The sequence below is a fragment of the Streptomyces sp. ADI95-17 genome (genome assembly GCF_003846175.1).
Classification (GTDB): Bacteria; Actinomycetota; Actinomycetes; order Streptomycetales; family Streptomycetaceae; genus Streptomyces; species Streptomyces sanglieri.
On the sequence record NZ_ML123044.1, the window covers coordinates 428,034 to 479,784 of the forward strand.

47 protein-coding genes and 1 pseudogene are annotated in these 51,751 nt (G+C 71.2%); 24 read left to right on the top strand and 24 right to left on the bottom strand.

Features of this window, described 5'->3' with window-relative positions; all coding sequences use genetic code 11:
• Window positions 1-807 (bottom strand): ATP-dependent 6-phosphofructokinase (locus EES42_RS01770; protein WP_124717354.1); only part of this gene is annotated, 807 nt, incomplete at its 3' end.
• Window positions 808-1,026: 219 nt separating this feature from the next.
• Between EES42_RS01770 and pta the strand changes: the two genes are divergently transcribed.
• The 3 genes from pta (at window position 1,027) to pyk (ending at window position 5,881) form a co-directional block, all read left to right on the top strand.
• The gene (pta, locus tag EES42_RS01775; RefSeq protein ID WP_124716320.1) at window positions 1,027-3,099 is read left to right on the top strand and encodes a phosphate acetyltransferase; all 2,073 of its coding nucleotides are present in this window, start codon (window positions 1,027-1,029) and stop codon (window positions 3,097-3,099) included.
• A 5-nt stretch (window positions 3,100-3,104) separates the two neighbouring features.
• Window positions 3,105-4,376, top strand: coding sequence for an acetate kinase (locus EES42_RS01780; RefSeq protein WP_124716321.1), 1,272 nt, complete (start codon window positions 3,105-3,107; stop codon window positions 4,374-4,376).
• A gap of 74 nt (window positions 4,377-4,450) precedes the next feature.
• Window positions 4,451-5,881, top strand: coding sequence for a pyruvate kinase (gene pyk / locus EES42_RS01785; protein ID WP_124716322.1), 1,431 nt, complete (start codon window positions 4,451-4,453; stop codon window positions 5,879-5,881).
• Between the two features lie 92 nt (window positions 5,882-5,973).
• On the opposite strand, the gene EES42_RS01790 is transcribed toward pyk, so the two are convergent.
• From EES42_RS01790 to EES42_RS47225, 4 genes are all read right to left on the bottom strand, one after another.
• Window positions 5,974-7,242, bottom strand: coding sequence for a hypothetical protein (locus EES42_RS01790; RefSeq protein WP_124716323.1), 1,269 nt, complete (start codon window positions 7,240-7,242; stop codon window positions 5,974-5,976).
• A complete protein-coding gene (locus EES42_RS01795) occupies window positions 7,232-7,798 on the bottom strand; it encodes a DUF6114 domain-containing protein (protein ID WP_124716324.1) in 567 nt (188 codons plus the stop codon). Before EES42_RS01795 ends, EES42_RS01790 begins: the two co-directional genes overlap by 11 nt.
• 94 nt (window positions 7,799-7,892) lie before the next feature.
• Window positions 7,893-8,534, bottom strand: coding sequence for a DUF6230 family protein (locus tag EES42_RS01800; RefSeq protein ID WP_124716325.1), 642 nt, complete (start codon window positions 8,532-8,534; stop codon window positions 7,893-7,895).
• A gap of 600 nt (window positions 8,535-9,134) precedes the next feature.
• Window positions 9,135-10,112, bottom strand: a complete 978-nt coding sequence (locus tag EES42_RS47225; protein ID WP_206433335.1) for a tetratricopeptide repeat protein — start codon at window positions 10,110-10,112, stop codon at window positions 9,135-9,137.
• A gap of 317 nt (window positions 10,113-10,429) precedes the next feature.
• Between EES42_RS47225 and EES42_RS01815 the strand changes: the two genes are divergently transcribed.
• Entirely contained in the window at window positions 10,430-11,059 is a 630-nt protein-coding gene (locus EES42_RS01815) for a TetR/AcrR family transcriptional regulator (protein WP_124716326.1), read from the top strand.
• 76 nt (window positions 11,060-11,135) lie between these two features.
• Here the strand turns inward: EES42_RS01815 and EES42_RS01820 are convergent, their stop codons facing one another.
• From EES42_RS01820 to EES42_RS01845, 6 genes and pseudogenes are all read right to left on the bottom strand, one after another.
• Window positions 11,136-12,836: an acyl-CoA mutase large subunit family protein gene (locus EES42_RS01820; protein WP_124716327.1), complete on the bottom strand. Its 1,701-nt coding sequence runs from the start codon at window positions 12,834-12,836 to the stop codon at window positions 11,136-11,138.
• Window positions 12,837-12,931: 95 nt separating this feature from the next.
• The gene (locus EES42_RS01825; RefSeq protein WP_124716328.1) at window positions 12,932-13,264 is read right to left on the bottom strand and encodes a DUF3817 domain-containing protein; all 333 of its coding nucleotides are present in this window, start codon (window positions 13,262-13,264) and stop codon (window positions 12,932-12,934) included.
• Between the two features lie 64 nt (window positions 13,265-13,328).
• Window positions 13,329-13,838: a MarR family winged helix-turn-helix transcriptional regulator gene (locus EES42_RS01830; protein ID WP_124716329.1), complete on the bottom strand. Its 510-nt coding sequence runs from the start codon at window positions 13,836-13,838 to the stop codon at window positions 13,329-13,331.
• A gap of 10 nt (window positions 13,839-13,848) precedes the next feature.
• Window positions 13,849-14,013 (bottom strand): annotated as a pseudogene (locus tag EES42_RS45955) (MFS transporter); the annotation flags it as partial.
• Between the two features lie 130 nt (window positions 14,014-14,143).
• The gene (locus EES42_RS01840) at window positions 14,144-14,437 is read right to left on the bottom strand and encodes an MTH1187 family thiamine-binding protein (RefSeq protein WP_018102591.1); all 294 of its coding nucleotides are present in this window, start codon (window positions 14,435-14,437) and stop codon (window positions 14,144-14,146) included.
• Complete coding sequence (locus tag EES42_RS01845) at window positions 14,434-14,784, bottom strand: DUF3817 domain-containing protein (protein ID WP_093544066.1); 351 nt, start codon at window positions 14,782-14,784, stop codon at window positions 14,434-14,436. Before EES42_RS01845 ends, EES42_RS01840 begins: the two co-directional genes overlap by 4 nt.
• 247 nt (window positions 14,785-15,031) lie before the next feature.
• Between EES42_RS01845 and EES42_RS01850 the strand changes: the two genes are divergently transcribed.
• The 4 genes from EES42_RS01850 (at window position 15,032) to EES42_RS01865 (ending at window position 17,675) form a co-directional block, all read left to right on the top strand.
• Window positions 15,032-15,664 (top strand): AIM24 family protein, encoded by a 633-nt coding sequence (locus tag EES42_RS01850; RefSeq protein WP_124717356.1) that lies wholly within the window; start codon window positions 15,032-15,034, stop codon window positions 15,662-15,664.
• Window positions 15,664-16,314, top strand: coding sequence for an AIM24 family protein (locus EES42_RS01855; protein WP_124716330.1), 651 nt, complete (start codon window positions 15,664-15,666; stop codon window positions 16,312-16,314). Before EES42_RS01850 ends, EES42_RS01855 begins: the two co-directional genes overlap by 1 nt.
• Complete coding sequence (locus EES42_RS01860; RefSeq protein WP_124716331.1) at window positions 16,311-17,075, top strand: AIM24 family protein; 765 nt, start codon at window positions 16,311-16,313, stop codon at window positions 17,073-17,075. The genes EES42_RS01855 and EES42_RS01860 overlap by 4 nt, the downstream gene beginning before the upstream one ends.
• A gap of 123 nt (window positions 17,076-17,198) precedes the next feature.
• Window positions 17,199-17,675, top strand: coding sequence for a MarR family winged helix-turn-helix transcriptional regulator (locus EES42_RS01865; RefSeq protein ID WP_124716332.1), 477 nt, complete (start codon window positions 17,199-17,201; stop codon window positions 17,673-17,675).
• A gap of 17 nt (window positions 17,676-17,692) precedes the next feature.
• On the opposite strand, the gene EES42_RS01870 is transcribed toward EES42_RS01865, so the two are convergent.
• Both EES42_RS01870 and EES42_RS01875 read right to left on the bottom strand, forming a co-directional pair.
• The gene (locus tag EES42_RS01870) at window positions 17,693-19,165 is read right to left on the bottom strand and encodes a sensor histidine kinase (RefSeq protein WP_124716333.1); all 1,473 of its coding nucleotides are present in this window, start codon (window positions 19,163-19,165) and stop codon (window positions 17,693-17,695) included.
• Window positions 19,162-19,824 (bottom strand): response regulator transcription factor, encoded by a 663-nt coding sequence (locus tag EES42_RS01875; RefSeq protein ID WP_124716334.1) that lies wholly within the window; start codon window positions 19,822-19,824, stop codon window positions 19,162-19,164. Before EES42_RS01875 ends, EES42_RS01870 begins: the two co-directional genes overlap by 4 nt.
• A gap of 119 nt (window positions 19,825-19,943) precedes the next feature.
• Between EES42_RS01875 and EES42_RS01880 the strand changes: the two genes are divergently transcribed.
• Window positions 19,944-20,555 (top strand): PepSY domain-containing protein, encoded by a 612-nt coding sequence (locus EES42_RS01880; protein ID WP_124716335.1) that lies wholly within the window; start codon window positions 19,944-19,946, stop codon window positions 20,553-20,555.
• 6 nt (window positions 20,556-20,561) lie between these two features.
• Here the strand turns inward: EES42_RS01880 and EES42_RS01885 are convergent, their stop codons facing one another.
• The 4 genes from EES42_RS01885 to EES42_RS01900 all read right to left on the bottom strand — a co-directional run bounded on the left by EES42_RS01885 (window position 20,562) and on the right by EES42_RS01900 (window position 27,753).
• The gene (locus tag EES42_RS01885; protein ID WP_124716336.1) at window positions 20,562-22,862 is read right to left on the bottom strand and encodes a protein kinase domain-containing protein; all 2,301 of its coding nucleotides are present in this window, start codon (window positions 22,860-22,862) and stop codon (window positions 20,562-20,564) included.
• 28 nt (window positions 22,863-22,890) lie between these two features.
• Entirely contained in the window at window positions 22,891-25,371 is a 2,481-nt protein-coding gene (locus tag EES42_RS01890; protein ID WP_124716337.1) for a protein kinase domain-containing protein, read from the bottom strand.
• Window positions 25,372-25,539: 168 nt separating this feature from the next.
• The gene (gene meaB / locus EES42_RS01895) at window positions 25,540-26,499 is read right to left on the bottom strand and encodes a methylmalonyl Co-A mutase-associated GTPase MeaB (protein WP_124716338.1); all 960 of its coding nucleotides are present in this window, start codon (window positions 26,497-26,499) and stop codon (window positions 25,540-25,542) included.
• Window positions 26,500-26,550: 51 nt separating this feature from the next.
• Complete coding sequence (locus tag EES42_RS01900; RefSeq protein WP_124716339.1) at window positions 26,551-27,753, bottom strand: acetyl-CoA C-acetyltransferase; 1,203 nt, start codon at window positions 27,751-27,753, stop codon at window positions 26,551-26,553.
• A 134-nt stretch (window positions 27,754-27,887) separates the two neighbouring features.
• Between EES42_RS01900 and mce the strand changes: the two genes are divergently transcribed.
• The 7 genes from mce (at window position 27,888) to EES42_RS01935 (ending at window position 37,628) form a co-directional block, all read left to right on the top strand.
• Window positions 27,888-28,316: a methylmalonyl-CoA epimerase gene (mce, locus tag EES42_RS01905; RefSeq protein ID WP_124716340.1), complete on the top strand. Its 429-nt coding sequence runs from the start codon at window positions 27,888-27,890 to the stop codon at window positions 28,314-28,316.
• Between the two features lie 242 nt (window positions 28,317-28,558).
• Complete coding sequence (gene scy, locus EES42_RS01910) at window positions 28,559-32,452, top strand: polarized growth protein Scy (RefSeq protein WP_124716341.1); 3,894 nt, start codon at window positions 28,559-28,561, stop codon at window positions 32,450-32,452.
• Between the two features lie 184 nt (window positions 32,453-32,636).
• Window positions 32,637-33,575 (top strand): coiled-coil domain-containing protein, encoded by a 939-nt coding sequence (locus EES42_RS01915; RefSeq protein ID WP_072486740.1) that lies wholly within the window; start codon window positions 32,637-32,639, stop codon window positions 33,573-33,575.
• Between the two features lie 85 nt (window positions 33,576-33,660).
• Window positions 33,661-34,662: an ABC transporter ATP-binding protein gene (locus EES42_RS01920; protein WP_124716342.1), complete on the top strand. Its 1,002-nt coding sequence runs from the start codon at window positions 33,661-33,663 to the stop codon at window positions 34,660-34,662.
• A 5-nt stretch (window positions 34,663-34,667) separates the two neighbouring features.
• Complete coding sequence (locus EES42_RS01925) at window positions 34,668-35,447, top strand: ABC transporter permease subunit (RefSeq protein ID WP_124716343.1); 780 nt, start codon at window positions 34,668-34,670, stop codon at window positions 35,445-35,447.
• A gap of 190 nt (window positions 35,448-35,637) precedes the next feature.
• Window positions 35,638-36,762: an ABC transporter ATP-binding protein gene (locus EES42_RS01930; RefSeq protein WP_124716344.1), complete on the top strand. Its 1,125-nt coding sequence runs from the start codon at window positions 35,638-35,640 to the stop codon at window positions 36,760-36,762.
• Window positions 36,759-37,628, top strand: a complete 870-nt coding sequence (locus EES42_RS01935; protein ID WP_124716345.1) for an ABC transporter permease subunit — start codon at window positions 36,759-36,761, stop codon at window positions 37,626-37,628. Before EES42_RS01930 ends, EES42_RS01935 begins: the two co-directional genes overlap by 4 nt.
• Window positions 37,629-37,659: 31 nt before the next feature.
• On the opposite strand, the gene EES42_RS01940 is transcribed toward EES42_RS01935, so the two are convergent.
• Entirely contained in the window at window positions 37,660-37,989 is a 330-nt protein-coding gene (locus tag EES42_RS01940; RefSeq protein WP_124716346.1) for an ATP/GTP-binding protein, read from the bottom strand.
• 211 nt (window positions 37,990-38,200) lie between these two features.
• Here EES42_RS01940 and EES42_RS01945 point away from each other — a divergent pair, with 211 nt between their 5' ends.
• Window positions 38,201-39,244: an LLM class flavin-dependent oxidoreductase gene (locus tag EES42_RS01945; RefSeq protein WP_124716347.1), complete on the top strand. Its 1,044-nt coding sequence runs from the start codon at window positions 38,201-38,203 to the stop codon at window positions 39,242-39,244.
• Window positions 39,245-39,320: 76 nt separating this feature from the next.
• Here EES42_RS01945 and EES42_RS01950 read toward each other — a convergent pair whose 3' ends face one another.
• Window positions 39,321-39,713 (bottom strand): SCO5389 family protein, encoded by a 393-nt coding sequence (locus tag EES42_RS01950; RefSeq protein WP_124716348.1) that lies wholly within the window; start codon window positions 39,711-39,713, stop codon window positions 39,321-39,323.
• Window positions 39,714-39,983: 270 nt separating this feature from the next.
• Here EES42_RS01950 and nucS point away from each other — a divergent pair, with 270 nt between their 5' ends.
• Window positions 39,984-40,655, top strand: coding sequence for an endonuclease NucS (nucS, locus tag EES42_RS01955; protein WP_124716349.1), 672 nt, complete (start codon window positions 39,984-39,986; stop codon window positions 40,653-40,655).
• 82 nt (window positions 40,656-40,737) lie between these two features.
• On the opposite strand, the gene EES42_RS01960 is transcribed toward nucS, so the two are convergent.
• From EES42_RS01960 to EES42_RS01975, 4 genes are all read right to left on the bottom strand, one after another.
• Window positions 40,738-43,224, bottom strand: a complete 2,487-nt coding sequence (locus tag EES42_RS01960) for an ATP-binding protein (RefSeq protein WP_124716350.1) — start codon at window positions 43,222-43,224, stop codon at window positions 40,738-40,740.
• 250 nt (window positions 43,225-43,474) lie between these two features.
• Complete coding sequence (locus tag EES42_RS01965) at window positions 43,475-43,798, bottom strand: STAS domain-containing protein (RefSeq protein ID WP_072486732.1); 324 nt, start codon at window positions 43,796-43,798, stop codon at window positions 43,475-43,477.
• A gap of 236 nt (window positions 43,799-44,034) precedes the next feature.
• Window positions 44,035-44,883 carry a 3-hydroxyacyl-CoA dehydrogenase family protein gene (locus EES42_RS01970; protein ID WP_124716351.1) on the bottom strand — a complete coding sequence of 283 codons (849 nt, stop codon included), beginning with the start codon at window positions 44,881-44,883 and terminating at the stop codon, window positions 44,035-44,037.
• A gap of 162 nt (window positions 44,884-45,045) precedes the next feature.
• The gene (locus EES42_RS01975; RefSeq protein ID WP_124716352.1) at window positions 45,046-45,687 is read right to left on the bottom strand and encodes a TetR/AcrR family transcriptional regulator; all 642 of its coding nucleotides are present in this window, start codon (window positions 45,685-45,687) and stop codon (window positions 45,046-45,048) included.
• An 83-nt stretch (window positions 45,688-45,770) separates the two neighbouring features.
• On the opposite strand from EES42_RS01975, the gene EES42_RS01980 reads away from it, so the two are divergent.
• From EES42_RS01980 to EES42_RS01990, 3 genes are read left to right on the top strand one after another with little or no spacing between them, the layout of a single operon-like run.
• The gene (locus EES42_RS01980; protein WP_124716353.1) at window positions 45,771-46,553 is read left to right on the top strand and encodes an ABC transporter ATP-binding protein; all 783 of its coding nucleotides are present in this window, start codon (window positions 45,771-45,773) and stop codon (window positions 46,551-46,553) included.
• Between the two features lie 42 nt (window positions 46,554-46,595).
• The gene (locus tag EES42_RS01985) at window positions 46,596-47,345 is read left to right on the top strand and encodes an ABC transporter permease (protein ID WP_124716354.1); all 750 of its coding nucleotides are present in this window, start codon (window positions 46,596-46,598) and stop codon (window positions 47,343-47,345) included.
• Window positions 47,346-47,358: 13 nt separating this feature from the next.
• Window positions 47,359-47,931, top strand: a complete 573-nt coding sequence (locus EES42_RS01990) for a cob(I)yrinic acid a,c-diamide adenosyltransferase (protein WP_124716355.1) — start codon at window positions 47,359-47,361, stop codon at window positions 47,929-47,931.
• A 33-nt stretch (window positions 47,932-47,964) separates the two neighbouring features.
• On the opposite strand, the gene EES42_RS01995 is transcribed toward EES42_RS01990, so the two are convergent.
• Window positions 47,965-48,516: a hypothetical protein gene (locus EES42_RS01995; RefSeq protein ID WP_124716356.1), complete on the bottom strand. Its 552-nt coding sequence runs from the start codon at window positions 48,514-48,516 to the stop codon at window positions 47,965-47,967.
• A 152-nt stretch (window positions 48,517-48,668) separates the two neighbouring features.
• Here EES42_RS01995 and EES42_RS02000 point away from each other — a divergent pair, with 152 nt between their 5' ends.
• The 3 genes from EES42_RS02000 to EES42_RS02010 all read left to right on the top strand — a co-directional run.
• Window positions 48,669-49,865 carry a sensor histidine kinase gene (locus EES42_RS02000; RefSeq protein WP_124716357.1) on the top strand — a complete coding sequence of 399 codons (1,197 nt, stop codon included), beginning with the start codon at window positions 48,669-48,671 and terminating at the stop codon, window positions 49,863-49,865.
• Complete coding sequence (locus EES42_RS02005; RefSeq protein ID WP_124716358.1) at window positions 49,862-50,515, top strand: response regulator; 654 nt, start codon at window positions 49,862-49,864, stop codon at window positions 50,513-50,515. Before EES42_RS02000 ends, EES42_RS02005 begins: the two co-directional genes overlap by 4 nt.
• A 174-nt stretch (window positions 50,516-50,689) precedes the next feature.
• The coding region (locus EES42_RS02010; RefSeq protein ID WP_206433337.1) for a cellulose binding domain-containing protein at window positions 50,690-51,751 on the top strand (1,062 nt) is incomplete at its 3' end.

Below are 51,751 nucleotides of genomic sequence, written 5' to 3' on the forward strand. Positions count from 1 at the left end.
AATGACCGGCCGGGCCTCCTTGCCGAGCCGGGTCTCCAGCTCGATGGCCAGCCGGTTGCCGATGCCCTGGAAGCGCTCGTGGCCGAACTGGTCGATCTCGCCCTTGGCGTACGGCATGGAGCCCTCCGCCGGGTGCGCGCCCTCGGCCACGCAGATGACCGCGAACTTCTTGCCGCGCGCGAAGCGCTCCTCGACCATCTTCACCAGGTCCTCCACCTCGAAGCGGCGCTCGGGGAGGCAGATGCCGTGCGCGCCGCCCGCCATTCCGGACTCCAGCGCGATCCAGCCCGCGTGCCGGCCCATCACCTCGACGACCATGACCCGCTGGTGCGATTCGGCGGTGGTCTTGAGACGGTCTATGGCGTCGGTGGCGACACCCACCGCGGTGTCGAAGCCGAAGGTCCGGTCGGTGGCGGAGATGTCGTTGTCGATGGTCTTGGGGACGCCGACGACGGGCATTCCGGCGTCCGACAGCATCCGGGCGGCGGTGAGGGTGCCCTCGCCGCCGATCGGGATGAGGGCGTCCATGCCGTAACGGCGGCTCAGCTCGGCGCAGTTCTCGGCGGCCTCGCGCAGCCGGTCGCGCTCCAGCCGGGCCGAGCCGAGAATGGTGCCGCCGCGGGCGAGGATGCCGCTGACCGCGTTGAGGTCGAGGGGGCGAAAGTGGCCGTCGAGGAGGCCCTTGAACCCGTCCTCGAAGCCGATGACTTCATCGCCGTGGCCCACCACGGCGCGGTGCACGACCGACCGGATCACTGCGTTCAGACCTGGGCAGTCGCCGCCTGCGGTGAGAATTCCGATGCGCATCGTGCCTTGTCTCCTGCTCGCTAGTGCCGTGCATTTCGGGGGACGTCCACAGAATCCCCCGTACCGTGAGCCACGACGATTGTCCCATGCCAGGTCCGGACCTGGTGCTCCCCCTCGCCCCGGCACGGGGGCCTCGCCCGGCGGGCGACGCCTCGGCCCCCGCGGGTATCGTCAACATGGCAATACCATCCCAAACCGAAATTGGACGGGAGAACACGCGTGACGCGCAGCGTGTACGTGACCGGGATCGACCGGGGAGACGGCCGGCAGGTCGTCGATCTGGGAGTCATGGAGCTTCTGACGCGTCAGGTGGACCGGGTCGGGGTGTTCCGGCCGCTCGTCCACGACGGCCCCGATCGGCTGTTCGAACTGCTGCGGGCCCGCTACCGGCTCTCCCAGGACCCCGGGTCGGCGTACGGGCTGGACTACCACGAGGCCTCCGCGCTCCAGGCGGAACAGGGCACGGACGAGCTGGTCTCCCGGCTGGTCGACCGGTTCCATCAGGTGGCCCAGAAGTACGAGGTGGTGCTGGTGCTCGGCACCGACTTCGCCGCCACCCAGCTCCCCGACGAGCTGGCGCTCAACGCCCGGCTGGCCAATGAGTTCGGCGCCTCGGTGATCGCGGTGGTCGGCGGGAAGGGCCAGACCGCGGAGTCGGTGCGGGCCGAGACCCGCAACGCCTACCGCGCGTACGCCGGGCTGGGCTGCGACGTGGTCGCGATGATCGTGAACCGGGTGGCGGCCGAGGACCGCGACGCCATCGCGGAGCGGCTGACGGCCACGCTGCCCGTCCCCTGTTCGGTCCTGCCCGACGACGCGGCGCTCTCCGCGCCGACCGTCGCCCAGATCACCGCGGCGCTCGGCGGCACGGTGCTGCTCGGCGACGACTCCGGGCTGGCGAGGAACGCGCTGGACTTCGTCTTCGGCGGCGCGATGCTGCCGAACATGCTGAACGCGCTGACGCCGGGCTGCCTGGTGGTCACGCCCGGGGACCGGGCCGACCTGGTGGTCGGCTCGCTGGCCGCGCACAGTGCCGGGACGCCGCCCATCGCGGGGCTGCTGCTGACCCTGGACGAGCGCCCCGGCGAGGAGATACTCAGGCTGGCCGCGCGACTCGCACCGGGCACCCCGGTCGTGTCGGTGGCCGACGGATCCTTCCCCACCGCGGCCCGGCTCTTCGGCCTGGAGGGCAAGCTGAACGCCGCGACGCCCCGCAAGGCGGAGACCGCGCTGGGCCTCTTCGAGCGCCATGTGGACACCGGCGCCCTGCTGGAGCGGATCTCGGTGGCCCGCAGCGGCCGCGTCACCCCGATGATGTTCGAGCACGAACTGCTGGAGCAGGCCCGCGCCGACCGTCGCCGGGTCGTCCTGCCGGAGGGCACCGAGGAGCGGGTGCTGCGCGCCGCCGACGTACTGATGCGCCGCGACGTCTGCGAGCTCACCCTGCTCGGCGACCCCGACGTCATCCGTAAGAAGGCCGCCGACCTCGGCATCGATCTCGCCGGTGCGCAGCTCGTCGACCCGCAGACCTCCGAGCTGCGCCAGACCTTCGCCGAGCGGTACGCCCAGCTGCGGGCCCACCGCGGGGTCACGGCCGAGCTGGCGTACGACGTCGTCGCGGACGTCAACTACTTCGGCACCCTGATGGTCCAGGAGGGGTTCGCGGACGGCATGGTCTCCGGGGCCGTGCACTCCACCGCGGCGACGATCCGCCCGGCTTTCGAGATCATCAAGACCAAGCCGGACGCCTCGATCGTCTCCTCCGTCTTCTTCATGTGCCTCGCCGACAAGGTGCTGGTGTACGGCGACTGCGCGGTCAATCCGGACCCGGACGCGGAGCAGCTCGCCGACATCGCGGTGCAGTCGGCGGCCACCGCCGCCCGGTTCGGCGTGGACCCGCGGATCGCGATGCTGTCGTACTCGACGGGGACCTCGGGCTCGGGCGCCGATGTCGACAAGGTGCGCGCGGCGACCGACCGGGTCCGCGCGAGCCGGCCGGATCTGCGGATCGAGGGCCCGATCCAGTACGACGCCGCGGTGGAGCCGAGCGTCGCCGCGACGAAGCTGCCCGGCTCCGAGGTGGCGGGCCAGGCGACGGTGCTGATCTTCCCGGACCTGAACACCGGCAACAACACCTACAAGGCCGTGCAGCGCTCGGCCGGCGCGGTGGCCGTCGGGCCGGTGCTCCAGGGGCTGCGGAAGCCCGTCAACGACCTGTCCCGCGGCGCGCTCGTCCAGGACATCGTCAATACCGTGGCCATCACGGCGATCCAGGCACAGGGCAAGGAGTGAACCGGATGACCACCCCGACCACCGCGGGTTCCAGCACGCCGGGCGCGTACCGCGTGCTGGTCCTCAACTCCGGCTCCTCGTCGGTGAAGTACCAGCTGCTGGACATGAGCGACCGCACCCGGCTCGCGGTGGGGCTGGTCGAGCGGATCGGCGAGGAGACCTCACGTCTGGTGCACACCCCGCTGACCGGCGGCGGCGCCGAGCAGCGCGAGCGGATCGGCCCGGTCGCCGACCACGAGGCGGCGCTGAAGGCGGCGGCGCAGGAGCTGGCGGCCGACGGGCTGGGCCTGGACTCCCCGCAGCTGGCGGCGATCGGCCACCGGGTGGTGCACGGCGGGCTGCGGTTCACCGAGCCCGTGGTGATCGACGACGAGGTGCTGAAGGAGATCGAGCGCCTGGTCCCGGTGGCCCCGCTGCACAATCCGGCGAACATCACCGGCATCCTCACCGCCCGGGCCCTGCGGCCGGACCTTCCGCAGGTGGCGGTCTTCGACACGGCCTTCCACACGACGATGCCGGAGTACGCGGCGCGGTACGCGATCGACACCGAGACCGCCGACGCGCACCGCATCCGGCGCTACGGATTCCACGGCACCTCGCACGCGTATGTCTCCCGCAAGGCCGCCGAGCTGCTGGAACGTACCCCCGAGGAGGTCAATGTCATCGTGCTGCACCTGGGCAACGGCGCCTCGGCGTCGGCGGTGGCCGGCGGCCGGTGCGTGGAGACCTCGATGGGGCTGACCCCCTTGGAGGGGCTGGTGATGGGCACCCGCTCCGGGGACATCGATCCGGCCGTCACCTTCCATCTGATGCGCGTCGCGGGGATGTCGGCGGACGAGGTCGACGCCCTGCTCAACAAGAAGAGCGGCCTGGTCGGGCTCTGCGGCGACAACGACATGCGGGAGATCCGGCGCCGGATCGACGAGGGCGACGAGCGCGCGGCGCTGGCGTTCGACATCTATGTGCACCGGCTGAAGAAGTACATCGGCGCCTATTCGGCGGTCCTCGGCCGGGTGGATGCCGTGGCGTTCACGGCGGGGGTCGGGGAGAACTCGGCACCGGTGCGGGAGGCTGCCATCGCCGGTCTGGAGGAGCTCGGACTGGCGGTGGACGCGGATCTGAACGCCGTACGGTCCGACGAGCCCCGGCTGATCTCGCCGGACTACGCGCGGGTCGCGGTGGCCGTGGTGCCGACGGACGAGGAGCTGGAGATCGCCGTACAGACCTTCGCGCTCGTCGGGCAGGCCCACGACCCCCTCGGACAGGCCCACAACTGAGCACCCCCGCGCCCCTTTGTACCTTCCGCCAGACGGAATATTCCGTAGCGAAACAAACCGATAGGATCCGCCTCATGCGCCGTTCCAAAATCGTCTGCACACTCGGTCCCGCCGTCGACTCCCACGAGCAGCTCGTCGCTCTGATCGAGGCCGGCATGAGCGTGGCCCGCTTCAACTTCAGTCACGGCAGCCACGAGGAGCACCAGGGTCGTTACGACCGGGTCCGCAGGGCCGCCGCCGAGACCGGGCGGGCGATCGGTGTGCTCGCCGACCTCCAGGGCCCCAAGATCCGTCTGGCGAAGTTCGCCGAGGGGCCCGTCGAGCTGGTCCGCGGGGACGAGTTCACCATCACCGCCGAGGACGTCCCCGGCGACAAGTCGATCTGCGGCACGACCTACAAGGGCCTGCCCGGCGATGTCGCCAAGGGCGACCCGATCCTGATCAACGACGGCAACGTCGAGCTGAAGGTCGTCGCGGTCGAGGGCCCCCGGGTGAAGACCATCGTCATCGAGGGCGGTGTCATCTCCGACCACAAGGGCATCAACCTGCCCGGCGCGGCGGTCAACGTCCCGGCCCTGTCCGAGAAGGACGTCGACGACCTGCGGTTCGCCCTGCGGATGGGCTGCGACCTGGTGGCGCTGTCCTTCGTGCGGGACGCGGACGACGTCAAGGACGTCCACAAGGTGATGGACGAGGAGGGCCGCCGGGTCCCCGTCATCGCCAAGGTCGAGAAGCCGCAGGCCGTCGAGCACATGGAGGGCGTCGTCATGGCGTTCGACGGTGTGATGGTCGCCCGTGGTGACCTGGCCGTCGAGTACCCGCTGGAGAAGGTCCCGATGGTGCAGAAGCGCCTGGTGGAGCTCTGCCGGCGGAACGCCAAGCCGGTGATCGTCGCGACCCAGATGATGGAGTCGATGATCACCAACTCGCGGCCGACCCGCGCCGAGGCGTCCGACGTCGCCAACGCGATCCTGGACGGCGCGGACGCGGTCATGCTGTCGGCCGAGTCCAGCGTGGGCGCGTACCCGATCGAGACCGTCAAGACGATGTCGAAGATCGTCGTGGCCGCCGAGGAGGAGCTGCTCTCCAAGGGCCTGCAGCCGCTGGTGCCGGGCAAGAAGCCCCGTACCCAGGGCGGTTCGGTGGCCCGTGCGGCGTGCGAGATCGCGGACTTCCTGAACGGCAAGGCACTGGTCGCCTTCACCAAGTCCGGTGACACGGCCCGCCGGCTCTCCCGCTACCGCGCGGCCCAGCCCATCCTGGCCTTCACCACGGACGAGTCCACCCGCAACCAGCTCGCCCTGAGCTGGGGCGTCGAGGCCCACGTCGTGCCGCACGTGGACAACACCGACGCGATGGTCGACCTGGTCGACGGCGAGCTGCTGAAGCTCGGCCGCTACAACGAGGGCGACACCATGGTCATCACGGCCGGCTCGCCCCCCGGCATCCCCGGCACCACCAACATGGTCCGGGTGCACCACGTCGGCGGCGGCAGCCGCGACTGACCCGTCCGTCACCCCTGAGCAACGACCGTGGGCCGCACTCCTCGGGAGTGCGGCCCACGGCCCTGTGCGGCTCCCGGACGGGACCGTGCCGGCTAGCTGTTGCCACCGGTGAAGTAGTTGTGCAGGCCGGGGACCTTGAGCGAGCCGCCGAACTGGCCGGCCTGGGTCACCTTGACCTTGGTGAAGAAGGCGAAGGGCACGTTCAGCGGAGGCGGTGTCTCCGGGCTGAACGTCACCGGGATGAGGCCGAAGAGGTTGCCCTTCAGCTCCTCCGTGTACATCGTCACCGTGCCGTTGCGGATGGTGGACTTGGAGCCCTTCCGCGCCTCGACATGGGTCGTCGTACCGGCCGGACCCACCGTCTTCTGGTGGAGGTTGTCGATGTCGATGGAGCTCGCGGTGAACTTCAGCGCCTTCTTGACCTTGCCGTCGTACGTCTTCACCTCGACGATGCCCTTGTAGTCGAGCCCGTTGAGGGTGAGCATCGAGCTCTCCAGGATCCACGGGTCGGTCGGGAGCAGCGGGATGCCCGTCTCCAGATCGGCCGCGGCCAGCGCCTTGGGGTCGGCGGTGGGGCACGGGAAGCGCTCCTTGGCGCCGTCCGGGATGTCCTCGTCCTTCTTGGCGTCGAGCCCCTTGACGCTGTCGTCGAGCTCCTTGACCGACTTGCCGGCCTGGCCGGCCGCCTCGCGGATGGCGTCGGCCGTCTTGTCGGCCGTCTCCTTCGCGGCGTCGGTGGCCTTCTCGACGGGCTTCTTCGCCGGCTTCTCGGCGGTGTCGGTCGCCGAAGGCTTCGGGGACGCGGTGCTCGCGCTCGGGGACGGGCTCGCCGTCTCCTTGTCCGGTCCGTCGAAGAGGTCCCTGAGCGCGTCGCCGACGCCCAGCGGGTCGAGCGGGTTCCTCGTCTTCGTGGGGGTGGGCGAGGCGCTCGGCGTGGCGGCCGGTGCGTCGGCCTCGGCGGCCTCCGTCTTCGCCTCCGGCTTCACCGATTCGCTCGCGGACGGGGTCGCCGAGGGCTTCGGGGTCGCCGATGCGCCCTTGTCACCGGAGTCGGTGGCGGACGGCGACGGGGACGCCGGCTTCGACGCGGACGGCGACGGCTCTTCGCTCGGCTCGTCGGAGCGGGTCACGCAGGGGCCGGGCGCGAAGGGAATGTCGGAACTGTCGTCGGCCAGCGCGAGCTTGGGCGTGAGCCCCATGCCCACGAAGACGGCGGTCGGCATAGCGGCGAGCGCGAACGCCTTGCCCGCGGGAATGTGCAGCTTCGTCAGCAAGGACTTCCTGGGGGCCGCGTGGCGCGGTCCGCCTCTCGTCCCGGAATCCTCCCCGGGCGAGTTCAGCTGCCTCTCGTCACCCCGCACGATGCCTCCCGCCGTCGACCTCAACTGTCGTGTCGTACTGCTCCGGCTGCTGCTGGGGCACCGCTGCCGTGCTGTGGAACTCGGATCCGGGCTCCTGCGTACCGAGGACGGCCCCGGACTTCTCCCCCGCCGCGCCGGCCGGCGCGAGGTCCGGCTTCGGCTCGCCCGGGGCCCAGGAGACGGAGAGCGCGCCGCCCAGCAGCGCGAACAGGAAGCCGACCAGGAAGCCGCCGATGTTGGCGACCGGTATCGAGATCAGCGCCAGCAGGATCGCGGCGACTCCGGCGAAAACTCTCACGATGTGGTGGAACCACATGGTGAGGCCCAGCGTGACGAGCAGGATCCCGATGATCAGGGAACCGGCACCGGCAGTGGTGGACATCGCCAGTGTGACGTTGCCGAGGTGCATGTTGGCGTACGGAAAATAAGCGATGGGTAGACCACCCACCATGGTGAACAGGCCCGCCCAGAACGGCCGGTTACCCCGCCAGGTGCGGAATCTCCGCCAGAAGACGCGGAGGTAGTGCTCGTTCTGCCCTGTGGACTCGGGGCTCATGGAAAACAGCTCCCTGGAACCGGTACTGCTGTGAGAAGAGAAGAGGTGGGCGGCCGGAGTCCCCTCGGGAGCGCTCCGGCCACCCGGCGGGTGCTTAGTAGCACTCCTTGACGCCACTGTGCAGCCGCAGGCTCAGGTTGCTGAGCTTGAAGGTGCCGGCGGTGGTCGCCCATGCCGTCTGCTTCACGTTGGTCAGCGTCGCCGTCTTGGCGCGCTGCGCGAAGCCGTTGGGGTTGACGGCCTTCTCGGTACCGGCCTGGATGCCGGGCTTGCCCATGGCTCCCGCGGCGACACCGATGTCGATGTGCTCGAAGTACGCGTCGGCGTCGAGCTCGGCGACATCGAGGTACAGGTTGGTCGCCTCGACCGGCTTCTCCGGGTCGGTACCCGCCTTCAGCTGGAGCGTGACGCTGCCCAGACCGAACGGGAGGTTCGGAGTGACCACCGACTGGCACATGTTGGTGATCGTGGCATCGCTGAAGCCGGACACGGCAACGGCGTGGGCCCCGTTCTTGCCCTCGGGGTCCATACCCGTGGCGACGGAGCCGTACTGCACGAAGTCATGGCCGACGAGCTTGTCCGCACGCACCTTGAAGCTCTGGCCGGACACGCTGAAGGACGCCGCGAGGGCACCCTGCGCGAGACCGACACCCACCGCCGCGGTCGCGACGACGCTCGGCACCATGACCAGAGCGAAACGCTTCCATCTGGTGCCGCCACGAACCTGGGAACTCATAATTTTCCTCCTTCTCGGACGTACATCTCCGGTCCGGGCCTGGGCCCGTCCTGGGATGGGAGAAGTGCTACGTCCTCGGCAAGGAGAGCGCCCGCGGACGGAGGCATGAACCGCGTCCGAATCACCGGCGATCACCCCCGAGCGACAACCACTGGCCACGCATTCGCGCAACCTGTATCGGACAGGCCCTGCCGGACGACAGGAACCCCCCTGTCCGGAGCCCGCGTCACTGCCGCCGGCCCACTCGGTGGGGACCCAACAGGGCCGCCGCACCGACTGGCAGCCGGGCTGGCGTTATTGGACCGAGCGTGGCCGATCGTGGTGCATTCCCGCCCGTGACACAAGGGGGTTCGTTACTCGCTAGTAACGGCCCGATAACCGATGCGCGACCGGCTGGTACCGCCCGGCCACACAAGGTAGCGCCGAGGCGAAGGACGAAAGGGCGGATCGGTGCGCCAATGCGGACAGATCCCAGTGCTTGATTTACTGCGAGTAACAGGCCCTTGCTTTATCAAGATTTGGTAAAGCAGAGGCGTCTCTTATCGCCCGGACGCGAAAACGGCCGCGGTACCCGGCGGGGTACCGCGGCCGCTTGTCACATCAGAACAAGACCCGCGCCAGCGCGGTACGCGCGGCACCGACCCGCGGATCGTCGGGGCCGATCACCTCGAACAGCTCCAGCAGCCGCACCCGCGCGGCGTCCCGGTCGTCACCGAAATTGCGCCGCACCGTCTCGACGAGCCGGCCGAAGGCGTCCTCGACATGACCGCCGACCAGATCCAGATCGGCGGCGGCGAGTTGCGCCGGGACATCGGCCGGGTTCGCGGCGGCCTCCTCGCGCACCCGCTGGGCGTCCATGTCCTTGACCCGGGAGAGGAGTTCGGCCTGGGCGAGGCCGAGCTTGGCCTCGGTGTTGGCCGGGTCGTCGGACAGGACGTTCCGGTACGCCTGGACGGCACCGGCGAAGTCGTCGGCGTCCAGGGCGCGCACGGCCGATTCGAGCAGGGCGTCGTACGGCCCGGCGGGCACCTCGGCCGGGGCCCGGTCGGCGCTCTCGTCGGCGGCGTCCTGGTCGACCACGATCCCGGTGAGCCCGAACCGTTCCTCGCCGACCTGGATCAGCTGGTCCAGCGTCTGGCGGATCTGGGCCTCGGGGGCCGCACCCTGGAAGAGCGGGAGGGCCTGCCCGGCGACGACGGCGAAGACCGCCGGGATGCCCTGGATGCCGAACTGCTGCATCAGCATCTGGTTGGCGTCGACATCGACCTTGGCCAGCACGAAGCGGCCGTTGTACTCATGGGCCAGGCGCTCCAGGAGCGGGCCCAGCTGCTTGCACGGCTCGCACCACTCGGCCCAGAAGTCGATGACGACCGGGACCTCGGCGGAACGCTGCAGGACATCGTTCTCGAAGCCCGCCTCATCGACATCGATCACCAGGGCGGACGGCGGCACGGCACCGCCGCCACCCTGCCGGGAGGCCTCGGCACGGGCCTGCTCCGCCTTCACCTTGGCCTCGCCGGCCGCCTTCACCGCGGCGAGGTCGACGACGCCGCTCATGGACATGTTCCTAGGCTGCATGCGTACATCCTCCCCCCTTGGCGCACCGATCCGGAAAGCGATACCGGAACCGCGCCCGTCCGCCACCCCCGCCGGTGTGCGGGGTACATGGACGGACACGGTCCGAGGGCCCCTGAAAGACCCGTTTCGGCGCCGGGTCCCCACCCGGTGCCTGTGGCTGTCATTCGGTTGCGGCGTCACGACGGCATGGCCGTCGTCCTTACGCTACGACCCGTAGCGTAACTGCCGCCCACCCCTCGCGCACAGGTGCGATCGGTGATCTGTCTCACCACGATCGGGACCGGCCGGTTCTACTTACTGACCGGTATGGTCACGGCATGCTGAGCCGCAGCCACCCCAAACCCCCTCGAACGGGACGTCCGCGCAGTGCCGCGGCCGATGAAGCGATCCTGGAGGCGACCCGGGCCTCGCTGGTCGACCTCGGCTGGTCGAAGCTGACGATGAGCGATGTGGCGACGCGGGCCGGAGTGGCCAAGACGACCCTGTACCGGCGGTGGGCGGGCAAGAACGAGCTGGTCGTGGACGCCGTAGCGGTCCTCTTCGACGAGCTGGAACTGCCCGATCTGGGCAGCCTGTCGGCCGATGTGCAGGCGGTGGTGCTGCAGTTCGCGGCGCTGCTGGAACGGCCGGAGACCCAGACGGCGCTGATGGCGGTGGTCGCGGAGTCGACGCGCGACGAGGCGCTGCGGACCCGGATCCGCGACTCGATCGTGGACCGGCAGAAGCGGCTGGTGCTCCAGGGCCGTCAACGGGCGCAGGAGCGCGGGGAGTTGCCCGTCGAGCAGGACGAGGACGCGGCGTCGACCACCGCCGACCTGATCTTCGACGTGATCGCCGGCGCGGTCGTGCACCGGGCCCTGGTGAGCGCCGAGCCGGTGGACGCGGACTGGGCCCGGCGCTTCACCGTGCTGCTGCTCACGGGGCTGGGGGCTGCGGCCTCCGCCTAGGACATGCCGAAGGGCCCAGGACATGCCGAAGGGGCGGGACGGCCGCGCCGCCCCGCCCCCGGCCGTACCGGCCGCGTCAGAAGCCGGGCGGCTCCGTGTAGCTGCCCCACTCGTCGCGCAGGACGCCGCAGATCTCGCCGAGCGTCGCCTCGGCCCGTACCGCGTCCAGCATCGGGGCGATCATGTTGGAGCCGTCGCGGGCGGCGGCCAGCATCGCGTCCAGCGCCGACTTGACCCGGGCGTCGTCGCGGGCGTCCTTGCGGCCGCCGAGCACCCGGACCTGCTCGCGCTCGACCTCGTGGCTGACCCGCAGGATCTCCAGGTCGCCGGTGACCGAGCCGTGGTGGACGTTGACGCCGACGACCCGCTTGTCGCCCTTCTCCAGCGACTGCTGGTAGCGGAAGGCGGACTCGGCGATCTCGCCGGTGAACCAGCCGTCCTCGATGCCGCGCAGGATGCCGGAGGTGATCGGGCCGATGGGGTGCTGCCCGTCCGGGTGGGCCCGGGTGCCGCGCTCCTTGATCTGCTCGAAGGTCTTCTCTGCGTCGGCCTCGATCCGGTCGGTGAGCTGCTCGACGTACCAGGAACCGCCCAGCGGGTCCGCCACGTTGGCGACGCCGGTCTCCTCCATCAGCACCTGCTGGGTGCGCAGGGCGATCTCGGCGGCCTGTTCGGAGGGGAGCGCCAGGGTCTCGTCGAGGGCGTTGGTGTGCAGCGAGTTGGTGCCGCCGAGGACCGCGGAGAGCGCCTCGACCGCGGTGCGTACGACGTTGTTGTACGGCTGCTGGGCGGTGAGCGAGACACCGGCGGTCTGGGTGTGGAAGCGGAGCCACTGCGCCTTGTCGGTCTTCGCGCCGTACGTCTCCTTCATCCAGCGGGCCCAGATCCGGCGGGCGGCACGGAACTTGGCGATCTCCTCGAAGAAGTCGAGGTGCGCGTCGAAGAAGAAGGAGAGGCCGGGCGCGAAGGTGTCGACGTCCAGGCCGCGGGAGAGGCCGAGCTCCACGTAGCCGAAGCCGTCGGCGAGGGTGTACGCCAGCTCCTGCGCGGCCGTCGCCCCGGCCTCGCGGATGTGGTAGCCGGAGACCGAGAGCGGCTTGTAGGCGGGGATGTCGCGGGCGCAGTGCTCCATCAGGTCGCCGATGAGGCGCAGATGGGGCTCGGGCTGGAAGAGCCACTCCTTCTGCGCGATGTACTCCTTGAAGATGTCGGTCTGGAGCGTGCCGTTGAGCACGCCCGGGTCGACGCCCTGGCGCTCCGCGGCGACCAGGTACATGCAGAAGACCGGGACGGCGGGGCCGCTGATCGTCATGGACGTCGTGACATCGCCGAGCGGGATGTCCTTGAAGAGGACCTCCATGTCGGCGGCGGAGTCGATGGCCACGCCGCAGTGCCCGACCTCGCCGAGCGAGCGGGGGTCGTCGGAGTCGCGGCCCATCAGCGTCGGCATGTCGAAGGCGACGCTGAGCCCGCCGCCGCCCGCGGCCAGGATCATCTTGTAGCGCTCGTTGGTCTGCTCGGCGTTGCCGAAGCCGGCGAACTGGCGGATGGTCCAGGTCCGGCCGCGGTAACCGGTCGGATAGAGCCCCCGGGTGAAGGGGTACTCGCCGGGCCAGCCGATCCGCTCGAACCCCTCGTACGTGTCCCCGGGGCGGGGGCCGTACGCGGGCTCCACCGGATCCCCGGAGAGTGTGGTGAAGTCCGCGTCACGCTTGCGGGCCTTGTCGTAACGGGCCTGCCAGCGGCGGCGGCCTTCCTCGATCGCGTCAGCGTCCATACCATCGAATTTACTAGGACGTCCTAGTAAATGTCGATGGCAAACCGCCCTGTGCTTCGCACGGGGCGGTTCGGAGGGCTCTGGGGTCCGGCCGGTCAGGCCTTGGCGGTGGCGGGGGAGCCGTCGACGATCAGCGGCTCGACCTCGCGGACGACCTTGCGCTCGACGAAGAACGCGGCCGTCGGGATGGTGCCGGAGATCAGCACCCAGAGCAGCTTGCCCATCGGCCACTTCGCCTTGGAGCCGAGGTCGAAGGCGAAGATCAGGTAGATGATGTAGAGCACACCGTGGATCTGCGAGACGACGAGCGTCAGGCCCTCGCCCGTCTCGAAGCCGTACTTGAAGACCATGCAGGTGCAGAGCACCAGCAACATGACGGCGGTGACGTAGGCCATCACCCGGTACCGGGTCAGCACACTGCGTTTCATGGCATCGAGCCTAACCGGGCGGCCGGGGCGATCTTGCAGCGGGCCGGGCTCTCGAAACGCCGTTCTACGCCTCTTCGAAGTCCTGGGCGGCGATCCGCAACGGGCGCAGCATCGCGAAGATCTCCGCGCACTCCTCGGCGTCGTACGCACCGAGCCCGAACTCCATGGCGACCAGGTCCCCGGTGGCCGCCTCGACGACCTCGCGGCCCTTGTCGGTGATGGAGGCGAGGGTGCCGCGGCCGTCGTTGGGGTTGGGGCGCTTGGCGACCAGGCCGGAGCGCACCAGCCGGTCCACGGTGTTGGTGACGGAGGTGGGGTGGACCATGAGCCGCTCGCCGATCTTGGACATCGGCAGCTCGCCGGCCTTGGAGAAGGTGAGCAGCACCAGTGCCTCGTACCGGGCGAAGGTCAGTCCGTACGGCTTGACGACCGCGTCGACCTCGGCGAGCAGGATCTGCTGGGCGCGCATGATCGAGGTGATCGCCCCCATGGAGGGCACGGGACCCCAGCGCTGCTGCCAGAGTTCGTCGGCGCGGGCGATGGGATCGAAGGGAAGACTGAGCGGCTTCGGCACGGCACCGACCTTACCCACTGGTCATATGCTGGTCAGCCTCGTCTCGAACTTCGGTCCGAATACGGTCGGCGGGGGCGGTTCTCCGGACCTCCGGGACGAGCAGCAGTACACAGATCGCGCCGGCTCCGGCGATCACCTGATGTACGGGGAGGAACTCGGCGGCGAGTCCGGCGACACCAGGTGCTGTACGAGCGGACTCCGCCCAGGATCGCCCTGGCGGTACCGGAGCACGGCGGGCAGGAATGAGACGGGCCCCCGGCCGGGTGGGGCCAGGGGCTCGTCGTCGGGTACGGGGCGGACCGGCGTCACTGCGCCAGGTACCGCTCCACCGTCTCGACCTTGGAGGTCAGACCGTCGGTGACACCCGGGCGGATGTCGGCCTTGAGCACGAGGGAGACCCGTCCGGCACGTGCCTCGACGGCGGCGACGGCCCGCTTGACGACGTCCATGACCTCGTCCCACTCCCCCTCGATGGAGGTGAACATGGCGTCCGTGCGGTTGGGCAGCCCGGACTCGCGGACGACCCGGACGGCGTCGGCGACGTACTCGCCGACGTCCTCGCCGACACCCAGCGGGCTGACCGAGAACGCGACGATCATGCGCTGACCACGCCCTCGCGACGGGCGCGGGCGGCGATGACGCCGTCGGCCTCGTAGCGCTTGAGCAGCTTGTCGCCGTACAGCCCGCCGAAGGGCAGGAGCGCGAGCAGGAAGAAGAGCGCGACGCGCTTCAGCGGCCACTTGGTCTTGGCCCAGACGTCGAGCAGCAGCACGGCGTAGATCACGAAGAGCACGCCGTGCAGGATGCCGAGCGGCATCATCAGGAAGTCGATGTCGGAGACCCGGCTGAGGACCGAGCCGAAGATGATCAGTGCCGGGAAGGAGAGCGCCTCGGGAATCGAGATGAGGCGCAGCCGGTGCAGGGCGGTAGCGGTCTTGATGTCCACGGGGGCACCTTCGGTGGGAGGACGGTGACAGCTTGTGAATACAGGCACAAGCGACCCCATTGTGACATCGGCGCGGGCGGCCCACGGCGCCGGGGGCCGGATACCGGGGACCGTGCGCACCGGGTCATACGTCCCGGTTGCGTACGCATCAGGTACCGGATGCGTATCAGGGGCCGTTCGGGGCGGGGGATCCTCCTTCGGACCCTGTCCGGGCCGGGGGGCCTGCCGTTAACGTCGCTCCGTGGCAATGTTCCGACTCCAAGGCAGCAGAACGCTCGCCGTCGACCTGGCCGGTGACGCCGTCAAGGCGAAGAACGGCTCCATGGTCGCCTACGACGGCCGGATGACGTTCAAGAAGATGACCGGCGGCGGTGACGGGCTGCGCGGCATGGTGACCCGGCGGCTGACCGGCGAGCAGATGTCCGTGATGGAGGTGACCGGCCAGGGCACCTGTTACTTCGCGGACCGCGCGAGCGAGATCAGTCTCGTCTCGCTGCACGGCGACAAGCTCCACGTCGAGGCGAGCAATCTGCTGTGCACCGACTCCGGGCTGCGCACCGGCACCACCTTCACCGGGCTGCGCGGCGGGGCGAGCGGCAACGGCCTGTTCACCACCACCGTCGAGGGCACCGGTCAGGTGGCGATCATGTCGGACGGCTCGGCGGTGGCGCTGCGGGTCTCGGCCCAGTACCCGCTGTTCGTCGACCCGGGCGCCTACATCGCCCACCAGGGCAACCTCCAGCAGCACTTCCAGTCGGGGGTGAACTTCCGGACGCTGATCGGCGAGGGCTCCGGGGAGTCCTTCCAGATCCGGTTCGAGGGCGAGGGCGTGGTCTACGTCCAGCCCAGCGAGCGGAACACCATCGGGGGCGATGTCTGATGCCGTTCCGCGAGATCAACTCGAAGATGGTCGAGGCGACGGTGGTTCCCGGCCAGAAGATGTACAGCCAGCGGGGCGCGATGCTCGCCTACCGCGGCGAGGTGTCGTTCACCCCGAACATCCAGGGCGGCCAGGGCGGGCTGATGTCCATGATCGGCCGGCGGGTGGCGGGCGAGGCGACCCCGCTGATGACGGTCGAAGGCAGTGGAACGGTGATGTTCGGCCACGGCGGCCATCACATCCAGGTGATCAACCTGGCCGGCGACACCCTCTACGTGGAGGCCGACCGGCTGCTCGCCTTCGACGGGACGCTCCAGCAGGGCACCATGTTCATGGGCTCGCAGGGCGGCGTGATGGGCATGGTGCGCGGCCAGGTGAGCGGGCAGGGCCTGTTCACCACCACGCTCCAGGGGCACGGCGCGGTCGCGGTGATGGCGCACGGCGGGGTGATCGAGCTGCCGATCGTCCCCGGCCGCGATGTGCATGTGGACCCGCAGGCGTACGTCGCGCACCACGGCGACGTACGGAACAAGCTCTCGACCGCGCTCGGCTGGCGCGACATGGTGGGGCGCGGCTCCGGCGAGGCGTTCCAGCTGGAGCTGAGCGGCAGTGGCGCGGTGTACGTACAGGCCTCGGAGGAGAAGCTGTGAGCACGCCCGTGGTCTTCGACCCGATGACGCTGCCGTCGGACGACAACGTCAACTCGTACACCTTCTGCGTGGAGCTCAAGGGGAGCCAGTGGTTCCTGCAGAAGGGCAAGATGATCGCCTATTACGGGCGGATCGATTTCAACGGCATCGGCCACGGCCGCTTCGAGCGGCTGATCCGTACGAGCTTCCACTCACCGCTGCACGCGAGCGACTGGGTGGTGGCCGAAGGCAGCGGCAAGATGCTGCTCGCGGACCGGGCCTTCGATGTGAACTCCTACGACCTGGACGAGGGGAACCTGACGATCCGGTCGGGCAATCTCCTCGCCTACCAGCCCACCCTGGCACTCAAGCAGTCGATCGTGCCCGGTTTTCTCACCCTGATCGGTACGGGGAAGTTCGTGGCCGCCTCCAACGGCCCGGTGGTCTTCATGGAGCCGCCGCTGCGGGTCGACCCGCAGGCCCTGGTGGGCTGGGCGGACTGCCCCTCGCCGTGCCACCACTACGACCACGGCTACATGACGGGTGTACTGGGCGGGCTACGGTCGCTGACGGGCATCGGGGGCACCTCGGGCGAGGAGCACCAGTTCGAGTTCGTCGGTGCGGGCACGGTGCTGCTCCAGTCGACCGAGGTCCTGATGGCCGAACAGCCCACGGGCGCGGTGCCGGGGCAGCCCGGGGTGCCCCCGGGCGCGGGTCAACCTGGCGCCACCCCCCGTATGCCCGGTCAGCTCGGGGACCTCCAGCGTCGCTTCGGGTTGTGAACGGTAGTCTGCGGAGTGTGACGTCGAACGTCTGCGCCCCGCACCCGGACCCGTCTCCGGACGGGTGCGGACCGTCACACTCCCACTTCGTCCGGCTTTCAACTTCTTAGGTAGAATCCATATATGGAGACCGAGACGGCCACCCGCTGGCTGAACGACGCGGAGCAGTGCGCCTGGCGCACCCACCTGGACGTCAGCAGGCTGCTGATGCATCAGCTGGAGAAGGATCTCCAGCCGTTCGGACTGACCAACAACGACTACGAGATCCTGGTCAACCTCTCGGAGTCGGACGACCAGCGCATGCGGATGAGCGACCTCGCCGCCGCGACGCTGCAGTCCAAGAGCAGGCTCTCGCACCAGATCACCCGCATGGAGACCGCCGGCCTGGTCCGCAGGGAGAACTGCGAGTCCGACCGGCGCGGTCTGTACGCGGTCCTCACCGAGGACGGCGCGGAGACGATGCGCAAGGTGGCACCGCACCACGTGGCGTCGGTCCGCAAGCACTTCATGGACCTGCTGACGCCGGAGGCACTGGCGAACCTGCACGCGGCCCTGACCCCGGTCGCGGAGCACCTGCGGGGACGACGCGGCAAGGTCTGACCGGAACGGGGCGGCGCTCAGCCGGTTCCGGGCAGCCGGAGCACGAAGCGGGCGCCGCCCTCCCGTGCGTCGCCGACCGTGAGCCGGCCCCCGTGCCGGGCGGCGACGTCCCGGGCGATGGCCAGGCCGAGGCCCGCGCCGCCGTCGTCCCGGGTGCGGGCGTCGTCGAGCCGCACGAAACGTTCGAAGATCCGCTCACGCTCCTGCGGCGGCACCCCCGCCCCGTCGTCGGTGACGGCGACGACCACGTCACCACGCTCCGCCGTACGCACCGAGACGGTCACCGCGCTCCGCGCGTGCCGCTGTGCATTGTCGAGCAGATTGCCGATCACCCGCGCCAACTGCCCGCGCGATCCGGCCACTTCGAACTCCCCGGAGTCCGGCACGGACACCGTGACCGGGATCCGGTCGCCGCCGCGCTGCGAGACCTCCTCGCGGACCAGCGCGCCCAGGTCCAGCGCCGTACGCCCCGGCCGCTCCCCCGCGTCCAGCCTGGCCAGCAGCAGCAGATCGGCGGCCAGCGCCTGGAGCCGTACGGTGTCGGCGACCGCGCCCGGCACGTCCAGCAGCTCCGGATGGGCCGCCCCCACCTCCAGCTGGGTGCGCAGCGAGGCGATCGGGCTGCGCAGTTCGTGCGAGGCGTCCGCGACGAACCGGCGCTGCCGCTCCACCGAGGCCTCCAGGGCGGTCAGGGTCTCGTTGGTGGTCCGGGCCAGCCGGGCGACCTCGTCGCGCGAGCCGGGCTCCGGCACCCGCCGGCTCAGGTCCTCGGACGCGGTGATCGCGGCCATCTCGCGCCGGATCCCCTCGACCGGGCGCAGTGCCCGCCGGGTCACCAGCCAGGTCACCCCGGCGACGACCAGCAGCAGCAACGGCAGCCCGATCAGCATCGCGCCGCGCACCGTGCCCACGGCCTCCTGCTCGGCGGCCAGCGGGGCGCCCGCGTGGACGGTCAGGGTCACCCCGGCGGGGGTGGTCGCCTGCACGGACGCGAAGCGGTAGTCGGCCGTCTCGCCGTCGACGGTGGCTGTGCCGTTGCCGAAGTCCGGTTCGCCGGAGTCGACTTCACCGCGGCCGGGGGCGGGGGTGGCGCGGTCGTCGTCATCGCTGCCGTCGTCGCGCCCGTCGCCCCCGTTGTCGTCGCCGCTCCCGCCGCCGGATCCCCCGGCGGTCGGTGACGGGTCCGGGGTGACCCGGTCCGTGCCGGTGCCGGAGATGGCCCGGAGGTCCTTGGAGACGGCGACCACCCGCCCGTCCTCGTCGGTCACCTGGACCGGATGGTCCTCCTCGTCGCGCGTCTCCAGCCGGTCGTACGGCACGTCGAGGGCGAGCTGCCCGGCCACTTCCCGGGCGACCACCTCGGCCTGGAGCCCCGCCTGGTCGGTCAGGTTGGCGCGCAGGACCAGGAGCACGGAGAGCCCGGCGCCGATCAGGGCGAGGGCGACCACCACGGTGGCGCCGAGCGCGGCCCTGGCCCTTACCGACCTCACAGCGCCTCCAGCCGGTACCCGGCGCCGCGCACCGTGCGGATGGCGGCCGCGCCGAGCTTGCGGCGCAGCGCGCTCACGTACACCTCGACGATGTTCGGGTCGCCGTCGTAGGCGAAGTCCCAGACGTGTTCGAGGATGTCCGCCTTGCTCACCACCTGCCCGGACCGCAGCGCGAGCTGTTCCAGCACCGCGAACTCCTTGGTGGTCAGGGTGATCTCGGCCTCGCCGAGGTGGACGCGGCGGGCGGCGGTGTCCATGCGCAGGGCACCGACGGTGACCACCGGCGAGGCGGAGCCGCCGCCCCGGCGCCGCAGCAGTGCCCGGATCCTGGCCACCAGCACGACGTAGGAGAAGGGCTTGGTCAGGTAGTCGTCGGCCCCGGTGTCCAGGCCCTCCGCCTCGTCGTACTCGCCGTCCTTCGCCGTCAGCATCAGGATCGGCGTCTCGTGCCCGGCGGCGCGCAGCGCGGCACAGACCCGGTAGCCGTTCATCCCGGGCAGCATGATGTCGAGGACGACGAGGTCGTACGTCCCCTCGGCGGCCCGGTGCAGCCCTTCGAGGCCGTCGTGGACCACGTCCACGGCGAAGCCCTCGGCGGTGAGCCCCGCGGCCAGGGCCGTCGCGAGCCGCTTCTCGTCCTCCACGATCAACAGGCGCATGCGCACAGGGTCGCAAACCGAACCTGAAGACGCCTTCAGGTGGCTTCAGGCTGCGTTCAGCATCACCCCGGCAATGTGGTCCTCGTCGAAACCGGCCACCCGATCGGGGAGGAACCCTCATGAAGCGCAAGTTCGTCATCGCCGCAGTCACCGCCGCCGTGCTCGTCGGCGGCACGGCGGCCACCGCGGTCGCCTTCGCGGACGACGACAGCCACGACCGCGAAACCCGGTCCAGCGTGAAGAGCGGAGACACCGCCCGGACCGACGTGGCGCAAGCGGTCGCGGCCGCCGTCAAGGCCGTCCCCGGCACGGTCACCGAGGCCGAGCTGGACGACGAGGACGGCGGGCTCGTCTGGGAGCTCGACGTGTACGGCTCCGACAAGGTCCGGCACGACGTGACGGTGGACGCGGGCAACGGCAAGGTGCTCGGCAAGCACACCTCCGACGACGACGGTGACGACGACCGCGACCGGTACGCGCCCCGGTCCGCCCCCGTGTCGCTGAACGCGGCCGTCGACGCCGCGCTGAAGGCGAACCCGGGGACGGTGACCTCGGTCGACCTGGACGACAACGACGACCGGAGCGGCAAGGCGCTGCACTGGGAGGTCGACGTCCGGGGCAAGGACGGCAAGAAGCACGAGCTGAACGTCGACGCGAAGTCGGGCAAGGTGACGGTGGACCGGTCGGACGACGACCACGGGGACGACGACCGTGGCGGGGACGACGACTAGGAAGGCTCAGGGCGCGTGGACGGAGACGACCGTTCCGTCGTCGAAGCCCACGAACATCGCGTCGCCCCGAAGAATCAGCGAGACCGACGCCGGGTCGTGCCGGGCTCCGGGCCCGCCGGGCCACTCGGTGGGCAGGCTTGAGCCCGTGCCGTCCGCCTCCCCAGCGGAGTCCATGGCAAACGCGCCAATCCCTTGTTCGCCCAGGACGACGGCGCTGTCACCGGCCAGGACCGGCGCGCCCGACACGTTCAGCCCCCCGTCGACGTCGTCGTACGTCGCCCAGTACTGCCGCCCGTCGGCCAGACCGAACGCGTACACCCGGGTCCGGCTGCTCACCACCACCTTGCCGTCCCGGGACACGGCGGGACGGTAGGCGATGTCCACACCGGCGGCGACCGAGCGCCGGTTCTGCGGGGCCGTCACATCGACGACCGTCAGGCCGTCCGAGCCCGCGCAGAGGAGTTCCCTGCCCTTCAGGACCGGCGTACGGCAGGTGAGGTCACCGGCACCGATGGCTGCCAGCCGTGCGCCGTCCTCGCCCTTGAGGACGGTGACGCCGTCTCCGACCGCGACGAGCCGGCCGTCCGCGAAGGACAGTTCCGCCTCGTCGGCCGGGTCGCCCCACGGCTTGTCCCACTTGCGGGTCTGCCTGCCGGTGAGCTGGTGGGCGAGGATCCGGGCCGCACCCGTGGCGGCGGCCCTCGTGGCGTAGTAGAGGACTCCGCCCGACTGGACGGAGTCGGTCACCCGGGCACCTTCGGGCAGCGGCTCCCGCCACTTCCGCGCACCGTCGTCCAGGCCGAACGCCACCAGGGCGCCGTCCTGGAAGGCGTAGACGGTGGTACCGATGACGGCGGCCACCGAGGCCGGTCCGCTGCCCGCCCTGCCCGGCTCTGTCCGCCAGCGCTGTTCGCCGTTCGCGGCGTCCAGCACCGTGATGCGCCGCGGACCACCGCAGGCCAGGGACGCGCCCGCCAGCACGCACTTCACCGGTCCGTTCTCAACCTTGGCCTTCCACGCCTTGTAGTCCGCAGGCTTGGCCGAGACGTCCGTGGCAGCCGCCCCGAAGTCCCCGGTGTGGCCGGCGTCCGCACCCGGGATGACGGCCGGCCCCGCCTTCGTCCGCGCGGCGTCCGAGGCGGAAGCGGTCGGCCGCACACCGCCGCCCGCGTTGCCGTCGCCCCCGCCGTCCCCCTCGAAGAGCCCCGGCAGCAGCACCGCCCCCAGCACCACGCACACCGCCGTGGCCACTGCCGCCAACGCGATCCACAGCCCCTTGTTGCCCTGCCGGTCCCCCGGCACTGCCACCGGCACGACCGGCGTCGGGGCGAGGGCGGGCCCGCCGGGGTGCGGGGCACCGGACGGGACCGGAGGCGCGGCGGCCGACGGCGCGGCCGCCTCGACGACGGCGCGCGCCCCCGCCGCGTGCTCCGCGAGCTGCCCCCGGATCGCATCGGTCCAGGGGAAGGGCTCCCCGGCCGCCCGGCCTTCCGACAGCAACATGCCGGCCAGCTGCCGAGGCGTCGGCCTCGCCCCGGCGTCGCGGTGCAGACACTCCTCGATCACGGCACGCAACTGCGGTGGTACGCCGGAGAGTTCGGCCTCGCCCTGGGCGATGCGGAAGATCACGGCAGCCATGTCGGAGTCGTCGAACGGACCCCGACCGGTCGCCGCGAAGGCGAGCACCGCACCGAGGCAGAAGACGTCCGACGCCGGTACCAGCGCCCGTGAGCCGTTGACGTGCTCCGGCGAGATATAGCCGGGGCTGCCCACCACCACTCCGGTGCGGGTGAGCTGGGTGGCGTCGAAGGCCTGGGCGATCCCGAAGTCGATCACCTTCGGGCCATCGGCGCCGAGCAGCACGTTGCCGGGCTTGAGGTCGCGGTGGAGTACGCGCACGGCGTGCATGTCGTCGAGCGCGTGGGCCAGACCGGCGCCCATCTCACGCACCACCGGCTCGGGCATCGGCCCGCCTCGGATCACCGCCTCGGCGAGCGAGGGGCCGGGGACGTACTCGGTCGCCAGCCAGGGCAGCCGGCCGCCCGCGTCACCGCCGACGAGGGCCGCGGTGTGCGGGCTGCGCACGGCGCCCGCCGCGTCGATCTCGCGCCGGAAGCGGATCCGGAAGCCGTCGTCGAGGTCGAGTTCGGCCCGTACGGTCTTCAGCGCGACCAGCCCGCCGAGCGGGTCCGCCGAACCGGCGGGCCGGGCCAGGTACACCTCGCCCATGCCGCCCGCGCCGAGCAGTCCGAGCAGTTGGTAGGGGCCGATCAGCCGGGCGCGGCCGGGCGGAAGCGGCTCGATCACTGTGCGGTCCCCTCAAGCGGTTCGTCGTTCATCCGGGCAGCGGTACGGAGACCGCGGTGCCGTCGTCGTACACGACATGGACGACGCCGCCGACCGGCAGCATCTGCGGGTCGAGCAGTTCCTGCGCCAGATCGACGCCGCCGGGGGCAGAGTCGTAGGTCGGTGTCCTGGTCGGGCCCGGAGCGCCCGGGATCCGGGTCCTGACGAGTGGGCCCAGGCTGCCGTCGGGGCGCATCGGAACCGTGTACAGCGTCGTGCTGTCCGCCCACACCACCGTGTCCGCGTCGATCATGGGGGCGGAGACCGGGTTGCTCATGCCTTGTGCCACCTCCCCGCCGAGCGGGAACCGGCCGAGCGGCCGGCCGCTGTCACGGCTCACGACGACGACCTCGTCGGGCACGCTCTCGACGTACTCGTCACCACGGCGGATCGTGATCACCCGGTCGTCGAGCGCGGTGAGCGTCGCCCCGGCGACGAGCGAGGAATCGACCGGCACCCGGCCCTGCGTCCGGAGCGTCCCCGCCGCGAACCGCAGCACGACCATGTCGTCGCCGAAGCCGGAAGGGTCGTCGTTGGCCACGTATGTCGTACAGAAGGCGAACCGACCCCGCACCCGGAGCGATCCGCACCCCGAGTTCGTCCCGTCGCCGACTCCCTGGACGGCCTCACCGCCGGCTGTTCCCAGCGCCTTGCCGTCCTTCGGCCGGAACGCCCTGGGTGCGTCCTCGCCGACGGCGTACACCACCTTGCCGTCCGTGGCGACCGGCCAGAAGTTGCCCTTCTGCGCGTTGGAGATGTCCTGCGGAGCCAGCTGCTCGCGCCACTTCTCGACGCCGGTCCTCAGGTCGTACGCGGCAAACTCCGCTCCCTCGGGAGCCGCTGTGGTGGCGGCGAAGACCAGGCCGTCGACGACGACCGGCGCACTGTCCAGATTGTGCGCGCCGCCCGACCGGGTCTCCCAGCGGACCTTGCCGGTCCTGGCGTCCAGTGACTGCAGCCGGTCGCCCACAGCGAGGAGGACGGTGTCGTCGTACACGGTCGGTCGGGTGGCGCCGGCCGGCATGAAGAACTGGCCGCGGGGCCCGTAGCCCGCGGTCCGTCCGGTCTCTCCGGAGTCGAGCGTCCACATCCGGTGCCCGTCGGCGGCCGACAACGCCTCGTACGTGCCGTCCACCTTCCGGCAGACCACGACGTCCCGACCCGCGGAACAGCCGACCGGTGCCCCGGAGAACTTCCCCTTCCAGGACTTCTTCCACCCCGCCGGCCGGACATCCCGGCCGTACGGAACCGTGCCCGAGGCGTCCGGGCCACCGTTCTCGTCGATGCCCGCCACGATGCGGGCGGCGGGCGAACCGCCACCTCGCGCGGTCCCTCCGGGCTCGCCGCCCTTGTTGCGCCAGGCCAGGATCCCGCCTGTCGCCGCGCCCAGCACGATCAGCGCGGCCAGGGAGACGGCCAGGGCGCGCCGGGAACGGCGCGGGGGTGGGGCGAGGCCGGGCCCCTGGGTGGGGGCGATATGCAGACCCGGGGTGAAGTCGGTTCCCTGGGTGGGAAGTTGATGGAGTTCCGGGCGGCTGTCGGCGGTCGCCTCGGTCGGGGTGTACCCCGGCAGCAGCGGGCCGCCCAGGGCGACGACCCGGGCAAGTTCGCGCTCGTGCTCGGCGATGTGCTGGGCCACCGGGTCCGGCCACCGCCCGGCCGCGCCGGGGTCCAGCAGCTCAGCGAGTTCGGCGGCGGCCGGGCGGGCGGCCGGGTCGGCCACCAGGCAGCGTTCCAGTACGGCCCGCAGCGCGTCCGGCACGTCGTCGAGATCGGCCTCGACGTACTTGACCCGGTAGAGGACCGCGGCGACCGGGCCGTCGCCGAAGGGGTCGCGTCCGGTGACGGCGTAACAGAGCACGGAGGCGAGGCAGAAGACGTCCGACGCGGGCACGACGCGTCCGCTGCCCGCCACGTGTTCCGGGGACATGAAGGCGGGGCTGCCGACCATGCGGCTGGTGGTGGTGAGCGGGGTCGCGCCGGAGTCGCGGGCGATCCCGAAGTCGATCAGGCTCGGGCCGTCCGCCGCGAGCATCACATTGCCGGGCTTCACGTCACGGTGGACGATCCCGGCCGCGTGGACGGCCGCCAGGGCGCGGGCGAGTCCGGCGCCGAGCATCCGCACCTCGGCCTCGTCCATCGCGCCCGCCCGGCGGACGGCGGCGGACAGGGTCGGCCCGGCCACGTATCCGGTGGCGAGCCAGGGCACTTCGGCGTCGGCGTCCCCGTCGAGCAGCAGGGCGAGATGGGGTCCTGAGACGGACCGGGCGACGGTGATCTCGCGGCGGAAGCGGCTGCGGAAGCCGGGGTCACGGGCGACGTCGCGGCGGACGGTCTTGACGGCGACCGGTTCGCCGCCGCCGTCGTGGACGCCGAGGAAGACCTCTCCCATTCCGCCCGCGCCGAGCCTGGCCCGTACCCCGTACGGACCGATCCGTCTCGGCGAGTCCTCCCGCAGCGGTCCCAACATGCGCCACTCCCCCCGTCGTTACGCATGGATCGGCGGGCATCCCGTGCCCGTGTCCGGCGGTAATCCTGCCACGGACACGTCAGGTCCGGCAGCGTCGGCCGGACATGACGGGGCGGGACCGGGAGCGGCCCGCACGCCGCCCCGGTCCCGCCCGGCCGAACCGTCGGCTCACCCCTCGCCGGTGAGCCCCGCCACCAGCTCGTCGGCCGCCGCGTACGGGTCGAGGCCGCCCGCCACGATGCGTTCGGCGAGCGCGCCGAGGTGGCGGTCGCCGTGCAGGTCGCCGATGCGCTCGCGCAGCCGGGTGACGGCGATGGTCTCGACCTCGCGGGCCGCGCGGGCCGCGCGCCGCTCGGCGAGCACGCCGTGCTCCTCCATCCACGCCCGGTGCTTCTCCAGCGCCTCGACGACCTCGTCGATGCCCTCGCCCCGGGCGGCGACCGTCTTCACGATCGGCGGCCGCCAGTCGCCGGGGCCCCTCGACTCGCCGAGGCCCAGCATGTGGTTGAGCTCGCGCGCGGTGGCGTCCGCGCCGTCCCGGTCGGCCTTGTTGACGACGTAGACGTCACCGATCTCCAGGATTCCGGCCTTCGCCGCCTGGATGCCGTCGCCCATGCCGGGTGCCAGCAGGACGACGGAGGTGTCGGCCTGGGAGGCGATCTCGACCTCCGACTGGCCGACGCCGACCGTCTCCACCAGGATCACGTCGCAGCCCGCCGCGTCCAGCACCCGGATCGCCTGCGGTGCCGACCAGGCGAGGCCGCCCAGATGGCCCCGGGTGGCCATGGAGCGGATGTAGACGCCCGGGTCGGAGGCGTGCTCCGACATCCGGACCCGGTCGCCCAGGAGCGCCCCGCCGGAGAACGGCGAGGACGGGTCGACGGCCAGCACGCCGACCCGCTTGCCGGCCCGCCGGTACGCCGAGACGAGCGCCGACGTCGATGTCGACTTGCCGACACCGGGCGAACCGGTGAGGCCGACGACGTACGCGTTGCCGGTCAGCGGCGCCAGGGCCGCCATCACCTCGCGCAACTGCGGCGACGCCCCCTCCACCAGTGAGATCAGCCGGGCCACGGCCCGCGGCCGGCCCGCACGTGCCTGCTCGACCAGGGTGGGGACGTCCACCATCACCGCTCCGTTCACTCGCTGCGTGCTCTACGTGTACCGCGTACTGCCTGCTTACTTGCCCGGAACGCGGATGATCAGCGCGTCGCCCTGACCGCCGCCGCCGCACAGCGCCGCCGCGCCGGTGCCGCCGCCGCGCCGCTTCAGCTCCAGCGCCAGGTGCAGCACCACGCGGGCGCCGGACATCCCGATCGGGTGGCCGAGCGCGATGGCGCCGCCGTTGACGTTGACCTTGTCCGGGGTGACGCCGAGGTCCTTCATCGACTGGACCGCGACGGCGGCGAACGCCTCGTTGATCTCGATCAGGTCGAGGTCGCCTGCCTCCAGGCCCTCCTTCTTGAGGGCGTGCTTGATGGCGTTGGAGGGCTGCGACTGGAGCGAGTTGTCCGGGCCGGCCACGTTGCCGTGGGCGCCGATCTCGGCGATCCAGTCCAGGCCCAGCTCCTCGGCCTTGGCCTTGCTCATCACGACGACCGCCGCGGCGCCGTCGGAGATCTGCGAGGAGGTGCCCGCGGTGATCGTGCCGTCCTTGGCGAACGCGGGGCGCAGCTTGCCCAGCGACTCCACGGTGGTCTCCGGGCGGATGCCCTCGTCCTTGGCGAAGAGGACCGGGTCGCCCTTGCGCTGCGGGATCTCGACCGGGGTGATCTCGGCCTCGAAGAGGCCGTTCTTCTGGGCGGCGGCGGCGCGCTGGTGCGAGAGGGCGCCGATCTCGTCCTGGTCGGCGCGGCTCAGGCCGAGGCGGGTGTTGTGCTTCTCGGTGGACTCGCCCATCGGGATGTTCTCGTAGGCGTCGGTCAGACCGTCGTACGCCATGGAGTCGAGCATCTCGATCGCGCCGTACTTGTGGCCCTCGCGGGACTTCGGGAGCAGGTGCGGGGCGTTGGTCATGGACTCCTGGCCGCCGGCCACGACGACATCGAACTCACCGGCGCGGATCAGCTGGTCGGCCAGCGCGATCGCGTCGAGCCCGGACAGACACACCTTGTTCACGGTGAGCGCGGGAACGTTCATCGGGATGCCCGCCTTGACCGCGGCCTGGCGGGCCGGGATCTGGCCCGCACCGGCCTGGAGCACCTGGCCCATGATCACGTACTCGACCTGGTCGCCGCCGATGCCGGCCCGGTCCAGCGCCGCCTTGATGGCGAAGCCGCCGAGGTCGGAGCCGGAGAAGCTCTTCAGCGAGCCGAGGAGGCGGCCCATGGGCGTACGCGCGCCCGCGACGATCACTGAGGTGGTACCGGTCGTTCCAGACATGAGGGGCGCCCCTTGGGATGAGGAGTGAACGAGGGTTTACTTGAATGTACTGAGCGGTACCTCGCCCGTCATCCGGCAGCGGGTGTGACGGCGCGCACGTTGCGTAACCATCCGTGTGGCGCTGCACTGGTTCCATGCTGACGCGAATCGATCACATCGGGATCGCCTGTTTCGACCTCGACAAGACAGTCGAGTTCTACCGGTCCACCTACGGGTTCGAGGTGTACCACTCCGAGATCAACGAGGAGCAGGGCGTACGGGAGGCCATGCTCAAGATCAACGATACGTCCGACGGCGGCGCTTCCTACCTCCAGCTCCTGGAGCCGACCCGGGAGGACTCGGCGGTGGGCAAGTGGCTGGCGAAGAACGGGGAGGGCGTCCACCACATCGCCTTCGGCACCGCGGACGTCGACGCGGATTCCGCGGACATCCGGGAGAAGGGTGTCAGGGTGCTGTACGAGGAGCCCAGGACGGGTTCGATGGGGTCCCGGATCACCTTCCTGCACCCCAAGGACTGCCACGGAGTCCTCACCGAACTGGTCACGTCCGCAGCGGAGCACTGACCTCCGGATACCTGGCCCGGTAGAGTGGGCGGTTCCGGGCCGGGGCCGGGTCGGGGCCGCGCCGCGTCCCCAGCCGTTGATCTGTCACCATTTCCCGGGGGACCGTTCACCGGGGAACGGTACTCGTTGGAGAGTTGCGACCAGGGTTGGGGTCTCCCCTGCTCAGTGGGGCATCCCCTGCTCGAACGAAGTTGAGAGTTTGGGGAAGAAGTTGAGAGCTCGGGGAAGGATGGGACCGCGCAGTGCGGGGCTACGAACGCCAGGAGAGCCACCGAGCTGACGACGACCATCTCTCGCGGTTCGAAGCCGAGATGGACCGGCTGAAGACCGACCGGGAGAAGGCCGTCCAGCACGCCGAGGACCTCGGTTACCAGGTCGAGGTCTTGCGCGCCAAGCTGCACGAGGCTCGGCGCAATCTCGCGACCCGTCCCGCATACGACAGCGCGGACATCGGCTATCAGGCCGACCAGTTGCTCCGTAACGCCCAGATCCAGGCGGATCAGCTGCGGACCGACGCCGAGCGGGAGCTCCGCGACGCCCGTGCGCAGACGCAGCGGATCCTCCAGGAGCACGCCGAGCACCAGGCGAGGCTCCAGGCCGAGCTGCACAACGAGGCGGTGCAGCGGCGCCAGCGGCTCGACCAGGAGCTGGCGGAGCGCCGCCAGACCGTCGAGTCCCATGTCAACGAGAACGTCGCCTGGGCCGAGCAGCTCCGGGCCCGGACGGAGTCCCAGGCCCGCCGGCTGCTGGAGGAGTCCCGGGCCGAGGCCGAGCAGTCCCTGTCCGCCGCGCGCGCCGAGGCGAGCCGGCTGGCGGAGGAGACCCGCCGGCGGCTCGGTTCCGAGGCGGAGGCCGCCCGGACCGAGGCCGAGGCGATCCTGCTGCGCGCCCGCAAGGACGCCGAGCGGCTGCTGGACGCCGCCGCCGGCCAGGCGCAGGAGGCCACCAGCCACGCCGAGCAGCTGCGTACGTCGACGTCGGCCGAGACCGAGCAGACCCGGCAGCAGACCGCCGAGCTGAACCGGGCCGCCGAGCAGCGCATGCAGGAGGCCGAGACCCAGCTGCGCGAGGCCCGGCTGGAGGCCGAGAAGGTCACCGCCGAGGCGAAGGAGGCCGCGGTCAAGCGGCTGGCCGCCGCCGAGTCGCAGAACGAGCAGCGCACCCGGACCGCGAAGTCGGAGATCGCCCGGCTGGTCGGCGAGGCCACCAAGGACGCCGAGACGCTCAAGGCGGAGGCCGAGCAGGCGCTCGCCGACGCCCGCGCAGAGGCGGACCGGCTGAAGTCCGAGGCGTCCGAGAAGGCCCGCACGGCCGCCGCCGAGGACACCGCGGCCCAGCTCGCCAAGGCAGCCAGGAGCGCCGAGGAGGTGCTGACCAAGGCGTCCGAGGACGCCAGGTCCACCACCCGGGCGGCGAGCGAGGAGGCCGACCGGATCCGCCGCGAGGCGGAGGCCGAGGCGGACCGGCTGCGCGGCGAGGCCGCCGAGCAGGCCGACCAGCTCAAGGGCGCGGCCAAGGACGACACCAAGGAGTACCGGGCCAAGACGGTCGAGCTCCAGGAGGAGGCGCGCAGGCTGCGCGGCGAGGCCGAGCAGCTGCGCTCCGAGGCGGTCGCCGAGGGCGAGCGGATCCGCGGCGAGGCCCGCCGCGAGGCGGTCCAGCAGATCGAGGAGGGCGCGAAGACCGCCGAGGAGCTGCTGGCCAAGGCGAAGGCCGACGCGGAGGAGCTGCGGTCCACCGCGGGCACCGAGAGCGAGCGGGTCCGCGGCGAGGCGGCCGAGCGGGCCGGCGCGCTGCGCAAGCAGGCCGAGGAGGCCCTGGAGCGGGCCCGCGCCGAGGCCGAGCAGCTGCGTACCGAGTCCGAGGAGCAGGCAACCTCGACCACCACCGCGGCCGAGCAGGCGGCGGCGGAGCTGCGTGAGGAGACCGAGCGGGCGGTCGCGGCCCGGCAGGCGGAGGCGGCCGAGGAGCTGACCCGGCTGCACACCGAGGCCGATACCCGGGTCGCCGGCGCCGAACAGGCGCTGAGCGAGGCGCGCGCCGAGGCGGAGAGCCTGCGGCGCGAGACGAACGAGGAGTCCGAGCGGCTGCGCGCGGAGGCCGCCGAGCGGATCCGGGCGCTGCGGGAGCAGGCGGAGACCGAGGCGGAGCGGCTGCGCGACGAGGCCGTGGCGGACGCGTCGCAGGCCCGTGCGGAGGGCGAGTCCGTCGCCGTACGGCTGCGTTCCGAGGCCGCCGCCGAGGCGGAGCGGCTCAAGTCCGAGGCGCAGGAGAGCGCCGACCGGGTGCGGTCCGAGGCCGCCGCCGCCGCGGAGCGGGTGGGCACGGAGGCCGCCGAGGCGCTGGCCGCCGCCCAGGAGGAGGCGAACCGGCGCCGCCGGGAGGCCGAGGAGACCCTCGACGCGGCGCGCACCGAGGCGAACCAGGAGCGGGAGCGGGCCCGCGAGCAGAGCGAGGAGCTGCTCGCCTCCGCCCGCAAGCGGGTCGAGCAGGCGCAGGCCGAGGCCCAGCGGCTGGTCGAGGAGGCGGACCGCCGGGCGACCGAGCTGGTCTCCGCGGCCGAGCAGACCGCCCAGCAGGTGCGGGATTCGGTCAGCGGGCTGCAGGAGCAGGCCGAGGCGGAGATCGCCGGGCTGCGCTCGACCGCCGAGCATGTCGCGGAGCGGACGAAGTCCGAGGCGCAGGAGGAGGCGGACCGGGTCCGCACCGACGCGCACGCCGAGCGGGAGCGGGCCGGCGAGGACGCGTCCCGGATCCGCCGGGAGGCACGGGAGGAGTCCGAGGCCGCGAAGGCGATGGCCGAGCGGACCGTCGCGGACGCGATCGCCGAGTCGGAGCGGCTGCGGGCGGACACCGCCGAGTACAGCCAGCGGATGCGCACCGAGGCCTCCGACGCGCTGGCCTCGGCCGAGCAGGACGCCTCGCGCAGCCGCGCGGAGGCCCGCGAGGACGCCAACCGGATGCGTTCCGACGCCGCCGCCCAGGCCGACCGGCTGGTGGGCGAGGCGACGAGCGAGGCCGAGCGGATCGGTACGGAGTCGACGCAGCGGGCCACCACGCTCGTGGAAGAGGCGACGCAGCAGGCCACCGGGCTGGTGGAAGAGGCGACGCAGCGGGCCACCGCGCTGGTCGACGACGCGAAGCAGCAGGCGGCCCGGCTGGCCGACGAGGCCGCGGGCGAGGCCGAGCGGATGCGGGCGGAGGCGGCGGCCACCGTCGGCTCGGCGCAGGAGCACGCGGCCCGCACCCGCGAGGAGTCGGAGCGGCTGCGCGCCGAGGCGGAGTCGGCGGCCGAGCAGATGCGTACGGAGGCCCGCCAGGAGGCGGACCGGCTGCTCGACGAGGCCCGGGAGGCCGCGGCGAAGCGCCGGGCCGATGCCGCGGAGCAGGCCGATCAGCTCGTCAACAAGGCCCAGGAGGAGGCGCTGCGCGCCGCCACCGAGGCCGAGAAGCAGGCCGACACGATGGTCGGCGCGGCCCGCAAGGAAGCCGTGCGGATCACCTCGGAGGCGACGGTCGAGGGCAACTCCCTGGTGGAGCGCGCCCGTACGGACGCGGACGAACTGCTGGTCGGCGCGCGCCGGGACGCCACGGCGATCCGGGAGCGGGCCGAGGAGCTGCGGGCCCGGATCGAGGGCGAGATCGAGGAGCTGCACGACCGCGCCCGGCGGGAGACGTCCGAGCAGATGAAGACGGCGGGCGAGCGCGTCGACAACCTGATGAAGGCGGCGACGGAGCAGCGCGACGAGGCGGCGGCCAAGGCCAAGGAGCTGCTGGCGGACGCCAATTCGGAGGCGAGCAAGGTCCGGATCGCCGCGGTGAAGCGGGCCGAGTCGCTGCTGAAGGAGGCCGAGCAGAAGAAGGCCACGCTGGTCCGCGAGGCCGAGAAGCTGCGCGCCGACGCCGAGGTCGAGGCGAAGCGCACCGTCGACGAGGGCAAGCGCGAGCTCGATCTGCTGGTGCGCCGGCGCGAGGACATCAACACCGAAATCTCCCGTGTCCAGGACGTGTTGGAGGCGCTGGAGTCCTTCGAGACGCCGGGGGGCGGCGGCAAGAGCTCGGGCGGTTCCACCGGCGGCGTCAAGGCCGGCGCCTCGGCTGGCACTCGATCGAGTGGCAAGTCGTCCGAGGGGTAGTCGTCTTGCCATCTCCCATGCTCTGTCAGGAACGTTCAACCCTCCGAGTGGCAAGGGCTGCGGGGGTTAGCCACTCAAAAGGGGTGTCATTCTCCAGATCAAACGGGCATCCGCTCGATGACACGCCGTTCCGGCCCCTAGGATTCCCCCTAACACCTCACCGGTCTCATTCGACAGGAACCCCATGAGCGACCCTTCCTCCCCCTTCGGCTTCGAGCTCGTGCGACGTGGATACGACCGCGGTCAGGTGGATGACCGCATTACCAAGCTCGTCGCCGACCGTGATAGTGCCCTCACCCGCATCACGTCTCTGGAAAAGCGCATCGAGGAGCTCCACCTCGAAACGCAGAACGCCCAGGCCCAGGTGAACGACGCGGAGCCGTCGTACGCCGGACTCGGCGCCCGTGTGGAGAAGATCCTGCGGCTGGCCGAGGAGGAGGCGAAGGACCTGCGCGAGGAGGCCCGTCGCGCCGCCGAGCAGCACCGCGAGCTCGCCGAGTCGGCCGCCCAGCAGGTGCGCAACGACGCCGAGACGTTCGCCGCCGAGCGCAAGGCGAAGGCCGAGGACGAGGGCGTCCGGATCGTCGAGAAGGCCAAGGGTGAGGCCGGCTCGCTGCGTACGGAGGCCCAGAAGGACGCCGCGCAGAAGCGCGAGGAGGCGGATGCCCTCTTCGAGGAGACCCGCGCCAAGGCCGCCCAGGCCGCCGCGGACTTCGAGACCAACCTGGCCAAGCGCCGCGACCAGTCGGAGCGCGACCTCGCGTCCCGTCAGGCCAAGGCCGAGAAGCGTCTCGCCGAGATCGAGCACCGCGCCGAGCAGCTCCGCCTGGAGGCCGAGAAGCTCCGTACGGACGCCGAGCGCCGGGCCCGTCAGACGGTGGAGACCGCGCAGCGCCAGTCCGAGGACATCGTGGCCGACGCGAACGCCAAGGCCGACCGGATCCGCAGCGAGTCGGAGCGCGAGCTGGCGGCGCTCACCAACCGCCGCGACTCGATCAACGCCCAGCTGACCAACGTCCGCGAGATGCTGGCCACGCTGACCGGTGCCGCGGTCGCCGCCGCCGGCACCCCCGCCGACGACGAGCCGGTCACCCGTGGTGTCCCGGCTCAGCAGGGCCGCTGACCCCGAGTACGTCAGCCGTACCCCTTGCGCGCCCGGTTCCGCCCTTGTGGTGGCGCCGGGCGCGCGGCCGTTCTAGCGTGAACGCATGATCGAGCTCGATGGCCTCACCAAGCGCTTCGGCAACAAGGTTGCCGTCGACCGGCTCTCCTGCCGGGTCAGACCCGGAATGGTGACGGGTTTTCTGGGGCCCAACGGGGCGGGCAAGTCCACGACGATGCGGATGATGCTCGATCTCGACAACCCGACCAGCGGTTCGGTGCGCATCGACGGCAAGCACTACCGCGAGCTGGAAGAGCCGCTGAAGTACATCGGGGCGCTGCTGGACGCCAAGTCGATGCACGGCGGACGCAGCGCGTACAACAATCTGCTCTGTCTCGCGCAGAGCAACCGCATCCCGGAGAGCCGGGTCGCCGAGGTGCTGGACACCGTCGGGCTGACCGCGGTGGCGAAGAAGAAGTCGAAGGGCTTCTCGCTCGGCATGGGCCAGCGGCTGGGCATCGCCGCGGCGCTGCTCGGCGACCCGCAGGTGCTGCTCTTCGACGAACCGGTCAACGGCCTCGATCCCGAGGGCATCCACTGGATCCGCAATCTGATGAAGACGCTCGCCTCGGAAGGCCGGACGATCTTCGTCTCCTCGCACCTGATGAGCGAAATGGCCCTCACCGCCGACCATTTGATCGTGATCGGTCAGGGCCGGCTGCTCGCCGACACGTCGATGGCCGACTTCATCCACCAGAACTCCCGCAGCTACGTACGGCTGCGCTCGCCGCAGCAGGAGCGGCTGCGCGACGTGCTGCACGAGGCGGGGCTGATCGTGGTCGAGACCGGGGGCGGCACGCTGGAGATCGACGGCGCGACGACCGAGGCGCTGGGCGAGCTCGCCGCGCAGCACCAGATCGTGCTGCACGAGCTGAGTGCCCAGCGGGCCTCCCTGGAGGAAGCGTTCATGCAGATGACGGCGGACTCCGTGGAGTACCACGCGCACTCGGACCATGCCTCGGCGCCACCGCCGGCGGGCCCGCAGTGGGGCGAACAGTGGAACCGGCAGTCCGGTGGCGGCGCCGCCGGCAGCGGCAAGGAGGTGTGACGACGATGGCATCGGTACCCGCGGTCCTGACCTCCGAGTGGACCAAGATCCGTACGGTCTCCTCGACCGTCTGGACGCTGATCTCCGCGTTCGTCGTCACCGTCGCGATGAGCGCGGCGCTCTGCGCCCTGATGAACTCCCAGTTCGACGACCTCCCGGTGGCGGAGCGGGCCACCTTCGACCCGACCCTGATCAGCTTCTCCGGCATGGTCCTCGGCCAGCTGGCCATGGTCGTCTTCGGTGTGCTGGTGGTGGGTACGGAGTACAGCTCCGGGATGATCCGCACCTCGCTGGCGGCGGTGCCCCAGCGCGGTTCGTTCCTGTTCAGCAAGGTCGCGGTGGCCGGGGTGCTGGCCCTGGTGGTCGGCATCGCGACCAGTTTCGTCTCGTTCTTCCTCGGGCAGGCCCTGCTCGGCGACCACCACACGGACATCGGCGCGGACAACGTGCTGCGCGCGGTCGTGGGCGGTGGCCTCTACATGGGGCTGATCGGGATCTTCTCCATGGGCGTGGCGACGATGCTGCGCAGCTCCATGCTGTCGCTCGGCATCCTGATGCCGTTCTTCTTCCTGGTCTCCCAGATCCTGTCGGCGGTGCCGGGGGCGAAGAAGGTCGCGCGCTACTTCCCCGACCAGGCCGGTTCCAAGATCATGCAGGTGGTCCCCGACGCGATGAACAGCGACCCGGCTCCGTACGGGCCGTGGGGCGGGCTCGGGATTCTGGTCGCCTGGGTGGCGGCCGCGCTGATCGGCGGCTACGTCGTGCTGAAGAAGCGCGACGCCTGACCGCTCGACGGGCGGCACCGCGTGCCGCCCGACCGGCCCGGAAGCCTCGCCTCCGCTCCGCCCGGGGCGACGCGCAGCACAACGGCTTGGCCGGAACCGTCAAGGCCTGGATATCCTCCTAACTCTTACGGGGGCGTGCGGCCACATGGCCTGGGCCCCGACGACAGATGTGAGTCGATGGGGCTGGAGCATGATCGAGGCAATCGGCCTGACCAAGCGCTACGGCGCGAAGACGGCCGTGCACAACCTTTCCTTCCAGGTGCGGCCGGGCGCCGTCACCGGATTCCTCGGTCCCAACGGGTCGGGCAAGTCCACCACCATGCGCATGATCCTGGGCCTGGATCAGCCGACCTCCGGTCATGTGACGATCGGCGGCCACCCCTTCCGCAGCCTGCCGAACGCGCCGCGCCAGGTGGGCGCGCTGCTGGACGCGAAGGCGGTGCACGGCGGACGCAGCGCCCGTAACCACCTCCTCTCGTTGGCGCAGCTCGCCGGCATCCCGGCCGCCCGGGTCGACGAGGTGCTCGGGGTCGTCGGTCTCCAGGACGTCGCGCGCAAGCGGTCCAAGGGCTTCTCGCTCGGCATGGGCCAGCGGCTGGGCATCGCTGCGGCGCTGCTCGGCGACCCGCAGGTGCTGCTCTTCGACGAACCGGTCAACGGCCTGGACCCCGAGGGCATCCTCTGGGTCCGCAATCTGATGAAGATGCTGGCGTCCGAGGGGCGTACGGTCTTCGTCTCCAGCCACCTGATGAGCGAGATGGCGCTCACCGCCGACCATCTGATCGTGATCGGCCGGGGCCAGCTGCTCTCCGATATGAGCGTCAAGGACTTCATCTCGGCCAATTCGGCCGACTTCGCCCGGGTGCGGGTCGCGGACGGTCCCGCGGAGCGGCGCGAGAAGCTGACCGCCTCGCTCACCGAGGCCGGCGGACAGGTCATGTCCGAGCCGGGCGGGGCGCTGCGGGTCACCGGGCTGCCGCTGCCGCGGATCAGCGACGTGGCGCACGAGGCGGATGTCCGGCTGTGGGAGCTCTCGCCGCACCAGGCCTCGCTGGAGGAGGCGTACATGCGGATGACCCAGGGCGTCGTGGACTACCGCTCGACGGCGGACCAGAAGGCGGGGCTGCAGCCGCCGGCCGCGCCGCACGGCTACGCGCAGCCGGGGTACGAGGTTCCGCGGCAGCCGGAGACGCCGCAGCAGAACTGGTACGCCCCGCCGCCGCCCGGACAGAACCCGTACGCGGCAGCCCCGGACCGGCCGGCCCCGGCCGCCCCGGACCTGACCAAGCGCGAAACCAGCGAGGACCCCCGATGACAACGCCGACCACGCCGCCGACGCCGTCGGCCCCGCAGCAGCAGCCGGCCCCGGCCCCGCAGGCCGCACCGGCCGGTTTCTACACCTCGCCGATCCCGGTGCGCCGGGCCACCCTGGGCGATGCGATCGCCTCCGAGTGGACCAAGATCCGCTCGGTGCGCTCCACGATGTGGACGCTCGGCGTGATGATCGTGCTGCTGCTCGGGATCGGGCTGCTGGCCGCGGTCGCGGTCGACAGCGCCGGCAGCGATCTGGGCTCGACGCCGGTGCTCAGCCTCGGCTTCTTCGGGGTGCTGCTGGGATCGATCTGTGTGATCACGCTCGGTGTGATGACCATCGCGTCGGAGTACGGCACGGGCATGATCCGTACGACGCTGACCGCCTGCCCCAGCCGGGCCCGGGTGCTGAGCGCGAAGGCGATCGTCTTCTTCCTGCTCACCTTCGTGATCACGACCCTGATGACCGCGCTGGTCGGGGTGTTGCAGACGGCGCTCATCGACAGCGCCGCGCCCTCCGGTGACGACTGGCTGCGCGCGACGGTCGGCGTCGGTCTCTACACCGCGGCTCTGGGGCTGCTCTCGCTCGCGGTCGGCGCCCTCATCCGGCACTCCGCAGGTGCGATCACGATCATGATCGGTGTGGTGCTGCTGCCGCTGGTGCTGGCCATGTTCATGTTCACGGACTCGCTCAACGACCTGCGGATGGCGCTCTTCGAGTACTCGATCCCCAACCAGCTCAGCGCGTTCTACTCCACCTCGGTCGCCGATTCGGGACCGTCCGGCTGGGACCCGCTGTGGATCATGCTCGGGGTCTCCGCCGTGGCGCTGCTCGGCGCGTACACCGCCCTGGACCGACGGGACGTCTGACCCGTCCGGTCCGTCCCCGCCCGGCGGGGGCTCAGTAGCGAGGCGCGTTCCTGGACCGCTGCACCTGTGTGGTGCGGCGGTCCTTCGCGTTCCAGCACGCCTTGTGCCAGTGCCTGCGGTCGTCGATGCCGCCGTACTCGGACCAGGCCACCAGGTGCGGGACGCCGGAGGGGATCTCCTGGTCGCAGCCGGGGCAGCGGTAGCGCTTGCCCGCCGCGCTCGCGCCACTGACCGGGCGGACGGACCACTGCTCGCCCTGCCACTCCTCGGCCCGTCCCCCGCCGCCGTACCGGGCCCCCGCCTCCGCTGTGCTGTCGTGGGGACTCTCGCCGCCTCGGGGGCGGTTGCGGCGCGGGGACACGTGACACCTCACGGGGCAGGCTGGGCAGTTCCCGTCCAGCGTAGGGCCATTTGGCCGACGCGGGCGTCCGGCGCCTCGCGGGACGGTGTCCCGGGAGGGGTGAGTTACCGGAAAATCGCAACAACTTGCCGCCGGACCGTGCCTTTGGCACGTGTCAGACGTTGTTGCTGAACAGGGGAGAGCCGCGTCGGCCGCAAGGAGGCAATTGGCGATGCGTGTGGGAACGTTCGTACTGGCAGCCCAGTTTCCGGGGCAGGGGCCGGGGGAAGCGCTGCACCGCGCGATCCGGTCCACCGAGGTCGCGGAGGAATCCGGCCTCGACTCGGTCTGGCTGGCAGAGCATCATTTCGTGCCGTACGGGGTCTGCCCGTCCGCCGTCACACTGGCCGCGCTGCTGCTCGGCCGCACCCGCAGGATCCGGGTGGGCACGGCGGTGAGCGTGCTGTCGACCCAGCATCCGGTGGCGCTCGGCGAACAGGCCGCGCTGCTCCATCTCACCAGCGGCGGCCGGTTCACGCTCGGCGTCGGCCGGGGCGGCCCCTGGGTGGATCTGGAGGTGTTCGGCGGGGGCCTGGAGGCGTACGAGAAGGGCTTCCCGGAATCGCTGGAGCTGCTGCTCGACTGGCTGGCCGAGCCGCGGGTGGCCGGGCGCGGCGAGCGGTACGGATTCCGCGAGGTCGCCGTGGTCCCCCGGGCCGACGAGCTGCTCGCCGAGGACGGCGGCGAGAGCCCCGGCGGTCCCGAGGTGATCGTCGCGTGCACCTCCCCGAAGACGGTGAGGCTCGCCGCGGAGAACGGCCTGCCGATGCTGCTCGGGATGCACTGCGGAGACCAGGAGAAGGCCGACATGGTCGCCCTGTGGCGCTCCACCGCGCTCGCCGCGGGCCGCTCGCCCGAGAGCGTCCGCGAGGCCGGGCACGTGTCCGCCGGGGTGGCCCAGATCGCCGACCGCCCCGAGGAGGCGACGGAGACGCTCGTGAAGGCGATGCCGGGCTGGCTGCGACAGGGGCTGGACGCCCATGTGACGGTCGACGGCCGGCACCGGGTGATGCGCGATCCGGTCGCGTACACGGAGATGCTGTGCGGTATTCATCCGGTGGGCCCGCCCCGGCTCGCCGCCGACCGGCTCGCCGCCACCGCCGAGCGGACGGGCATCACCCGCTTCGCACTCCTGGTGGAGGGTTCGGGAGACCTGGCGGCCACGGAGGAGAACGTAGCGCGGCTGGGCACCGAGGTGCTCCCGCTGCTCACCTGACGGGTAGTAGGAAGGTACGGGGGCTGCCGCTCCGGAACCAGTTGCGCCGATCGCGGTCCGGAACGGCAGCAAGCGTTTAGCAGTCCCGTAGCTCGGGCGACTGGTTGAGCAGCTGGCCCCTCACCGAGGTGAAGCGGGCCAGACGCTCGTCGACCGACGGATCCAGCGGGAACACCGCGACGCGGTGGCAGTTCTGAAATGCCAGACGCACCCCGAAGTGCCGCTGCAGTGCGCCGCGGATCGCATCACTCGCGAGCGCGCGCAGCAGCTGACCACGTGCCTGCTCGTCCGGCGGGGGCGTCTGGTTGTCGGCGAACTCTCCGCCGTCGACCTTCAGCTGAGCCACCAGAGAGCTGATCATCTCCCATGCGTAGGGCAGGGAGGTCCGGACGCAGTCGACGAAGTCGGCTTCGTCGACCTCGCCTCGCTCGGCCTGTTCCAACAGCGCCGGTGAGACGTCGAGCGACATGGGTTCTCCTCTCGCGACCCCGACGCCGGGCCGGGGCCTTACGGGCAGGGAAGGAGGACGGCGACGCAGCGTACACAGACGGCGACCTCCTGCTTCCACGGTAAGGGTGCGGTCCGGGCCGCACCAGGAGATTGGGAACACAACCGGCCAATAACGAAGGGGCGCAAAGAGGGGCAAGCCCCGACTGCGCCCCTCGTGCACTAGCAGGGTGACGGGAGTGGCAGGGGGAGAATCGCGTGGAGCACCCCTCGTCGAGTAGCGTTGCCGACCATGCGTCTCGTCATCGCCCGCTGCTCCGTGGACTACGCCGGCCGGCTCACGGCCCACCTGCCCTCCGCTCCCCGTCTGATCCTGGTGAAGGCGGACGGGAGTGTGTCGATCCACGCCGACGACAGGGCGTACAAACCCCTCAACTGGATGTCACCGCCCTGCACGCTGAAGGAGGGCACCGACGACACCGCGGGCGTCTGGACCGTGGTGAACAAAGCGGGCGAGAAACTGATCATCACGATGGAGGAAATCCTCCACGACTCGTCCCATGAGCTCGGGGTCGACCCGGGCCTGATCAAGGACGGCGTCGAGGCGCACCTCCAGGAGCTGCTCGCCGACCGCATCGAGATCCTCGGCGAGGGCTACACCCTGATCCGCCGTGAGTACTTCACCGCCATCGGCCCGGTCGACATCCTGTGCCGGGACGCCGACGGCCAGACCGTCGCGGTGGAGCTGAAGCGGCGCGGCGACATCGACGGCGTGGAGCAGCTGACCCGCTATCTGGAGCTGCTCAACCGCGATCCGCACCTCGCCCCGGTGAAGGGCGTCTTCGCGGCTCAGGAGATCAAGCCGCAGGCGCGGGTACTGGCGACGGACCGCGGCATCGGCTGTGTCGTTCTCGACTACGACGCGATGCGCGGCATCGAGGACGACAAGCTCCGGCTGTTCTGACCCGCCCGCTCCCCCAGCTCCTCACCGGTCCCCGACGCCGGACGTGCGTGTCACGTCCGGCGTTCGTTCGTTCCGGGGCGGCTCAGGCGACGGCCGGGCCGCCGTCCGCGCTCGCCGCCGCCGACGGCGACGAGAACGAGGAGGAGGGCCCGTTCGCCGAGTCGGAGGTGTCGGGCGAGGACGGCTCGGGCTCGGTGGCCGTGTCCGTGGGAGTGGGGGATTCGGTCTCCGTCGGAGTGTCGGTCGGGGACGGGGACTTGGTCGGCTTGGTCGACTTCGTCGGGGTGGGCGACTTGGTCGGCCTGTGCGACGGCGGCCTGCTGCTGGACGAGGTCTCCGACGACGGGCTGTCGCTCGGTCCCGTCGGGTCAGCGGACGGCGTGCCGCTGCCGCTCGGCGTGATCTCGCTGCTCGACGGGCCGGGCGTCGCCGAGCCGCTGCCGGATCCCGTGCCGGCCGGCGTCGAACCGTCGGCCGGGCTGTCGGCCGGGACCTCGTCCTCGCCGTCCTGCGGGCTCTGCGACTGCTCGGTGGTGACGTCCTGGTTCCCCTGGACGTCGTCGTCGCCGGAGGTCAGCCCCAGCGCGACCACCGTGCCGAGCACACCGGTCAGGAGTACGCCCGCTGCTGTCGCGACCAGATTGCGCCGGGCCCCGGCGAGCACCGAGAAGCGCCCGCCCTTGGCGTTCCGGCCGGCCGCCGGGGCGCTCTGCCGCGAGATCACCGCGGTGGCGTCCCCGTACGGCCTCGAAAGGGTCTGCGTCACGGACGGCTTCGCACCGACGATCGGCGCCGTCTGCTCCTCGGCGCGCGGGACGGGCAGCTCGTCCCCGGGCGGGGTGAGGACGACGGGCAGCGGGCCGCCGGAGCGGTCCGCGACCAGGGCGAGCGCGCGCCGCCCGGCCACCGCCCCGGACTTGTCGGCGAGCGCACCGCGCATGCCGATCGAGGTCTCCAGCTCGGCCCTGGCCCGGTCCGGATTGCCGGACAGGAGCGCGAGCACCCCCAACTCGTGGTGGAAGTACGCCTCTTCGGCGACCTCTCCGGCGATCCTGGCCGCCTCCTGGCCGATCCGCAGCGCCTTCTCCCAGGCTCCCCAGTGCAGGCCCGCCGCGAAGGCCGGGGTGGCGCTGCGGGCCAGCAGCACGGCCACGCTGGTCTGCCCCGCCCCGTCGCCGGGCACCAGCTGTGCCATCGCCGCGACGACGGCGTCGCCCTCGGCCGCCACCCGCTCGGGGGTGACCGAGGGGTGCCCGGCCCACCAGGCGTAGTGCTGGGCCGCGGTGCGGGCCCGCTCGGTGGCGTCCTTGCCGTATCCGGCGGCCTCCAGCTGGGTGACGACTCCGGCGGCGAGCCGGTAGCGGGCACCGGCCGGGGAGAGCAGCCCGCAGCCGGCCAGCTCGCCGAGCGCGGCGTCCGCGTGGGTGTCCCCGATGAGCGCCGGCAGATGGGCCTGGTGCGGCACCTCGCCGCCGAGGGCCACCGCGAAGCGCAGAGTGTCGCGGGCGGCCCCGCTCAGCCGTGAGGCGAGCAGTGCGGCGGGGGCCGCGCCCTCCCCGAGGCTGGGCAGCGGTATGTGGACACCGTCGACGGCCTGGTCGTGCCCGAAGGGGGCGTCCTCGGGCGGGGCGCCGTACTCGCCGTACGCCTCGGGGTCGGTGCGCAGCCGGTCGCGCTGGCGCAGCAGGGCGGCGGCCTGGACGAAGCGCAGCGGCAGCCCCTCGGACTCGAACCAGAGGTCTCCCGCCCAGTTCGCCTCCTCGTCGGTGAGCGGGCGCTCGACGGCCCGCTCCAGCAGCTCGACCGCCGCGCCGCGGCCGAGGCCGGCGAGGAAGACCTCTTCGAGGTGCGAGTCGGTGGTGGGCGCGGCGACGTCCGGAACCGTCGCGAACAGGAAAGCGCACTCCGGGGTCGCGTCGAGCAGCTCCTCCAGCGCGGCCCCGCCGAACTCCAGGTCGTCGAGGAGCACGACGGCGCCGATGCTCCGGACCCGGTCGAGCAGCTGGGTACGGTCGGGGCGGTGCAGCGGTGCGTCGTGGACGGCCTCGAAGAGCCCGTACAGCAGCTCGGTGGCGTTGCGCCGGTAGCCGCTGAGCCGTACGACTCCGTCCGGTGCGAGGTCGGCGCAGTCGGCCGCGACGGCGTCGAGCAGTGCCGTACGGCCGGAGCCGGCCGGTCCGGTGAGCCGCACCGAGCGGCCCCGGGCCAGCAGGCGCACCAGCCGTTCGCGCTCCTGCGCGCGCTCCAGGAGCGGCAGTTGGGGGGCGGGCGGGCCCGGCGGTACGGGCGGTGCGGTGGCACGTTCGCGGTCGGCGCGCCCGGTCGCGGTGCGCCGGGCGGGCGGGCCGGGCCGTTCCCCCGGCGGGCACAGCTCGACCTCGCTGCCGTCGATCGGGTTGACGGTGAGGAGGTAGTCGCCCGATATGAGGCGGACGACGCGGGCCTGCGGCGTCGGCTGGCCGGGCTCCGGGCTCAGCTGGTCGCGGGCCGGCCGTCTGCGGCCGGGCCCCTCACCGAAGCCGCCGTTGTCCCGGCCGTACTCTTCCGGTCCCCGGTGTGTCGGGTCCATCGCCAAAGCCCCCAGACGCGTCGCGCACGATTGCCCCTCCGGCCTCGCACGCCCCGCTGTCGCTTCCGGTCCGGTGTCCGCCCGGTGGGTTCGTCAATCGGCGGACGGCCGAACCCTAGACGGTCGCACGGTGTCCCGTCACAGTCGGGGGGTCACGCCGCCCGAAGCACACGTTCTCGTGCGGATTGCGTGCTTTCGCCCGTGGTGTGCGCCCGGGGCGCGCAAGCCCGGCCCGATCCGGACGGGAGCCCTAGACGCGCGGCAGCGAGTCCGCGGCGATGCCGCCCTCGATGGCCAGGATGCGGTGCAGCCGGGTCGCCACCAGCAGGCGCTGCATCTGCGGCGGCACACCGCGGAGCACCAGCCGCCGCCCGGCCCGTCCGGCCCGACGGTGTGCGCCCATGATGACGCCGAGTCCGGTGGCGTCCCAGGAATCCAGCTCGGTCAGGTCGAGCACCAGGTCGCCGACGCCGTCGTCGAGGGCCGAGTGCAGGGCCGTACGGGCGTCCGCCGCGCTTCGGACGTCGAGGCGGCCCCCGACGACCAGCTCGGCGTGGTCGCCCCTGATGTGCATATGCGCTCCCCTGGAATGCTCCGTGGCAAAAGTTCGTCTGTCTGTTCTGTCTCTCCCACAACTGACTGCGGCAGCGACAGGGAAGTTGCCGTCTGTAAGCGAACCGATACCGAATTCACCCCGTGGAGTGACCGCGGAGCTGCGGGGGCCCGCTCGGATCCATTGATTCCGGGAGACTCCCCCGGACCTCCGGGCCCGATCGACGGCAGATCAGGCAACCGGAGGACCGAAAACGATCAGTACGTGTAGAAGCCCTGCCCGCTCTTGCGGCCGATGTCACCTGCGTCCACCATCCGGCGCATCAGCTCCGGCGCGGCGAACTTCTCGTCCTGCGACTCGGTGTAGATGTTGCCGGTGGCGTGCAGCAGGATGTCGACGCCGGTCAGGTCCGCGGTGGCGAGCGGGCCCATGGCGTGGCCGAAGCCCAGCTTGCAGGCGATGTCGATGTCCTCGGCCGAGGCGACGCCCGACTCGTACAGCTTGGCGGCCTCGACGACGAGCGCCGAGATCAGCCGGGTGGTGACGAAGCCCGCGACGTCACGGTTGACGACGATGCAGGTCTTGCCGACGGACTCGGCGAACTCCCGCGCGGTGGCGAGGGTTTCGTCGCTGGTCTTGTAGCCGCGGACGAGTTCGCAGAGCTGCATCATCGGGACCGGCGAGAAGAAGTGCACACCGACGACGCGCTCGGGGCGCTCGGTCACGGCCGCGATCTTGGTGATCGGGATGGCGGAGGTGTTGGAGGCGAGCACCGCGTCGTCCCGGACGATCTTGTCGAGCGCCCGGAAGATCTCGTGCTTGACCTCCAGCTTCTCGAAGACGGCCTCGACGACGACATCCGCGTCGGCGACCGCGTCGAGGTCGGTGGTGGTCGTGATGCGGGCGAGCGCGGCCTCGGCGTCGGCCGCGTCCAGCTTGCCCTTGGAGACGAACTTGCCGTACGACGCCTCGATGCCGTCACGGCCACGGGCCAGTGCCTCGTCGGTGACATCACGCAGCACCACGTCCCAGCCCGCCTGGGCGGAGACCTGCGCGATGCCGGACCCCATGAGTCCGGCTCCGATGACGGCGAGCTTCCTGGCCACGTCTGCACCCCTTGGTTTCTGTTCGCCTCTGCAGCTGGTCCCTGCACGGCCCTCAACGGTTTTTCACATGCTCTCCGGCGGAGATTAGTACCCGTGAGGGGCGCTGGGGCCGTGAAGAGATGCGCGTCACGTCTCACATGACGGACATCACACCGGCACCCCTCATTCAGCGGCGCGCCGGGCGTAGTTGAGGACCTTTTCGCCGAGCAGGTCCTCGATGTCGTCGAGCAGGACGAGCGCGTCCCGGGACACCTCGGCCGCCCCACGGCCGGCCGCCATCTCGCGGCCGATGTAGGCCGTGAGCGTGCTGTGCACCCAGTGGAGCTGACCGGCCACCAGGACCGGCGTCGGGTCCCCCGGTTCCGCCCCGGACTCCTCCTGGAGCGTCGATTCCAGATGCTGGAGGACCTCCTGCTGTACGTGCCAGAGGCGGGCCTTGAGGCCGTCCGCGCCCTCGATGACCCGCATGAAGCGTTCGTAACCCTCCATCAGACCGACGGTGGGCGAGACGCCCTCGACCTGGATGCGCAGTTCGCGCAGTACGGCGTCGGCCGCGGACTCGCCCCGGTCCCGGCCCCGGACGTAGCGCGAGAGACGGTCGACGATGCCCCGGCTGCGGTCGAGGAAGAGGTCCTCCTTGGTCGGGAAGTAGTTGTAGACCGTGTTCACCGAGACGTCGGCGGCGCGGGCGATCTCCGCGATCGTGACCGCGTCGAAGCCCCGCTCCAGGAAGAGACCGGTGGCCACGTCCGAGAGGTGCTGTCTGGTCTGGCGCTTCTTGCGCTCCCTGAGTCCCTCAGCCATGGCCCCCATCGTAGGACTCTCCTGGGGTTCTTCAATATTTGGTGTCATTGCAATTTTTAAGTGACTCTGTTTTTGTAGTCGCTATGTCAATCATCAGCACGGCCGGGCTCGCCCGGACCTTCATCACCAAGGCCGGGCCGGTGGAGGCCGTACGTTCCATCGACATGACGGTCGCGGCCGGCGAGATCGTCGGCCTCCTCGGCCCCAACGGGGCAGGGAAGACCACCACCCTGCGCATGCTCACCACGCTGCTCGCCCCCACCGGGGGCGCGGCCACGGTGGCCGGCTGCGATCTGCTCGCGGACCCGGCGGGCGTACGGAAGAAGTGCGGGTACGTGGCCCAGTCGGGCGGCGTCGACCCCCACATCAGCGTCCGGGAGGAGCTGGTCACCCAGGGCCGGCTCTACCGGCTCGGCAAGGCGGCGGCAGCGTCCCGGGCCGCGGAGCTCGCCGCCGGACTGGGCCTCTCGGAGCTGCTCGACCGGAAGACGGCGACGCTCTCCGGGGGTCAGCGGCGTCGGCTGGACATCGCGATGGGGCTCACCCACCGCCCGGCTGTGCTCTTCCTCGACGAGCCGACCACCGGGCTCGACCCGGGCAGCCGCACCGACCTGTGGGAGCTGGTGCGCCGGCTGCGCGACACGTACGGCACGACCGTCGTGCTCACCACCCACTACCTCGACGAGGCCGACGCGCTCGCGGACCGGCTCGTCGTGGTCGACGGCGGACTGGTCGTGGCCGAGGGCACGCCGGCCGCGCTGAAGACCCGGTACGCGGGCTCGCCCGACGCCTCGCTCCAGGCCGCGTTCCTGGCGATCACCGGGCGCGCCCCCGCACCCGCCGACGCCGCCCCCGTCGCCGTCTAGAAGACCTGGCCGTCGAACCGCTGAACCGCCTGAAGGAATTTGATGCTTCTCCACGACACCGCGCTCGTCTTCGGCCGGTACGCCCGGCAGACCCTGCGCTCGAAGTTCCAGATCCTCTTCGGCATCCTCATGCCGCTGCTCTACCTGCTCTTCTTCGGCCCGCTGCTCACCGGGCTGCCGCTCGGTTCGGCCGGTGACTCCTGGCAGGTCCTGGTCCCCGGACTGCTGCTCCAGCTGGGCCTGTTCGGGGCCTCGTTCGCCGGGTTCGCCATCATCATCGACAAGTCGACCGGGGTCGTGGAGCGGATGCGGGTGACCCCGGTCAGCCGGCTCGCGCTGCTCCTGGGCCGGGTCCTGCGCGATGCGCTGCTGTTCATGTTCCAGGCGGTGCTGCTGGTGCTCGCCGCCGTGGCGATGGGGCTGCGCGCGCCCCTGCCCGGGGTGCTGATCGGCTTCGCGTTCGTCGGGCTGCTGACGGTCTCGCTGGCCTCGCTCTCGTACGCCCTGGCCATGAAGGTCGGCACCCCGCAGGAGTTCGGGCCGGTGATCAACTCACTCACCATGCCGTCCATGCTGCTGTCCGGCCTGATGCTCCCGATGACGCTGGGCCCCGGCTGGCTGGACGTGCTCTCGCACCTCACGCCGTTCCGCTACCTCGTGGACGCGGTGCGGGACGCGTACGTGGGCTCGTACGCCACCGCGCACATGCTGTACGGGGTGCTGGTCTCGCTCGGCTTCGCGGCTGTCTCCGTGACAGTCGGCACACGCGTCTTCCGGAGAGCAGGTGCCTGACTAGGCTGACCGCATGGTCAATCTGACACGTATCTACACGCGCACCGGCGACCAGGGCACCACCGCCCTCGGCGACATGAGCCGGACCGCCAAGACCGATCTGCGGATCTCCGCGTACGCCGACGCCAACGAGGCCAATGCCGTCATCGGTACCGCGATCGCGCTCGGGCAGCTCCCCGAGGACGTCGTGAAGGTCCTCGTCCGTGTGCAGAACGACCTGTTCGACGTGGGCGCGGACCTGTCGACCCCGGTGGCCGAGGACCCGAAGTACCCGCCGCTGCGGGTGGAGCAGAGCTACGTCGACAAGCTGGAGGCGGACTGCGACCACTTCCTGGAGCAGCTGGAGAAGCTGCGCAGCTTCATCCTGCCGGGCGGCACGCCCGGTGCGGCGCTGCTGCACCAGGCGTGCACGGTGGTCCGGCGCGCGGAGCGGTCCACCTGGGCGGCGCTGGAGGTGCACGGCGAGGTGATGAACGCGCTGACCGCGACGTATCTCAACCGGCTCTCCGACCTGCTGTTCATCCTCGCGCGGACGGCGAACAAGGAGGTCGGCGACGTGCTGTGGGTGCCGGGCGGCGAGCGGTAGCCGTCCCGGTCCGCGGACCGGGACGGGCCGGGGTCAGCTCGACGGCCCCGACGTAGGCGCCGTCTTCGGGAACAGCGTGTAGCTCCCCGCGATGACCACGTTGATCCCGATCACGAACAGCATCTTCTGCTGCCAGGCTTGTAACGACGACACGTCGCCGTCCCCGCCCACGTACCAGACGGCCGCCTGGAGCAGCGCCAGAGCCGTCACCGCCGCGACCGTCCAGCGCGCCGCGACCTTCCACTCGTGCACCGCGCGTGCCATGCCGTACTTCGGCGGCTTCACGGGCGGCGGCCCGCCCGCGAAGCGGTGCGCGACCCGTGCGTCGACCCAGCGGATCGTGGAGTGGCCGAGCCCCACCGTGAAGCCGATGTAGACCGCGGCCAGCCCGTGCTTCCAGTCGGGCTGTGCCCCGTTCTTCAGGTCGATGGCGGTCACCACCAGCAGTACGACCTCCAGCAGCGGCTCGCACAGCAGCACGGCCGCGCCCAGCCTCGGCTTCTTCGCCCAGTACCGCAGCGCGAGCCCCGCGGCCAGCAGCACCCAGAAGGCGACTTCGCAGAGCACGATCAGCGTGACGATCACGACACTTCCCCTTTCCGCTCCCCTCCAGCCTCCCGGCCGCGCCGCCCGGATTCGTCGTCGGCGATGACGAACCACGACTGCATCCTTCGATGTACTCGCGCCTCACCCCAGGTACGGAGGTCCGGGCGCGGGCCGCCGTGTTGGATGGGAGGGTGCTCCCACTTCCCCGGCCGCACCGCCACGACGCGCTCCTGGCGGTCATCGGTCTCCTCGGCGGCCTCGTCCTGTGGGCGCTCGGCCTGAGCCTCCAGGGCAACCGGACCTTCACCGCCCCCTGGGTCTCCCTGCTGCCGCTCGCCGTCGTCTCGGCGCTCGAACTGGTCCGCCGGACCGCCCCGCAGACGGCCCTGGTCATCGGCACGCTCGCACTGGTCGCGGACCAGTTCACGGTCGGGAACCTGGCTACGGTGCTGATGTTCACGGACCTGATGTACGCGGCCGTGCTGTACGGGACACCGTCCGCCGCCCGCCGCATCCCGGTGACCACGTTCCTGATCACGATCGCGATCACCATCGGGTTCCTGGCCTGGTTCCGCAACGCCCAGGCACTGCTCATCGGTGTCGTCACCGCGATGGTGTCGTTCCTGCCCGCCATCACCGGGGTCAGCGTCCGCAACCACCGCGACGCCGCCGAGACGGCCCGGCTGCACGCCGAACAGACCGCGCTGCTGGCCGAGATGGACCGGGCCCAGGCGGTGACCGCCGAGCGCACCCGGATGGCCCGCGAACTCCACGACATGGTGGCCAACCACCTCTCCGCGATCGCCATCCACTCCACCGCCGCGCTCTCCATCGACGACCCGGCCACCTCCCGCGACGCCCTGGGCGTGATCCGGGAGAACAGCGTCGACGGGCTCGCCGAGATGCGCCGGCTGATCGGACTGCTGCGCACCGGGGGCAATGCGCAGGAACCGGCCGCCTCCCCCACCCTCGCCTCGCTGGACGCACTGATCGAGCAGACCCGTACGAACGCCGCGTCGAGCGGGCTGACCTGCACGTTCGAGAACACCCGGGACGAGTGCGGCACACTGCCCACGCCGGTCGAGCTGGCCGCGTACCGAATCGTCCAGGAGTCCCTGACGAACGCGCTCAAGCATGCCGCGCCCGGCCCGGTCACGGTGCGGATCGGGCAGGTGGGGCAGCTGCTCACGGTGGAGGTCAGCAGCGTGTTCGGGGACCGCCCCGGGCCGCGCGCACCCGGCTCGGGGGCCGGTCTGGTGGGGATGCGGGAGCGGGTGGCACTGCTGGGCGGCACCATCGAGGCCGGCCCGTCGACCACCGGCGACGGCACGAAGATCTGGCGGGTACGGGCCGAACTGCCCGTGGAGGAAGGGGCATCGAGGACATGACGATCCGGGTTGTGGTCGCCGAGGACCAGTCGGCCGTACGGGCGGGGCTGGTGCTCATTCTGCGCAGCGCCCCCGACATCGAGGTCGTGGGCGAGGCCGGGGACGGCGAGGCGGCGGTGCGGCTGGCCCGCGAGCTGCGGCCGGACCTGGTGCTGATGGACATTCAGATGCCGCGGCTGGACGGGGTGTCGGCGACCAGGCAGGTGGTGGCCGAACGGCTCGCGGACGTACTGGTGCTGACCACGTTCGACCTGGACGAGTACGTCTTCGGGGCGCTGCGGGCGGGGGCCGCCGGCTTCCTGCTGAAGAACACCGACGCACGCGATCTGCTGGACGCCGTACGGACGGTGGCGCGCGGCGAGGGGCTGATCGCCCCGGCCGTGACGCGCCGGCTGATCGCCGAGTTCGCCGGGGCCCCTCCCGTAGCGCCGGTGAACACGCCCGACCCCTCGGTGCTCGACGCGCTCACCCGGCGGGAGCGGGAGGTTCTGGGCTGTCTCGGCGAGGGGCTGTCCAACGCCGAGATCGCGGTCCGGCTCTCCGTGGCGGAGGCGACGGTGAAGACCCATGTGAGCAGGCTGCTGGGCAAGCTGGAGCTGCGCAGCCGGGTCCAGGCGGCCGTGCTGGCACAGGAGTTGGGAATCCGGTAACCCACCGGTAAGGCATGTTCCATGGTCTGGACCTCTTGACGATTGGTCCAGACCTTCCTAATCTCACCGAGCACACTGCGGTGAGCACGCCATGACAAGGCGCGCTCAGGGCGGCGCAGGGTTTGCAGTCGACGGACCACCCCCGTTTGTCCGGACCTCACCCGAGGAGCACCGTTGAGCACTGAAACCCCCCTACGCCGGACCCGATTCAGATTCGGGACCGGCAGAGCCACCAGATCAAGAGCGGTAGCGGGCCTCACCGCGCTGCTGCTCCCGCTCGCCGCGATGGTCGGCCTGGCCTCCCCCGCCGAGGCCGCCACCTCGGCGACCGCCTCCTTCGTCAAGAAGTCCGACTGGGGCAGCGGCTTCGAGGGCCAGTGGACGGTGAAGAACACCGGCACCACCGCCCTGTCCTCCTGGACCATCGAGTGGGACTTCCCCTCCGGCACCGCGGTCGGCTCCGCCTGGGACGCCACCGTCACCAGCTCCGGAACCCACTGGACCGCCAAGAACCTCGGCTGGAACGGTTCGGTCGCCCCCGGCGCCTCCGTCAGCTTCGGCTTCAACGGCACCGGCCCCGGCGCCCCCTCCGGCTGCAAGCTGAACGGCGCCTCCTGCGACGGCGGCAGCGTCCCCGGCGACAACGCCCCCTCGGCACCGGGCACCCCCACCGCGAGCGCCGTCACCGACACCTCGGCCAAGCTGAGCTGGACCTCCGCGACCGACGACAACGGCATCAAGAACTACGACGTGCTGCGGGACGGCGCGGTCGTCTCGACCGTCACCGGCACGACGTACACGGACTCCGGCCTCAAGGCCGGCACCGACTACTCGTACACCGTGCAGGCCCGTGACACCGCCGACCAGACCGGCCCGGTCAGCGGCGCCGTCAAGGTCCACACCACCGGCGGGGGCGGCAACCCCGACCCCGGCACCGGCGCCAAGGTCAACCTCGGTTACTTCACCGACTGGGGCGTCTACGGCCGGAACTACCACGTCAAGAACCTGGACACCTCGGGTTCCGCCGCGAAGATCACGCACATCAACTACGCCTTCGGCAACGTCCAGGGCGGCAAGTGCACCATCGGTGACTCCTACGCCGACTACGACATGGCGTACACCGCCGACAAGTCCGTCGACGGCGTCGCCGACACCTGGGACCAGCCGCTGCGCGGCAGCTTCAACCAGCTGCGCAAGCTCAAGGCGAAGTACCCGAACATCAAGGTGCTGTGGTCC

Excerpts from the sequence above, each read along its gene's own strand:
- EES42_RS01780 (WP_124716321.1), top strand. The coding sequence starts at position 3,105 with ATGACCACCCCGACCACCGCGGGTTCCAGCACGCCGGGCGCGTACCGC.
- pyk (WP_124716322.1), top strand. The coding sequence starts at position 4,451 with ATGCGCCGTTCCAAAATCGTCTGCACACTCGGTCCCGCCGTCGACTCC.
- EES42_RS01795 (WP_124716324.1), bottom strand. The coding sequence starts at position 7,798 with ATGAGCCCCGAGTCCACAGGGCAGAACGAGCACTACCTCCGCGTCTTC.
- EES42_RS01800 (WP_124716325.1), bottom strand. The coding sequence starts at position 8,534 with ATGAGTTCCCAGGTTCGTGGCGGCACCAGATGGAAGCGTTTCGCTCTG.
- EES42_RS47225 (WP_206433335.1), bottom strand. The coding sequence starts at position 10,112 with ATGCAGCCTAGGAACATGTCCATGAGCGGCGTCGTCGACCTCGCCGCG.
- EES42_RS01815 (WP_124716326.1), top strand. The coding sequence starts at position 10,430 with ATGCTGAGCCGCAGCCACCCCAAACCCCCTCGAACGGGACGTCCGCGC.
- EES42_RS01820 (WP_124716327.1), bottom strand. The coding sequence starts at position 12,836 with ATGGACGCTGACGCGATCGAGGAAGGCCGCCGCCGCTGGCAGGCCCGT.
- EES42_RS01825 (WP_124716328.1), bottom strand. The coding sequence starts at position 13,264 with ATGAAACGCAGTGTGCTGACCCGGTACCGGGTGATGGCCTACGTCACC.
- EES42_RS01840 (WP_018102591.1), bottom strand. The coding sequence starts at position 14,437 with ATGATCGTCGCGTTCTCGGTCAGCCCGCTGGGTGTCGGCGAGGACGTC.
- EES42_RS01850 (WP_124717356.1), top strand. The coding sequence starts at position 15,032 with ATGTTCCGACTCCAAGGCAGCAGAACGCTCGCCGTCGACCTGGCCGGT.
- EES42_RS01855 (WP_124716330.1), top strand. The coding sequence starts at position 15,664 with ATGCCGTTCCGCGAGATCAACTCGAAGATGGTCGAGGCGACGGTGGTT.
- EES42_RS01865 (WP_124716332.1), top strand. The coding sequence starts at position 17,199 with ATGGAGACCGAGACGGCCACCCGCTGGCTGAACGACGCGGAGCAGTGC.
- EES42_RS01875 (WP_124716334.1), bottom strand. The coding sequence starts at position 19,824 with ATGCGCCTGTTGATCGTGGAGGACGAGAAGCGGCTCGCGACGGCCCTG.
- EES42_RS01880 (WP_124716335.1), top strand. The coding sequence starts at position 19,944 with ATGAAGCGCAAGTTCGTCATCGCCGCAGTCACCGCCGCCGTGCTCGTC.
- EES42_RS01890 (WP_124716337.1), bottom strand. The coding sequence starts at position 25,371 with ATGTTGGGACCGCTGCGGGAGGACTCGCCGAGACGGATCGGTCCGTAC.
- meaB (WP_124716338.1), bottom strand. The coding sequence starts at position 26,499 with ATGGTGGACGTCCCCACCCTGGTCGAGCAGGCACGTGCGGGCCGGCCG.
- EES42_RS01900 (WP_124716339.1), bottom strand. The coding sequence starts at position 27,753 with ATGTCTGGAACGACCGGTACCACCTCAGTGATCGTCGCGGGCGCGCGT.
- mce (WP_124716340.1), top strand. The coding sequence starts at position 27,888 with ATGCTGACGCGAATCGATCACATCGGGATCGCCTGTTTCGACCTCGAC.
- EES42_RS01915 (WP_072486740.1), top strand. The coding sequence starts at position 32,637 with ATGAGCGACCCTTCCTCCCCCTTCGGCTTCGAGCTCGTGCGACGTGGA.
- EES42_RS01920 (WP_124716342.1), top strand. The coding sequence starts at position 33,661 with ATGATCGAGCTCGATGGCCTCACCAAGCGCTTCGGCAACAAGGTTGCC.
- EES42_RS01925 (WP_124716343.1), top strand. The coding sequence starts at position 34,668 with ATGGCATCGGTACCCGCGGTCCTGACCTCCGAGTGGACCAAGATCCGT.
- EES42_RS01930 (WP_124716344.1), top strand. The coding sequence starts at position 35,638 with ATGATCGAGGCAATCGGCCTGACCAAGCGCTACGGCGCGAAGACGGCC.
- EES42_RS01935 (WP_124716345.1), top strand. The coding sequence starts at position 36,759 with ATGACAACGCCGACCACGCCGCCGACGCCGTCGGCCCCGCAGCAGCAG.
- EES42_RS01945 (WP_124716347.1), top strand. The coding sequence starts at position 38,201 with ATGCGTGTGGGAACGTTCGTACTGGCAGCCCAGTTTCCGGGGCAGGGG.
- EES42_RS01950 (WP_124716348.1), bottom strand. The coding sequence starts at position 39,713 with ATGTCGCTCGACGTCTCACCGGCGCTGTTGGAACAGGCCGAGCGAGGC.
- nucS (WP_124716349.1), top strand. The coding sequence starts at position 39,984 with ATGCGTCTCGTCATCGCCCGCTGCTCCGTGGACTACGCCGGCCGGCTC.
- EES42_RS01960 (WP_124716350.1), bottom strand. The coding sequence starts at position 43,224 with ATGGACCCGACACACCGGGGACCGGAAGAGTACGGCCGGGACAACGGC.
- EES42_RS01965 (WP_072486732.1), bottom strand. The coding sequence starts at position 43,798 with ATGCACATCAGGGGCGACCACGCCGAGCTGGTCGTCGGGGGCCGCCTC.
- EES42_RS01975 (WP_124716352.1), bottom strand. The coding sequence starts at position 45,687 with ATGGCTGAGGGACTCAGGGAGCGCAAGAAGCGCCAGACCAGACAGCAC.
- EES42_RS01980 (WP_124716353.1), top strand. The coding sequence starts at position 45,771 with ATGTCAATCATCAGCACGGCCGGGCTCGCCCGGACCTTCATCACCAAG.
- EES42_RS01985 (WP_124716354.1), top strand. The coding sequence starts at position 46,596 with ATGCTTCTCCACGACACCGCGCTCGTCTTCGGCCGGTACGCCCGGCAG.
- EES42_RS01990 (WP_124716355.1), top strand. The coding sequence starts at position 47,359 with ATGGTCAATCTGACACGTATCTACACGCGCACCGGCGACCAGGGCACC.
- EES42_RS02005 (WP_124716358.1), top strand. The coding sequence starts at position 49,862 with ATGACGATCCGGGTTGTGGTCGCCGAGGACCAGTCGGCCGTACGGGCG.